The 57,671-nt window shown below is 68.9% G+C and carries 46 protein-coding genes and 2 pseudogenes (1 of these 48 running past the window's edge); 23 read left to right on the top strand and 25 right to left on the bottom strand.

Features of this window, described 5'->3' with window-relative positions:
- Both ACWCQ6_RS20855 and ACWCQ6_RS20850 read right to left on the bottom strand, forming a co-directional pair.
- Positions 1–742 carry the 5' portion of a purine-nucleoside phosphorylase gene (locus ACWCQ6_RS20855; RefSeq protein ID WP_451091234.1) on the bottom strand. Its footprint begins 83 nt before the window's first position, so 742 of the gene's 825 nt are visible here — the first part of the coding sequence; its start codon is at positions 740–742; its stop codon lies beyond the left edge, outside the window.
- A gap of 101 nt (positions 743–843) precedes the next feature.
- Positions 844–1,281 (bottom strand): gamma-glutamylcyclotransferase, encoded by a 438-nt coding sequence (locus tag ACWCQ6_RS20850; protein WP_376233340.1) that lies wholly within the window; start codon positions 1,279–1,281, stop codon positions 844–846.
- 249 nt (positions 1,282–1,530) lie between these two features.
- On the opposite strand from ACWCQ6_RS20850, the gene ACWCQ6_RS20845 reads away from it, so the two are divergent.
- A complete protein-coding gene (locus ACWCQ6_RS20845; RefSeq protein ID WP_451091232.1) occupies positions 1,531–2,970 on the top strand; it encodes an NAD(P)H-quinone dehydrogenase in 1,440 nt (479 codons plus the stop codon).
- Positions 2,971–3,166: 196 nt separating this feature from the next.
- Entirely contained in the window at positions 3,167–4,141 is a 975-nt protein-coding gene (locus tag ACWCQ6_RS20840) for a DeoR/GlpR family DNA-binding transcription regulator (RefSeq protein ID WP_451091230.1), read from the top strand.
- Between the two features lie 260 nt (positions 4,142–4,401).
- On the opposite strand, the gene ACWCQ6_RS20835 is transcribed toward ACWCQ6_RS20840, so the two are convergent.
- On the bottom strand, positions 4,402–4,965 hold the full coding sequence (locus ACWCQ6_RS20835) for a TetR/AcrR family transcriptional regulator (RefSeq protein ID WP_451091228.1): 564 nt from the start codon (positions 4,963–4,965) through the stop codon (positions 4,402–4,404).
- A 186-nt stretch (positions 4,966–5,151) separates the two neighbouring features.
- Positions 5,152–6,906, bottom strand: a complete 1,755-nt coding sequence (locus ACWCQ6_RS20830; RefSeq protein WP_451091226.1) for an acetyl/propionyl/methylcrotonyl-CoA carboxylase subunit alpha — start codon at positions 6,904–6,906, stop codon at positions 5,152–5,154.
- A 410-nt stretch (positions 6,907–7,316) separates the two neighbouring features.
- Between ACWCQ6_RS20830 and ACWCQ6_RS20825 the strand changes: the two genes are divergently transcribed.
- Positions 7,317–7,778, top strand: a complete 462-nt coding sequence (locus ACWCQ6_RS20825) for a hypothetical protein (RefSeq protein WP_451091224.1) — start codon at positions 7,317–7,319, stop codon at positions 7,776–7,778.
- Between the two features lie 39 nt (positions 7,779–7,817).
- Here ACWCQ6_RS20825 and ACWCQ6_RS20820 read toward each other — a convergent pair whose 3' ends face one another.
- From ACWCQ6_RS20820 to ACWCQ6_RS20805, 4 genes are all read right to left on the bottom strand, one after another.
- Entirely contained in the window at positions 7,818–8,429 is a 612-nt protein-coding gene (locus ACWCQ6_RS20820) for a nucleoside triphosphate pyrophosphatase (RefSeq protein ID WP_451091222.1), read from the bottom strand.
- A 37-nt stretch (positions 8,430–8,466) separates the two neighbouring features.
- Positions 8,467–8,595: a morphogenic membrane protein MmpB gene (gene mmpB, locus ACWCQ6_RS20815; protein ID WP_451091220.1), complete on the bottom strand. Its 129-nt coding sequence runs from the start codon at positions 8,593–8,595 to the stop codon at positions 8,467–8,469.
- A gap of 183 nt (positions 8,596–8,778) precedes the next feature.
- Complete coding sequence (locus ACWCQ6_RS20810) at positions 8,779–9,000, bottom strand: acyl-CoA carboxylase epsilon subunit (RefSeq protein ID WP_451091218.1); 222 nt, start codon at positions 8,998–9,000, stop codon at positions 8,779–8,781.
- Between the two features lie 14 nt (positions 9,001–9,014).
- Positions 9,015–10,598, bottom strand: a complete 1,584-nt coding sequence (locus ACWCQ6_RS20805) for an acyl-CoA carboxylase subunit beta (RefSeq protein WP_451091216.1) — start codon at positions 10,596–10,598, stop codon at positions 9,015–9,017.
- Positions 10,599–10,731: 133 nt separating this feature from the next.
- Between ACWCQ6_RS20805 and ACWCQ6_RS20800 the strand changes: the two genes are divergently transcribed.
- The 5 genes from ACWCQ6_RS20800 (at position 10,732) to hutH (ending at position 16,923) form a co-directional block, all read left to right on the top strand.
- Positions 10,732–11,598, top strand: a complete 867-nt coding sequence (locus ACWCQ6_RS20800) for a biotin--[acetyl-CoA-carboxylase] ligase (RefSeq protein ID WP_451091214.1) — start codon at positions 10,732–10,734, stop codon at positions 11,596–11,598.
- Between the two features lie 329 nt (positions 11,599–11,927).
- Positions 11,928–13,100: an adenylate/guanylate cyclase domain-containing protein gene (locus ACWCQ6_RS20795; RefSeq protein ID WP_451091212.1), complete on the top strand. Its 1,173-nt coding sequence runs from the start codon at positions 11,928–11,930 to the stop codon at positions 13,098–13,100.
- An 87-nt stretch (positions 13,101–13,187) separates the two neighbouring features.
- Positions 13,188–14,000 (top strand): enoyl-CoA hydratase/isomerase family protein, encoded by an 813-nt coding sequence (locus ACWCQ6_RS20790; protein WP_451091210.1) that lies wholly within the window; start codon positions 13,188–13,190, stop codon positions 13,998–14,000.
- Between the two features lie 90 nt (positions 14,001–14,090).
- The gene (locus tag ACWCQ6_RS20785) at positions 14,091–15,260 is read left to right on the top strand and encodes a diguanylate cyclase domain-containing protein (protein ID WP_451091208.1); all 1,170 of its coding nucleotides are present in this window, start codon (positions 14,091–14,093) and stop codon (positions 15,258–15,260) included.
- A gap of 112 nt (positions 15,261–15,372) precedes the next feature.
- Positions 15,373–16,923, top strand: a complete 1,551-nt coding sequence (gene hutH, locus ACWCQ6_RS20780; RefSeq protein ID WP_451091206.1) for a histidine ammonia-lyase — start codon at positions 15,373–15,375, stop codon at positions 16,921–16,923.
- Between the two features lie 118 nt (positions 16,924–17,041).
- Here hutH and ACWCQ6_RS20775 read toward each other — a convergent pair whose 3' ends face one another.
- Entirely contained in the window at positions 17,042–17,341 is a 300-nt protein-coding gene (locus ACWCQ6_RS20775) for a hypothetical protein (RefSeq protein WP_451091204.1), read from the bottom strand.
- Positions 17,342–17,449: 108 nt separating this feature from the next.
- Between ACWCQ6_RS20775 and ACWCQ6_RS20770 the strand changes: the two genes are divergently transcribed.
- The 4 genes from ACWCQ6_RS20770 (at position 17,450) to gdhA (ending at position 21,435) form a co-directional block, all read left to right on the top strand.
- Entirely contained in the window at positions 17,450–17,833 is a 384-nt protein-coding gene (locus ACWCQ6_RS20770) for a hypothetical protein (RefSeq protein ID WP_451091202.1), read from the top strand.
- Positions 17,834–18,107: 274 nt separating this feature from the next.
- Positions 18,108–19,364, top strand: coding sequence for a L,D-transpeptidase (locus ACWCQ6_RS20765; RefSeq protein ID WP_451091200.1), 1,257 nt, complete (start codon positions 18,108–18,110; stop codon positions 19,362–19,364).
- Positions 19,365–19,673: 309 nt separating this feature from the next.
- On the top strand, positions 19,674–19,844 hold the full coding sequence (locus tag ACWCQ6_RS20760; protein WP_451091198.1) for a hypothetical protein: 171 nt from the start codon (positions 19,674–19,676) through the stop codon (positions 19,842–19,844).
- A gap of 211 nt (positions 19,845–20,055) precedes the next feature.
- Complete coding sequence (gene gdhA / locus ACWCQ6_RS20755; RefSeq protein WP_451091196.1) at positions 20,056–21,435, top strand: NADP-specific glutamate dehydrogenase; 1,380 nt, start codon at positions 20,056–20,058, stop codon at positions 21,433–21,435.
- 59 nt (positions 21,436–21,494) lie between these two features.
- Here the strand turns inward: gdhA and ACWCQ6_RS20750 are convergent, their stop codons facing one another.
- Positions 21,495–21,890, bottom strand: coding sequence for a YrdB family protein (locus tag ACWCQ6_RS20750; protein ID WP_451091194.1), 396 nt, complete (start codon positions 21,888–21,890; stop codon positions 21,495–21,497).
- A 142-nt stretch (positions 21,891–22,032) separates the two neighbouring features.
- On the opposite strand from ACWCQ6_RS20750, the gene ACWCQ6_RS20745 reads away from it, so the two are divergent.
- Complete coding sequence (locus ACWCQ6_RS20745; RefSeq protein WP_451091192.1) at positions 22,033–23,112, top strand: hypothetical protein; 1,080 nt, start codon at positions 22,033–22,035, stop codon at positions 23,110–23,112.
- 128 nt (positions 23,113–23,240) lie between these two features.
- Here the strand turns inward: ACWCQ6_RS20745 and ACWCQ6_RS20740 are convergent, their stop codons facing one another.
- On the bottom strand, positions 23,241–24,335 hold the full coding sequence (locus ACWCQ6_RS20740) for a hypothetical protein (RefSeq protein ID WP_451091190.1): 1,095 nt from the start codon (positions 24,333–24,335) through the stop codon (positions 23,241–23,243).
- Between the two features lie 454 nt (positions 24,336–24,789).
- On the opposite strand from ACWCQ6_RS20740, the gene ACWCQ6_RS20735 reads away from it, so the two are divergent.
- Both ACWCQ6_RS20735 and ACWCQ6_RS20730 read left to right on the top strand, forming a co-directional pair.
- The gene (locus ACWCQ6_RS20735; RefSeq protein ID WP_451091188.1) at positions 24,790–27,447 is read left to right on the top strand and encodes an ATP/GTP-binding protein; all 2,658 of its coding nucleotides are present in this window, start codon (positions 24,790–24,792) and stop codon (positions 27,445–27,447) included.
- Positions 27,448–27,451: 4 nt separating this feature from the next.
- The gene (locus tag ACWCQ6_RS20730; RefSeq protein ID WP_451091186.1) at positions 27,452–28,387 is read left to right on the top strand and encodes a phosphotransferase; all 936 of its coding nucleotides are present in this window, start codon (positions 27,452–27,454) and stop codon (positions 28,385–28,387) included.
- Between the two features lie 204 nt (positions 28,388–28,591).
- On the opposite strand, the gene ACWCQ6_RS20725 is transcribed toward ACWCQ6_RS20730, so the two are convergent.
- Entirely contained in the window at positions 28,592–28,789 is a 198-nt protein-coding gene (locus ACWCQ6_RS20725; RefSeq protein ID WP_451091184.1) for a DUF397 domain-containing protein, read from the bottom strand.
- The gene (locus ACWCQ6_RS20720; protein WP_451091182.1) at positions 28,786–29,634 is read right to left on the bottom strand and encodes a helix-turn-helix domain-containing protein; all 849 of its coding nucleotides are present in this window, start codon (positions 29,632–29,634) and stop codon (positions 28,786–28,788) included. Before ACWCQ6_RS20720 ends, ACWCQ6_RS20725 begins: the two co-directional genes overlap by 4 nt.
- A 200-nt stretch (positions 29,635–29,834) precedes the next feature.
- Between ACWCQ6_RS20720 and ACWCQ6_RS20715 the strand changes: the two genes are divergently transcribed.
- Positions 29,835–30,491 carry an ATP-binding protein gene (locus tag ACWCQ6_RS20715; protein ID WP_451091180.1) on the top strand — a complete coding sequence of 219 codons (657 nt, stop codon included), beginning with the start codon at positions 29,835–29,837 and terminating at the stop codon, positions 30,489–30,491.
- 8 nt (positions 30,492–30,499) lie between these two features.
- Here ACWCQ6_RS20715 and ACWCQ6_RS20710 read toward each other — a convergent pair whose 3' ends face one another.
- From ACWCQ6_RS20710 to ACWCQ6_RS20690, 5 genes are all read right to left on the bottom strand, one after another.
- Positions 30,500–30,655: a hypothetical protein gene (locus tag ACWCQ6_RS20710; RefSeq protein WP_451091178.1), complete on the bottom strand. Its 156-nt coding sequence runs from the start codon at positions 30,653–30,655 to the stop codon at positions 30,500–30,502.
- Positions 30,656–30,723: 68 nt separating this feature from the next.
- Positions 30,724–31,803, bottom strand: coding sequence for a hypothetical protein (locus tag ACWCQ6_RS20705; protein ID WP_451091176.1), 1,080 nt, complete (start codon positions 31,801–31,803; stop codon positions 30,724–30,726).
- Between the two features lie 20 nt (positions 31,804–31,823).
- Positions 31,824–33,710, bottom strand: a complete 1,887-nt coding sequence (drmB, locus tag ACWCQ6_RS20700; RefSeq protein ID WP_451091174.1) for a DrmB family protein — start codon at positions 33,708–33,710, stop codon at positions 31,824–31,826.
- Between the two features lie 4 nt (positions 33,711–33,714).
- Entirely contained in the window at positions 33,715–36,876 is a 3,162-nt protein-coding gene (locus tag ACWCQ6_RS20695; RefSeq protein WP_451091172.1) for a helicase-related protein, read from the bottom strand.
- Complete coding sequence (locus ACWCQ6_RS20690) at positions 36,873–38,498, bottom strand: NERD domain-containing protein (protein WP_451091170.1); 1,626 nt, start codon at positions 38,496–38,498, stop codon at positions 36,873–36,875. Before ACWCQ6_RS20690 ends, ACWCQ6_RS20695 begins: the two co-directional genes overlap by 4 nt.
- Positions 38,499–38,583: 85 nt before the next feature.
- On the opposite strand from ACWCQ6_RS20690, the pseudogene ACWCQ6_RS20685 reads away from it, so the two are divergent.
- The 4 genes and pseudogenes from ACWCQ6_RS20685 to ACWCQ6_RS20670 form a co-directional block, all read left to right on the top strand.
- Positions 38,584–39,765, top strand: a pseudogene (locus tag ACWCQ6_RS20685) (sigma-70 family RNA polymerase sigma factor); the annotation flags it as partial.
- Between the two features lie 249 nt (positions 39,766–40,014).
- Entirely contained in the window at positions 40,015–42,099 is a 2,085-nt protein-coding gene (locus tag ACWCQ6_RS20680) for a transcriptional regulator (protein ID WP_451091246.1), read from the top strand.
- Positions 42,096–43,088 (top strand): hypothetical protein, encoded by a 993-nt coding sequence (locus ACWCQ6_RS20675; protein ID WP_451091168.1) that lies wholly within the window; start codon positions 42,096–42,098, stop codon positions 43,086–43,088. The genes ACWCQ6_RS20680 and ACWCQ6_RS20675 overlap by 4 nt, the downstream gene beginning before the upstream one ends.
- On the top strand, positions 43,085–43,978 hold the full coding sequence (locus ACWCQ6_RS20670) for a DUF6339 family protein (RefSeq protein ID WP_451091166.1): 894 nt from the start codon (positions 43,085–43,087) through the stop codon (positions 43,976–43,978). The genes ACWCQ6_RS20675 and ACWCQ6_RS20670 overlap by 4 nt, the downstream gene beginning before the upstream one ends.
- Here the strand turns inward: ACWCQ6_RS20670 and ACWCQ6_RS20665 are convergent.
- The 6 genes from ACWCQ6_RS20665 to ACWCQ6_RS20640 form a co-directional block, all read right to left on the bottom strand.
- Complete coding sequence (locus ACWCQ6_RS20665) at positions 43,909–45,123, bottom strand: DNA cytosine methyltransferase (protein WP_451091164.1); 1,215 nt, start codon at positions 45,121–45,123, stop codon at positions 43,909–43,911. The two genes, ACWCQ6_RS20670 and ACWCQ6_RS20665, sit on opposite strands and share 70 nt — an antisense overlap.
- 161 nt (positions 45,124–45,284) lie before the next feature.
- Positions 45,285–45,734 (bottom strand): very short patch repair endonuclease, encoded by a 450-nt coding sequence (locus ACWCQ6_RS20660; protein ID WP_451091162.1) that lies wholly within the window; start codon positions 45,732–45,734, stop codon positions 45,285–45,287.
- A gap of 14 nt (positions 45,735–45,748) precedes the next feature.
- Positions 45,749–48,658, bottom strand: a complete 2,910-nt coding sequence (locus ACWCQ6_RS20655; protein WP_451091160.1) for a Z1 domain-containing protein — start codon at positions 48,656–48,658, stop codon at positions 45,749–45,751.
- Positions 48,659–48,708: 50 nt separating this feature from the next.
- Positions 48,709–50,238 carry an ATP-binding protein gene (locus ACWCQ6_RS20650; RefSeq protein ID WP_451091158.1) on the bottom strand — a complete coding sequence of 510 codons (1,530 nt, stop codon included), beginning with the start codon at positions 50,236–50,238 and terminating at the stop codon, positions 48,709–48,711.
- A gap of 302 nt (positions 50,239–50,540) precedes the next feature.
- Positions 50,541–50,909, bottom strand: coding sequence for a S1 RNA-binding domain-containing protein (locus ACWCQ6_RS20645; protein WP_451091156.1), 369 nt, complete (start codon positions 50,907–50,909; stop codon positions 50,541–50,543).
- 155 nt (positions 50,910–51,064) lie between these two features.
- Positions 51,065–54,499, bottom strand: a complete 3,435-nt coding sequence (locus ACWCQ6_RS20640) for a S8 family serine peptidase (protein WP_451091154.1) — start codon at positions 54,497–54,499, stop codon at positions 51,065–51,067.
- 231 nt (positions 54,500–54,730) lie between these two features.
- Here ACWCQ6_RS20640 and ACWCQ6_RS20635 point away from each other — a divergent pair, with 231 nt between their 5' ends.
- On the top strand, positions 54,731–55,282 hold the full coding sequence (locus ACWCQ6_RS20635; RefSeq protein WP_072489742.1) for a SigE family RNA polymerase sigma factor: 552 nt from the start codon (positions 54,731–54,733) through the stop codon (positions 55,280–55,282).
- Positions 55,279–56,085 (top strand): hypothetical protein, encoded by an 807-nt coding sequence (locus ACWCQ6_RS20630; protein ID WP_451091151.1) that lies wholly within the window; start codon positions 55,279–55,281, stop codon positions 56,083–56,085. Before ACWCQ6_RS20635 ends, ACWCQ6_RS20630 begins: the two co-directional genes overlap by 4 nt.
- Before the next feature lie 190 nt (positions 56,086–56,275).
- Here ACWCQ6_RS20630 and ACWCQ6_RS20625 read toward each other — a convergent pair whose 3' ends face one another.
- The gene (locus ACWCQ6_RS20625) at positions 56,276–56,770 is read right to left on the bottom strand and encodes a GNAT family N-acetyltransferase (protein WP_451091149.1); all 495 of its coding nucleotides are present in this window, start codon (positions 56,768–56,770) and stop codon (positions 56,276–56,278) included.
- A 346-nt stretch (positions 56,771–57,116) separates the two neighbouring features.
- On the opposite strand from ACWCQ6_RS20625, the pseudogene ACWCQ6_RS20620 reads away from it, so the two are divergent.
- Positions 57,117–57,671: pseudogene (locus ACWCQ6_RS20620) on the top strand (hypothetical protein); the annotation flags it as partial.

Raw genomic sequence — 57,671 nt, 5'->3', positions numbered from 1 at the left:
TGAGCGGCTCCCCGCTCAGCCCGGCCGCGAGGTTGGTGACCAGCGAGATGCCCAGCACCTCGGCGCCGGCTTCGCGTGCGGCGATGGCTTCGAGCACGGTGGACATGCCGACCAGGTCGCCGCCCATCACGCGGACCATGCCGATCTCGGCCGGCGTCTCGTAGTGCGGGCCGGTGAACTGCACGTACACGCCCTCTTCGAGCGTCTCGTCGACCTCCTTGCACAGCGCGCGCAGCCGCGGCGAGTACAGGTCGGTCAGGTCGACGAAGTTGGCGCCGACGATCGGGGAGGCCGCCGTCAGGTTGATGTGGTCGCTGATCAGTACCGGCTGACCGGGGCGCATGCCCTCGCGCAGACCGCCGCAGCCGTTCGTCAGGACGACGGTCCCGCACCCGGCCGCGACGGCGGTACGGACCCCGTGTGCGACTGCGGCGACGCCCCGGCCCTCGTAGAAGTGCGTGCGGCCGAGAAAGACCAGGACACGCTTCTCGCCGATCCGGTACGAGCGGATCCTGCCGCCGTGCCCCTGCACGGCGGGCGCCGGGAAACCGGGCAGCTCGGTCACCGGGAAGTCGGCCTCCGGAGTGCCGAGCGCATCGCCCGCGGGCGCCCAGCCGGAACCCATCACGAGCGCGACGTCGTGGGTCTCGGCACCGGTCAGCTCGCGCAGGCGGGCGGCGGCGTCGGCGGCGGCGGCGTACGGGTCGCCCTGGATGTGGTCCGGAATAACTGATGCGTTCACGCGGATGAGGGTAACCGGAGATTCCCTACGCGCGTAGATGCCCTTGCGCAGAGTCTGCGCACAATTGCTCGTACTTTCACACAAAAGCGCTGGTGGGTCGCTCAGCAGGGACGCTTGCGCAGTTCCATCACATAGTCGTGCGGCGCGCCCGCGGACTCCGCCGCGTCGGCGATCTCACCCAGATAGCGGGCGGACGGCAACCCGCCCTCGTAGCCGTTCAGCACGTACATCCAGGCCGGCTCCTCGCCGTCCAGGGTGTGCACCCGCACCCGCATCCGGCGGTAGACGTCGAGGCCGACACCCTCCCACCGGTCCATGGAGTCCTCGTCCATCGGTGCCAGGTCGTACAGCGCCACGAAGACCTGGGAACGGGGGGCCTCCACCACCGTGGCGAGCGCGCCCTCCCAGCCCATCTGCTCCCCGCCGAAGGTCAGCCGCCAGCCGTTGAGCCAGCCGGTGCCGCGCAGCGGGGAATGCGGTGCGCGGCGCGTCATCAGCCGCGCGTCGAGGTTGCCGGCGTACGCGGCGTAGAGCGACATGGGTTCGAGGGTACGGGAGGTGACGGGGGCAACGGGGACTCCGGTACGGAAGACCACTCGCAGGGTTCCGCTTCCCGCCCCGGGGCCCCGGCGCGCACGCCCCGGCGCACGTATGGAGGGCCCCGGGGCGAAGCACCTTGGCGGGTGCGGGACAATGAAGTACGTACTGCATTCCCCCGGGGCGCTCCCCCGGACCCCCGGCCGGGGCAGCAGACGGCCGCGGGATGACATACGCGAGGCGGACTTTTCGTGACCCGGATCGTGATCATCGGCGGCGGACCCGGCGGCTACGAGGCGGCACTGGTGGCCGCCCAGCTCGGCGCGGAGGTGACCGTCGTCGACTGCGACGGTCTCGGCGGCGCGTCCGTGCTCACCGACTGCGTGCCCTCGAAGACGCTGATCGCGACGGCGGAGGTGATGACCACCTTCGACTCCTCGTACGAGGAACTGGGCATCATCGTCGCGGACGACACCCCCCACGTCGAGCAGGCCGCCCGCGTGGTCGGCGTCGACCTGGGCAAGGTCAACCGACGGGTGAAGCGCCTGGCGCTCGCCCAGTCCCACGACATCACCGCCTCCGTCACCCGCGCCGGCGCCCGTGTGACGCGCGGCCGCGGTCGTCTGGAGGGCCTCCAGGCCGCCGACGGCTCCCGCAAGGTCGTCGTGACCGCCGCCGACGGCACGGAGGAGACGCTCACCGCCGACGCCGTGCTGATCGCGACCGGCGGCCACCCCCGCGAGATACCGGACGCGCTCCCCGACGGCGAGCGCATCCTGAACTGGACCCAGGTCTACGACCTCGAAGAGCTGCCCGAGGAGCTCATCGTGGTCGGCTCCGGCGTGACCGGCGCCGAGTTCGCCGGCGCCTACCAGGCGCTCGGCTCGCGCGTCACCCTCGTCTCGTCCCGCGACCGGGTGCTGCCGGGCGAGGACCCGGACGCCGCCGCCGTGCTGGAGGACGTCTTCCGGCGCCGTGGCATGAACGTCATGGCCCGCTCCCGCGCCCAGGCCGCCAAGCGCGTCGGCGACCGGGTCGAGGTGACCCTCGCCGACGGCCGGGTCATCTCCGGTTCGCACTGCCTCATGGCGGTCGGCGCGATCCCGAACAGCGCGGGCATGGGCCTGGAGGAGGCCGGGGTCAGGCTCAAGGAGTCCGGCCACATCTGGACCGACAAGGTCTCCCGTACCAGCGCCCCGGGCGTGTACGCGGCCGGTGACGTCACCGGGATCTTCGCCCTCGCCTCGGTCGCCGCCATGCAGGGCCGGATCGCGATGTACCACTTCCTCGGCGACGCGGTGGCCCCGCTGGACCTGAAGACGGTCTCCTCGAACGTCTTCACCGATCCGGAGATCGCCACCGTCGGCTACACCCAGGCCGACGTCGACGCCGGCAAGATCGACGCCCGGGTGGTCAAGCTGCCGCTGCTGCGCAATCCGCGCGCCAAGATGCAGGGCATACGCGACGGCTTCGTCAAGATCTTCTGCCGCCCCGGCACCGGCATCGTGGTCGGCGGCTGTGTCGTCGCGCCGCGCGCGAGCGAACTCATTCACCCCATTTCGATAGCGGTCGACAACAATTTGACGGTAGAACAGATCGCAAACGCTTTCACCGTGTATCCGTCCCTGTCGGGTTCGATCGCGGAAGTGGCCCGGCAGTTGCACACCCGTAAGCACACGGGCGAGGCGTAAACGCTTTCGGGGCCTGGAAGACCCCGGTAACTCCCGGGAGGTCCGGGCAACTCGGGCGGTCCGATGACCGCCGTCCGGTCAGTACGGAACAACAACGGGACCGCTTATACCACTTGGTGAACCCTTGTATGTGCAACTTCTGTTATTCGGTGCAAAGCGCTGAAAACACTCGGGCGGTCACGTTACTGTCAGTTTTGTGTTCGCTGCAGAACGTCGTCAATTGATCCTCGAAATGGTGCGTGCCAACGGGGCGGTATCGCTCCGTGAGCTCGCCCGCGTCGTCCAGACCTCCGAAGTGACCGTACGGCGGGACGTGCGGGCGCTGGAGGCAGAAGGACTCCTAGACCGCCGGCACGGCGGTGCGGTACTGCCGGGCGGTTTCACGCGGGAGTCCGGCATTCCGCAGAAATCCCATCTCGCCACCGCGGAGAAGACGGCCATCGCCGACCTGGCCGCCGGTCTCGTCGAAGAGGGCGAGGCCATCGTCGTCGGCGCCGGTACGACCACGCAGGAGCTGGCCCGTCGGCTCGCGCGGATCCCCGGCCTGACCGTCGTCACCAACTCACTGCTGGTCGCCCAGGCGTTGGCGCATGCCAACCGGGTGGAGGTGGTGATGACCGGCGGCACGCTGCGCGGTTCCAACTACGCCCTGGTGGGCAGCGGCGCCGAACAGTCCCTCCAGGGCCTGCGGGTCTCGCGCGCGTTCCTCTCCGGGAGCGGGCTCACCGCGGAGCGCGGCCTCTCCACGTCCAACATGCTCTCCGCGAGCGTGGACCGGGCGCTGGTGCAGGCCGCCGCGGAGGTGGTGGTCCTGGCCGACCACACCAAGCTCGGCTCCGACACCATGTTCCAGACGGTGCCGACGGATCTCATCACCCGCCTGGTGACGGACGAGCCCCCCGGCCACGACGACCGCGCCGCCGCCGAACTGCAGGCCCTGGCGGATCAGGGCGTGCAGATCGCGGTGGCCGGCGCGGGCAGCGGCCCCGCAGCGGCCGAGCCGCTCCCGCGCGGCCGCCAGGGCCGCCGGGACATGCCCCTGCCCGGACAACGCCGCACCCCCGGGGGCGGCCCCGGGTCCCCGGGGCCGCAGCAGCTACGGAGCGCCGCATCCCTGACGGAGCAGGGCCAGGGAGACCGGGCAAGGGTCGCGGACCTGCGACGCAGGTAGAGCCCGGGGGCGAAGGCCCGGTTTCGCCGGGCCCGCATGCTCGCGCCGACGGGGCGAAGGCCCGGTTTCGCCGGGCCCGCATGCTTGCACCGACCGGGCGAAAGCCCGGCTTCGCCCCCGCCCCCTTGAATCGCCGGGGGCGACATTCCAGCCCCGTCGGCGTGTGAGGCGCGGGGTCCGGGGCGGAGCCCGGCCGGGGGAAGGGGCGGGCAGGGAGACCCCGCGCAGCGGACCACAACGCACGGCCCCCGCCCCGCCCCTCAACACTTCTCCGCGTTCGGCCCCTTCAGCCCCTGCAAGGTCAGCATCAGCAATCGCCCCGCCAACTCCGGGTCGTCCGGCGACTGTTCGGCCGCCAGCGCGATCGCGTTCGTCAGCTGCAGCAGGTCGTCGATCGACACATCCGACCGCACGGCCCCGCTCGACTGCGCCCGAGCCAGCAACACCGCCCCCGCCTCGCGCAACGGCACATTGCACTGCGCCAAGGCCGAAGTCTCGTCCCGCGACGTCGACATGAGCGCCTGCGCGAGTCCGCGGTATTCACCCGCATGGGTGATGATCGCGCCCAGCCACTCCACCAGGCCCCGGCACGGCCGCTCCGCCCCCGCGAGCTCATGGGAACGGCTGATCAGGGACGTCAGGGCCTCCTGGAAGACCGCGTTCATCAGCGCGTGCCGGTTCGGGAAGTGCCGGTACAGCGTGCCGATCCCCACGCCCGCGCGTCGCGCGATGTCCTCCAGGGAAGCGTCGGTGCCGTGCTCCGCGAAGGCGGTCCGGGCCTCGCTCAGCAGCCGGCCGTAATTCCGGCGCGCGTCGGCACGCATCGGCCGGGCCGGTGTCCGTGCCGCACTGATCGCCATTGCGCAGTCCTCCCTTTTCTTCCGCCCCGGGGTCCAGGATGCCATCGCCCCCCGCAGGAGTGAGGCAGCGCCGAGGGCGTATACGGCAGAGGCCCCTGCCGAGTCGCACGACTCGGCAGGGGCCCCGATGGGACGTCGGGTACCGCCCGATCAGTCCTTGATCTCGCAGATGACGGCGCCGGAGGAGATCGAGCTGCCGACCTCGGCGGCAAGACCCTTGACGGTGCCGGAGCGGTGCGCGTTCAGCGGCTGCTCCATCTTCATGGCCTCCAGGACGACGATCAGGTCGCCCTCCTGGACCTGCTGGCCCTCCTCGACGGCGAGCTTGACGATGGTGCCCTGCATCGGCGACGCCAGGGTGTCGCCGGAGATCGCCGAACCGCTCTTCTTCGCGGCGCGACGCTTGGGCTTGGCGCCCGCGGCGAGTCCGGTACGGGCCAGGCTCATGCCGAGCGACGAGGGCAGGGAGACCTCAAGGCGCTTGCCGCCGACCTCGACGACGACCGTCTCGCGGCCGGTCTCCTCCTCGGCCTCCGCTTCGGCGGTGGCGGTGAAGGGCTTGATGTCGTTGACGAACTCGGTCTCGATCCAGCGGGTGTGGACCTGGAACGGTTCGCTGGTGAACGCCGGGTCGGTGACGACCGCCCGGTGGAACGGGATGGCGGTGGCCATGCCCTCGACGTTGAACTCGGCCAGCGCACGGGCGGCACGCTGGAGCGCCTGCTCGCGGGTCGCGCCCGTCACGATCAGCTTCGCGAGCAGCGAGTCCCAGGCGGGACCGATGACGGAGCCGGACTCCACACCCGCGTCGAGGCGGACGCCGGGGCCGGTCGGCGGGACGAAGGCGGTGACGGTGCCCGGGGCGGGCAGGAAGCCGCGGCCCGGGTCCTCGCCGTTGATCCGGAACTCGAAGGAGTGCCCGCGCACGGCCGGGTCGTCGTAGCCCAGCTCCTCGCCGTCGGCGATGCGGAACATCTCGCGTACCAGGTCGAGGCCGCTGACCTCCTCGGTCACCGGGTGCTCGACCTGGAGGCGGGTGTTGACCTCAAGGAACGAGATGGTGCCGTCCATGCCGACCAGGAACTCCACCGTGCCGGCGCCGACGTAGCCGGCCTCCTTGAGGATGGCCTTGGACGCGGCGTACAGCTCCGCGTTCTGTTCGTCCGACAGGAACGGGGCCGGGGCCTCCTCGACCAGCTTCTGGTGGCGGCGCTGGAGCGAGCAGTCACGGGTGGAGACCACGACCACGTTGCCGTGGGTGTCGGCCAGGCACTGCGTCTCGACGTGACGCGGCCGGTCGAGGTAACGCTCCACGAAGCACTCGCCCCGGCCGAACGCCGCGACGGCCTCACGGACCGCGGAGTCGTACAGCTCCGGGATCTCCTCCAGCGTGCGCGCCACCTTCAGCCCGCGACCGCCGCCGCCGAACGCGGCCTTGATCGCGATCGGCAGCCCGTGCTGCTCGGCGAAGGCCACGACCTCGGCGGAGCCCTCCACCGGGTCGGGCGTGCCGGCCACCAGCGGGGCCCCGGCACGCTGCGCGATGTGCCGCGCCGCGACCTTGTCGCCGAGGTCCCGGATCGCCTGCGGCGGCGGGCCGATCCAGGTCAGGCCCGCGTCGAGCACGGCCTGGGCGAATTCGGCGTTCTCCGACAGGAAGCCGTAGCCCGGGTGGATCGCGTCGGCCCCGGAGTCCTTGGCGGCCTGGAGCACCTTGGCCATGTCCAGGTAGCTGGCGGCCGGGGTGTCACCGCCCAGGGCGAATGCCTCGTCGGCCGCACGCACATGCAGAGCGTCGCGGTCCGGGTCCGCGTAGACGGCCACGCTCCCGATCCCGGCATCCCGGCATGCCCGAGCAACACGGACAGCGATTTCGCCACGGTTGGCGATGAGCACCTTGCGCACGATGGCTCCCTCCTTGAAACAAGCTGAGTTTAGGGACTACCGACACGGCCCTACGACCCGTCCCCATTGGTGAGCTTGCCCACACGGAGTGTGATTCGAGGCTTGCTCAAGTCGCGAAATCCCTTGTGGCACCACGGTACGCCGGGTTTCATGACCGCACAGTAGCCACGAGGTGTGGCCCAGGTCTCTGTTCGGACGAGCTGCGACTTTTCGTGTTTCTTTGTCGAGTCCCCACTAATGGGCGAACGATTCTTTGCCCAACGCACGAGAGCCGCGACAAGCGGGTGCGCGAGGAGTCCGCCCGCGCACGCGTGGCGCGCGAGGCGGACGCGGAGATCGGCCGGGCCCTTGTCCGGAGCATTACCCGTTAGTAGGGTCCGCGCTATCGCACGTACTGCAGGTAACAGGGGGTGAGCACCGTGGTGCGCAGACCGGTGGCGTTCGTGGCCGCGATCGTGCTGTTCGTGGAAGCCGTGGGCATCGTGCTCATCAACGGCATCCTGGCGACGGTGGTCAGGAATCAGGACATGTCGCTGGCCGGGATGGACCCCGCCGTCATGTCCAATGGCACCTGGGCGATGGGCGGTGTCTTCGGCCTGTACCTGCTGCTCTGCGGGCTGCTCCTGCTGCTGGCCGGCATCCGTGACCGGGCTCCCGGCCGCCTCGCCCGGATCGTCCTGATCCTCTGCGCCGTGGTGCACGGGGTGCTGGGCGCGCTGACGGTCGGCCTGGTCGGCTGGGCCGCGTTCGCGTTCCTGATGGTGGTGCTCGGGCTGATCGTGCTGACGCTGGTGGCGTACGGCACCCGGGCGGACGAGTCCGCCGACGAGCCCGTCGGCGGCGCCGGAGCGAGCGCCCCGGCGCCGGTCTGACCCCGGCCGGCCCCGGCTCTTCAGAGGGCGGTTCGCGGGTCAGACCCAGAGCTCGGTGACGGATATCCCCAGCTCGCCCAGCAGCCGGCGCAGCAGCGGCAGCGAGAGCCCGATGACATTGCCGTGGTCGCCCTCGATGGAGTCGACGAACGGTGCCGAACGGCCGTCCAGGGTGAAGGCGCCCGCGACGTGGAGCGGCTCGCCGGTGGCCACGTAGGCGGCGATCTCGGTGTCCGTCGGTTCGCCGAAGCGGACGGTCGTGGAGGCGGTGGCCGAGGCGGTGCGTCCGGTCGCGGTGTCGATCACGCTGTGGCCCGTACGCAGCACCCCGGCCCGGCCGCGCATGGACTTCCAGCGGGCGATGGCCTCCTCGCCGTCGGCCGGCTTGCCGAGCGCATCGCCGTCGAGTTCGAGCACCGAGTCGCAGCCGATGACCAGAGCGCCCGCCGCCTCCGCCCGGCCGGCCACCGCCGCGGCCTTGGCCTCGGCGAGCACGAGCGCCAGCTCGGCCGGTGTCGGGGCGCTCAGCGCGTCCTCGTCCACTCCGCTGACGATCACCTCGGGCGCGAAACCGGCCTGCCGCAGCAGACCGAGACGGGCGGGGGAGGCGGAGGCGAGCACGAGACGGCGCTGATCAGTCATACGCGCCATCGTAGAAGAGGCGGACCCACTCCGGCCCCGGCCCCGTTCAGCGCATTCCGACCGAGAACATCGCGACCACCATCGCGAGAGCGAGCACCAGCCCCGCGCGACGCATCATCTTCTGGGCGTCGCGCAGTTCCTTCGGCGGCTTGTTCTCGGGGTCGGACCACAGCATGGAAACGATCCTGCTGCCGCGGCGGACGGCGCGCCTGAGTACGGGTACTCAACCCCCGTGGTGCGTACGGGCCAGGTCGCGCCCGGACGCACCGGAGGCCCGAACCCCAAGGGGCCCGGACCTCCGGAAACGTGTGCGAAACAGGCCCCGCCGCGACCCCGGCCCTGATCCGCCGGACAGGCCCTACCCGGGCCAGTACGTCCGGGCCCAGGCCCGCGGCCCCGGCAGATGGCGTGTGCGCCGGGCGATGCGTCCCGGGTCGGACCACTGGCCGGGCAGCGCCGACCCGCCGTCCGGCGCACCGGACGGCTCTTCGGACAGCGTCGCCCCGGCGCGCGCCCGCACCACCGCAAGGGCGGCGGCCAGCTCCTCAGGGGTCGGGTTGCCCCGTACGACCTTGATCATGGCCAGGACCCTTTCTAGAGGGGGATGTTGCCGTGCTTCTTCGGGGGCAGCGACTCCCGCTTGGTGCGCAGCTGGCGCAGCCCCTTCACGATGTGGGCGCGGGTGTCGGAGGGCATGATCACCGCGTCGACGTAGCCGCGCTCGGCCGCCACGTACGGGTTGAGCAGCGTGTCCTCGTAGTCGGCGATCAGCTCGGCGCGGGTGGCGTCCTGGTCCTCGGCGGCGGCGATCGTCCGGCGGTGCAGGATGTTCACCGCACCCTGCGCGCCCATCACCGCGATCTGCGCGGTCGGCCAGGCGAGGTTGATGTCGGCGCCCAGGTGCTTGGAGCCCATGACGTCGTACGCGCCGCCGAACGCCTTGCGGGTGATCACGGTGATCAGCGGGACGGTCGCCTCGGCGTAGGCGTAGATCAGCTTGGCGCCGCGGCGGATGATGCCGCCGTACTCCTGGTCGACACCGGGCAGGAAGCCGGGGACGTCCACGAAGGTCAGCACGGGCACGTTGAAGGCGTCGCAGGTGCGGACGAAGCGCGCGGCCTTCTCGCTCGCGTTGATGTCCAGGCAGCCCGCGAACTGCATCGGCTGGTTGGCGACGATGCCGACCGGGTAGCCCTCGACGCGCCCGAAGCCGGTGATGATGTTCGGCGCGAACAGGGTCTGGGTCTCCAGGAACTCGCCGTCGTCCAGCACGTGCTCGATGGCGGTGTGCATGTCGTACGGCTGGTTCGCCGAGTCCGGGATGAGGGTGTCGAGCTCGCGGTCCTCGTCCGTGGTGGTGAGGTCGGCCGCCTCGGGGAAGGCGGGCGCCTCGGACAGGTTGTTCGAAGGGAGGTACGACAGCAGCGACTTGACGTAGTCGATGGCGTCCTTCTCGTCGCCCGCCATGTGGTGCGCCACACCGGAGGTGGTGTTGTGGGTGCGGGCGCCGCCGAGCTCCTCGAAGCCGACGTCCTCACCGGTGACCGTCTTGATGACGTCGGGGCCGGTGATGAACATGTGCGAGGTCTGGTCGACCATGACCGTGAAGTCGGTGATCGCGGGGGAGTAGACCGCACCGCCCGCGCACGGTCCGACGATCAGCGAGATCTGCGGCACGACACCCGAGGCGTGCACATTGCGGCGGAAGATCTCCGCGAACAGTCCGAGCGCGGCCACGCCCTCCTGGATCCGGGCGCCGCCGCCGTCGTTGATGCCGATGATCGGACAGCCGGTCTTCAGCGCGAAGTCCATCACCTTGACGATTTTCTCACCGTAGACCTCGCCGAGCGAGCCGCCGAAGATGGTGAAGTCCTGCGAATAGACGCAGACGGGGCGGCCGTCGACCGTCCCGTAGCCGGTCACGACGCCGTCTCCGTACGGGCGGTTCTTCTCGATGCCGAAGTTGGTGGAGCGGTGTCGGGCGAATTCGTCGAGCTCCACGAAGGAACCCTCGTCGAGCAACAGGTCGACCCGTTCGCGCGCGGTCAACTTGCCCTTGGCGTGCTGCTTCTCGACCGCGCGCGCGGAGCCCGCGTGCGTCGCCTCGTCGATTCGGCGCTGCAGGTCCGCGATCTTGCCCGCGGTGGTGTGGATGTCGGTCTCTTCCGGCTCGGACATCGGGTGGCGGCTCCCTGCCTGGTCACGGGGACGACTGTGCTGCTGATCAGGTACTGAACACCTACTGATCCGTAGGGTATCGGCGCCCATACGGTTCGGCAGTGCGTCGTTTGCCACACCTAGTCTGGCTTGCATGACACCTTCGGATGCGCCTTGGAACCGTTGGTCGGACCTGGGCCGGCCTCCCCTGAACGTTGCCGCGCTGCGCCGCGGACTGCTGCGGCCGGGCGGACTGTGGACCTCGCTCGACGTCGTGGAGACCATCGGGTCCACCAATTCCGAGCTCGCCCGGCGGGCGGCGGCCGGGCTCGACGAGGGCACCGTGCTGGTCGCCGAGGAGCAGACCGCCGGCCGCGGCCGGCTCGACCGCACCTGGACGGCTCCGGCCCGCTCGGGCCTGTTCTGCTCCGTCTACCTGGAGCCGGGCGACGTCCCCGCCGAACGGTGGGGCTGGCTGCCGTTGCTCACCGGCGTCGCCGCGGCGACCGGCCTGGCGAGGGCCGCGGGCGTCGACACGGCTCTGAAGTGGCCCAACGACCTCCTGGTCACGGTGGAGGGCGTGGAGCGCAAGGCGGGCGGCATCCTGGCCGAGCGCGCCGGGGGCGGCGTCGTCATCGGCATGGGCATCAACGTCTCCCTGCGCGCCGATGAGCTGCCCGCCCCCACGGCCGGCTCGCTGGCCCTGGCCGGGGCCGTCTGCACCGACCGCGAGACCCTGCTGCGGGGCGTGCTGCGCTCGCTGGAGCACTGGTACACGCAGTGGCGCGCGGCGGACGGCGACGCGGCGGCGAGCGGCCTCCAGGAGGCGTACGCGGCGGGCTGCGCGACGCTCGGCCGGACGGTACGGGCCCAGCTGCCCGGCGACCGCACGCTCACCGCCGAGGCCGTGGCGATCGACGGCGAAGGCCGCCTGATCCTGTCCACCGACGACGGCCTCCAGGAACCGGTGTCGGCCGGCGACATCGTCCACCTGCGGGGCGCGGGGGGCGGTCTGGTCTGAGGCGGAGGCGCCCGCCCTGCCGTGCTCCCCGGCCCGCTCGAACATGTAACCCGGGGCGTGAAAACCGTGCCCTCCTGGAATCCACCCACCGGCCGAAACGACCCCCGTCCCCCGGCTCGCCCGGGAATCCTTCCGGGCGGCTCCGGGGCTTGAGAACCGTGCCCTCGTGGAAACCGCCGGGCGACCGAAACCACCCGCGTCCCCCGGCTCGCCCGGGAACATTCCCGGACGCCATAGAGGCGTGAGCCACGGCACACCTGCCGTATCGTTGAGGCGATCCACCGACAGATCGGCAGGGCAGTGCGCAGGGAACGGGCAGGAGGCGGCTGGTGACCGTCGACGACACGACCTCCGGTGCGGGCGCGCAGCCCCCGTCGGAACCCTCGGTCCACGCGACACCGCATCACGAAGTCGACCATACGGCGGAACCGACCGACGACCCCCTCGCGATCCGGCTGGAACACCTGATCCTGGGCGCCGACCGTCGCTACACGCCGTTCCAGGCGGCCCGTACCGCCGGTGTCTCGATGGATCTGGCCTCCCGGTTCTGGCGGGCCATGGGCTTCGCCGACATCGGGCAGGCCAAGGCCCTCACCGAGGCCGATGTGCTGGCGCTGCGCCGGCTCGCCGGTCTCGTCGAGGCGGGGCTGCTCAGCGAACCGATGGCGATCCAGGTGGCCCGGTCCACCGGGCAGACCACCGCCCGGCTGGCGGAGTGGCAGATCGACTCCTTCCTGGCAGGGCTGACCGAGCCGCCCGAGCCCGGAATGACCCGTACCGAGGTCACGTACCCGCTGGTCGAGCTGCTGCTCCCGGAGCTCCAGGAGTTCCTGGTCTATGTGTGGCGGCGCCAGCTGGCCGCCGCCACCGGGCGGGTCGTGCAGGCCGCCGACGACGAGGAGATGGTCGACCGCCGCCTGGCCGTCGGCTTCGCCGACCTCGTCGGGTTCACCCGGCTGACCCGGCGGCTGGAGGAGGAGGAGCTCGGCGAGCTGGTCGAGGCGTTCGAGACCACCTCGGCCGACCTGGTGGCCGCCCACGGCGGCCGTCTCATCAAGACCCTCGGCGACGAGGTCCTCTTCGCCGCCGACGACGCGGGCACCGCGGCCGAGATCGCGCTGCGCCTGATCGAGGCGATGACCCAGGACGAGACCATGCCGGCGCTGCGCGTGGGCATCTCGTTCGGCACGGTCACCACCCGGATGGGCGATGTCTTCGGTACGACGGTGAACCTCGCCAGCCGGCTGACCTCGATAGCGCCGAAGGACGCCGTGCTGGTGGACGGGGCCTTCGCCGAGGAGCTGACCCGTACCGGCGACGCCCCGGCCTCCGAGGCGCAGGCGGCGGAGGAGGCCGCGGCGGCCGAGAAGGAGCGCCAGGAGGGCGTGGAACCGACCGCCCTGCCCACGTACCGCTACGGGCTGCAGCCGATGTGGCAGCGCCCGGTGCGCGGTCTCGGCGTGGTGGAGCCCTGGCTGCTGGCCCGCCGCACCACCTCCTGAGTCCCGGGCCCGGAGGCACCCGGGCCGCTGTCCGGGCCGCGCCATAGGATCCCTCCGGTAACGATCGTTAACCGGAGGGGTGAAGTCATGACCGTCACGTCCGAGCAGCGGTTCGGGGAATTCGTCGTCGTGCGGGTCCACGAGGGGCAGGAACACGTCGCCGAGCTGGTGCTGGACCGGCCCAAGGCGATGAACGCCGTGTCCACGGACATGGCCCGTTCGATCGCCGCAGCCTGCGCCGCGCTCGCCGCCGACCCCGGCGTACGGGTCACCGTCCTCACCTCCAGCCATGAGCGGGCCTTCTGTGTGGGCGCGGACCTGAAGGAGCGCAACTCCTTCACCGACGCCGACCTGCTGCGCCAGCGGCCCATCGCCCGGTCCGCGTACACCGGGGTGCTCGAACTGCCGATGCCGACGATCGCCGCCGTGCACGGCTTCGCGTTCGGCGGAGGATTCGAGCTGGCGCTGTCCTGCGACCTGATCGTCGCCGACCGCACGGCCGTGGTCGGCCTGCCCGAGGTGTCGGTCGGTGTCATCCCGGGCGGCGGAGGTACGCAGCTGCTGCCGCGGCGGATCGGTGCGGCGCGCGCCGCCGAGCTGGTCTTCACCGCCCGGCGGGTGGAGGCGGCCGAGGCGCTCGACAGCGGACTGGTCGACGAACTGGTGGAGGCCGGGCAGGACCGCGCGGCCGCGCTGGCGCTCGCCGGCCGGATCGCCGCCAATTCCCCGGTGGGGCTGCGGGCCGCCAAGCGGGCGCTGCGGCTGGGCCACGGCCTCGATCTGCGGGCCGGTCTCGAGGTCGAGGACGCGGCCTGGCGCTCGGTGGCCTTCTCCGGGGACCGGGCCGAAGGCGTGGCCGCGTTCAACGAGAAGAGGAAGCCGAACTGGCCCGGCGAGTGATGTGACCTTTGGTAACCGAATAGACACGAAGAGCACGCGGTGAATGCCTCAAGCTGATCAAATCACCACAAATCTACATAAGCTGTAGTGATGGGTGGTGATGATGCACGGCTGCGGGCCGTGGTTGCGCTTGCGCAGGCGATGGCGGCGGCGCACACCCCGCGGGGGTCGTGGCGAGCGGCTGCGCTGGGGGCGTGCGACGCGCTGGGCGGCAGCTTCGCCGCGCTCTCCGTGTGGGAGCGCGGGCGCGGGGAGCTGCGGGTGCTGGTGAACGCGGGTGAACGGGCCGAGGGGGAGGAGGAGTTCCCCGAGGCGGAGACGTATCAGGTGCACCAGTTCCCGGAGATCACCGAGTTCCTGCACGAACGGTGGGCCGGGGGTGGTGAGCCGGACGCCTGGGTCGAGACCGCCGACGGCTCGGGCGACGCGGCGCCGGGCGGGGACGCGGGGCTGCGGGAGTACGGCAGCGGGTACGGCCGGGAGCGGGTGGCCGCCCTGCGCCGGCGCGGGCGCGGCTGCTGCGTGGTCGCGCCGATCGTGCTGCACGGGCGGGCCTGGGGCGAGCTGTACGTGGCCCGCCCGGTGGGGGCGCCGGTGTTCGGGCGGTCGGACGCGGACTTCGCGACCGTGCTGGCCGCGGTCGTCGCCGCCGGGATCTCCCAGAGCGAACGGCTCGAAGAGGTCCGCAAGCTCGCCTTCACCGATCCGCTCACCGGTCTGGCCAACCGTCGCGCCGTCGATGTACGGCTGGACGAGGCGGTGGAGCGGCACCGGGCGGACGGGGCGGTGGTCAGCCTGGTCGTCTGCGATCTCAACGGCCTGAAGCAGGTCAACGACACCCAGGGCCACGCGATCGGCGACCGACTGCTGGAACGATTCGGCTCGGTGCTGTCCCGCTGTGGCGCCATGCTGCCCGGCGCGCTCGCGGCCCGGCTCGGCGGTGATGAGTTCTGTCTGCTCGCGGTGGGGCCCGAGGTGGACGACGTGGTCCGGGTTGCCACCGAGCTCTGCGAGCGGGCGGTCGAGTTGGAGCAGGGTGACGGGGTGGCGTGCGGGATCGCGTCGACGGGTGATCCGATCGGCCCGGTGGTGTCGGCGCGGCGGCTGTTCCGGCTGGCGGACGCGGCCCAGTACCGGGCGAAGGCGGCCCGCTCGGTCGAGCCGGTGGTGGCGGGCCGCGACGGCGAGGTGCTCCGGCTGGCCGACTCGCCGCCCAAGCCCGCGCACGACCGCCGCCACCTGCGCGGCAGTCGTCCCTGAGGCGCCGCACCGGCCGGTAAGCCGCACCGGTCGATAAGTCGCGCCGGCCGGTAAGGGGTCAACCGCACGACCACTAGTGACATGAAGGGATTCAGTCCGTACGCTTCTGAATATGGATATGCATACAGTCGTGGTGGGGACGTCCGGCACCACCGCTCAGGACGTCATCGCCGTGGCCCGCGGCAACGCCCGCGTCGAGCTCTCCACAGCCGCCGTCGACGCGCTTGCCGCCGCCCGCGAGATCGTGGACGCACTTGCCGCCAAGCCCGAGCCGGTCTACGGCGTCTCCACCGGATTCGGGGCGCTGGCCAGCCGGCACATCAGCCAGGATCTCCGCGCACAGCTCCAGCGCAACATCGTCCGCTCGCACGCCGCCGGCATGGGGCCGCGGGTCGAGCGCGAGGTGGTCCGCGCGCTGATGTTCCTCCGGCTGAAGACGGTCGCCTCCGGGCACACCGGCGTACGCCCCGAGGTCGCGCAGACCATGGCCGATGTCCTCAACGCGGGCATCACGCCCGTCGTCCACGAGTACGGCTCGCTCGGCTGCTCCGGCGACCTGGCCCCGCTCTCCCACTGCGCCCTGGCGCTGATGGGCGAGGGCGACGCGGAGGGCCCCGACGGCACCGTGCGCCCCGCCGGTGAGCTGCTCGCCGCCCATGGCATCACCCCGGTCGAGCTGCGCGAGAAGGAGGGCCTCGCCCTTCTCAACGGCACCGACGGCATGCTCGGCATGCTCGTGATGGCCCTGGCCGACCTGAAGAACCTCTACACCTCCGCCGACATCACCGCCGCCCTCTCCCTGGAGGCGCTGCTCGGCACGGACAAGGTGCTCGCCCCGGAGCTGCACGCCATCCGCCCGCACCCGGGCCAGGGCGTCAGCGCCGACAACATGCTGCGGGTCCTCGCCGGGTCCGGCCTCACCGGTCACCACCAGGACGAGGCGCCCCGCGTGCAGGACGCCTACTCGGTGCGCTGCGCCCCCCAGGTCAACGGCGCGGGCCGCGACACCCTCGACTACGCCGGGACCGTCGCGGACCGCGAGCTGGCCTCCGCCGTCGACAACCCCGTCGTCCTTCCCGATGGCCGGGTCGAGTCCAACGGCAACTTCCACGGCGCCCCCGTCGCCTACGTGCTCGACTTCCTGGCGATCGTCGCGGCGGACCTCGGCTCCATCACCGAGCGCCGCACCGACCGGCTGCTGGACAAGAACCGCTCGCACGGACTGCCGCCGTTCCTCGCGGAGGACGCCGGGGTGGACTCGGGTCTGATGATCGCCCAGTACACCCAGGCCGCCCTGGTCAGCGAGATGAAGCGGCTCGCGGTACCCGCATCGGCCGACTCGATCCCGTCCTCCGCGATGCAGGAGGACCACGTCTCCATGGGCTGGTCGGCGGCGCGCAAGCTCCGTACCGCCGTCGACAACCTCGCCCGGATCGTCGCCGTCGAGCTCTACGCGGCGACCCGCGCCATCGAGCTGCGCGCCGCCGGGGGCCTCACCCCCGCGCCCGCCTCGCAGGCCGCCATCGAGGCGCTGCGCGCGGCGGGGATCCAGGGGCCGGGGCCGGACCGCTTCCTGTCGCCGGACCTGGCCGCGGCCGACGCGTTCGTGCGCGCGGGCAAGCTGGTCGCGGCGGTCGAGCCGGTGACCGGCCCGCTGGCCTGACTTTCTTCCGGGTCAGGCCCGCGAGCCCGGCTTCTGGATCAGGCCCGCGAGCCCGGCTTCTGGATCAGGCCCCGCGAGCCGGGCTTCCGGGTCAGGCCCGCGAGCCCGGCGAAGGACCCTAGGGCGTGCTCCGGACGGACAGGGCGTCGGTGCGGCGGGCCGAGTGGGAGGCCAGCGCCGCGCCGATGCCCAGGAGCGTCACTCCGCCGAACAGATACGGGGTGGTGTCGACCCCGGTCCCGGTGTCGGCCAGCCTCGGACCGGTCGCGGAGTCCCCGGCGGTGGCTGCCGGTGCGCTTCGCGCGACCGGTGCGTCGGCCGGATCGTCCGTCGCGTTGGCGGACGGGACGAACCACAGGGCGGCCAGCAACGTGGCCGCGGCGGTGGCGGTCAGGAGCGGGCGGCGGGCGACAGCCACGGAATCGATCTCCCTTGTCACAGCCGTGAGTTAGGCATATGCATCGATGCTAGTGAAAGCAGCGGGTCGCGGGAAAGCCGGGGGCACGGGGAGCCTACGCTCCGGCACATGAGCACTTCTGAGACATCGCGCTTTGTCCGGCTTCAGGTCGACATGGTGCTGGAGATCACGGACCCCGACGCTCTCAGCGGCACCGCACTGGAGTCGATCGCCGCCGAGTACGGGGAGCCGGGCGGCGAGTCCGCCGAGGAACGCGTGCGCGCCGAGGCCGCCGTACGGGAGGACGGCGCGGAGGCCCTCGCCTCCCTCATCGACCCGTTCGACCTGGTCGGCGAGGTGCCCGGGGTCGAGCTCGTTCAGGCGTCCTGGAGCAGCGAGACCGTCGGCTACGACCCGGATGACCCCGACGCCTGGGACCTCGACGGCGAGGACGGCGAGGAGGACGAGGAGGACGGCGCGGAGGGCGGTGGCGGCGTCCCGCACAATGGGTGAGGACGACGACGGTCACGTCGCCGCGAGCGACGGGACCAGCAGCTGGTGAACACCGGCCCCGGACCGCTTCGCACGCGGGCCGGGGCCGTCTCGTTCGCCGGTCACCCCTACGTGATCGGCATCGGGAACCACCGCAACCGCGGACGCGTCGATAAGTGTTGTTCCCCACATCTTTCTTGGATGGGGAACGGGAGACCCTTTCCATGGGTTCTAGGACCATTGACGGGTTCCGCCGATCGGCGGCTCTGCTCGGGTTTTTGAGGATTCGGCAACGATGGAGAAGCGTGTGATGACGGACAGCAAGCGGCGCAGGGGCCTGATAGCCGCGTCCGCAGTGCTCGGCGGCGTTCTGGTGCTCACCGGCTGCAACGGCACGGGCGAGGGCAGCGCCGAGAGCTCGAAGAAGTCGCAGGCGGCCGAGGTCGACAAGGCAGCAGCCCAGGACGCGTCGGAAGCGCAGATCACGATCTCGCCGAAGAACGGCGCGACCAACGCGAGCATCAACAACGACGCCAAGGTCACCGTCTCCAAGGGCACGCTGTCCGAGGTCACCATGACCACGACGGCCGGAGACACCGTCAAGGGCACGCTCGCCGCCGACGGCAAGAGCTGGAAGCCGGACGTCCAGCTGGAGCGCTCGACCACGTACAAGATCAGCGCCACGGCGAAGGACTCCAAGGGCCGCGAGGCACACGAGAATTCCTCCTTCACCACCGTCTCGCCCGACAACAGCTTCATCGGGAACTTCACCCCCGAGGACGGCTCCACGGTCGGCGTCGGCATGCCCGTCTCGATCAACTTCAACAAGGCGATCACGGACAAGAAGGCCGTCGAGGACGCCATCACCGTGACGTCCAGCAGCGGCCAGGAGGTCGTCGGCCACTGGTTCAACTCGCAGCGTCTCGACCTGCGCCCCGAGAACTACTGGCAGAGCGGCTCCACCGTCACGATGAAGCTGGCGCTGGACGGCGTCGAGGGCGCGGACGGCGTCTACGGTGTGCAGCAGAAGACGGTCACCTTCAAGGTCGGGCGCAACCAGGTCTCGACGGTCGATGCCAACACGAAGATGATGACCGTCACCCGGGACGGCAAGACCATCAAGACCATCCCGATCTCCGCCGGCTCGCCATCCAACCCCACCTACAACGGGCAGATGGTGATCTCCGAGAAGTTCAAGGAGACCCGGATGAACGGTGCGACGGTCGGCTTCACCGACGCCGACGGCAAGGGCGAGTACGACATCAAGGACGTGCCGCACGCCATGCGGCTGTCCACCTCGGGCACCTTCATCCACGGCAACTACTGGGGCGCGCCGTTCGGCAGCGCCAACACCAGCCACGGCTGCGTCGGCCTCGCCGATGTGAAGGGTGCGGGCGACCCGAGCCAGCCCGGCGCCTGGTTCTACAACAACTCCATGATCGGCGACGTGGTCATCGTCAAGAACTCCCCGGACAAGACCATCACCCCCGACAACGGCCTCAACGGCTGGAACATGAGCTGGGCCGAGTGGACGGCGGGCTCCCAGGCCTGACCCCACCCCACGCGTCGTCCCCGGCGCGAGCCGCCGGTGGCCGCCCTCGGCGACCACCGGTCCCCGAACCCCGTACGGAGGCGGCGGCACCCGGATCCCCTCGGATCCGCGGTGCCGCCGCCTCCGGCGTTCGTATGTGTCGCGCGTCCCGGTGCTCTCGGCGATCCCCACCCGGCAGACCCTACGCACCGGATCACCGGATCATGGTGCAGCTGGCTACACCATGGATCCGGGGGACCGGCCCATCGTGGCGGCCTCCTCCCACCAGCAGGATGGAGCCATCACCCGGCCCGTCCACGGAGGAATCCCATGAAAGCGCTGCTCTGGATCGTGCTCTGCGCGGCAACCGCCGCGAACGTCTCGCTCAACTTCCTGATGGAGGACAACGGTCTGCACATCGCGCTGAGCGTGGTCTCCGGAGTGGTCGTCCTCGCGTCCGGAGCGGGGCTGTGGACGCTGCGCCGCGAGGCCCGGCCGTAGCCCCCGGCCGGGCGTGTTGCGGGTCTCGTTGAAGAGGCCCGTGGGCGGCTGGGACAATAGGCAGGCCACAACGGTTCTGTACGTCGCTTCCGTGAGCCGCAGAGCGTGCGATGTCTGGGCGACGCCCTCAATGGGGAGGGGGACCGCTGGCGCCCCCGGGACGGGGGCGTCTTCGCGCGCGCTGCCCCATCGACGGAAGGTCTAGACCCTGATGCAGGCGACCCCTGATTCCGTAACCCCGCACACCACCGAGAGCCGCGTCATCGAGCCGCTGTACGCCGAGATCCTCCGGCGCAACCAGGGCGAGAAGGAATTCCACCAGGCCGTACGGGAGGTCCTGGAGACCCTCGGCCCGGTCCTCGCGAAGCGGCCCGAGTTCGTGGACGCCAAGATCATCGAGCGCGTCTGCGAGCCCGAGCGCCAGCTCATCTTCCGGGTGCCGTGGTCCGACGACTCCGGCGAAATCCATGTGAACCGCGGCTTCCGCGTCGAGTTCAGCAGCTCGCTGGGCCCGTACAAGGGCGGGCTCCGCTTCCACCCCTCGGTCAACCTCGGCATCGTGAAGTTCCTCGGCTTCGAGCAGATCTTCAAGAACGCGCTCACCGGCATGCCCATCGGCGGCGGCAAGGGCGGCGCGGACTTCGACCCCAAGGGCCGTTCGGACGCCGAGATCATGCGGTTCTGCCAGTCGTTCATGACCGAACTCCACCGCCACCTCGGCGAGTACACCGATGTCCCCGCAGGTGACATCGGCGTCGGCGGCCGGGAGATCGGCTACCTGTTCGGCCAGTACAAGCGGATCACCAACCGCTACGAGTCCGGCGTACTCACCGGAAAGGGCCTCGGCTGGGGCGGCGCCCAGGCACGCACCGAGGCGACCGGCTACGGCTGCGTCCTGTTCACCGCCGAGATGCTCCGCAGCCGGGGCGAGTCCCTCGACGGCCAGCGCGTTGTCGTCTCGGGCTCGGGCAATGTCGCGATCTACGCGATCGAGAAGGCCCAGCAGCTCGGCGCGACCGTGGTGACCTGCTCCGACTCCAACGGCTACGTCGTGGACGAGAAGGGCATCGACCTGGCCCTCCTCAAGGAGATCAAGGAGGCCGGCCGCGGCCGTGTCTCCGAGTACGCGGAGCGCCGCGGCGAGCACGTCAAGTACGTCCCCGGCGCCGGCGTCTGGAACGTCCCCTGCGACGTGGCACTGCCCTGCGCCACCCAGAACGAACTCCACGAGGCCGACGCCGTGGCCCTGGTACGCCACGGTGTGAAGGCGGTCGCCGAGGGTGCCAACATGCCCACCACACCGGAGGCCGTACGCGTCCTCCAGGAGGCGGGTGTCGCCTTCGCCCCCGGCAAGGCGGCCAACGCGGGCGGTGTGGCGACCAGCGCCCTGGAGATGCAGCAGAACGCCTCCCGCGACTCCTGGACCTTCGCCCACACGGAGGAGCGCCTCGCGCAGATCATGCGCCACATCCACGACTCCTGCTACACCACCGCGGAGCGCTACGGCAGCCCCGGCAACTACGTGGTCGGCGCCAACATCGCCGGCTTCGAACTCGTCGCGGACGCGATGCTGGCACAGGGCCTGATCTGACCCGGCACCCCTGACGCCACCGTGGCCCGGCCGCCCCGAGCAGCCGGGCCACGGCCATGTCAGCCGGCCGGCGCGGCGCGGCGCCGGAAGGTCTCCGCCAGCCCCGTGTTCACGACCACCACCACCCCGAAGAACACCGCCGCCCCCGAATGCCCGACCGCATGCACCGCGAACACCCCACAACCCAGCACCACCGCCTTGACCAGCAGAACCCCCGTGAGCGGCGGTCGGAAGCGGGCCCGAGGCGCGGCGAACATCCCCCACACCACGGCGGCGACAGCGGGCGCCCCGACCCCCAGCAGCACCCGGGAGGCCACACCGCCCCCGGTGGTGAACCCCCACCAGGCCAGAGCGCCCAGCGCCGCCAACTCGACCACGAACGCCAGCAGTTCATTGGCCATGAACCAGGGCGGACCGGCCGGGGTGGCAGGAGTGCTGCGGCCTTCGCTCGGCATCGGTGGACGCTCCATTTCGCGATGCGGTACGGTGACGAGGTCATTACGCTCCGTGTGCCCATGCGCACATGGAGCGGCCCCCGGCGGTGCGCCAACACCAAGTCCGAGGGCCTACACCACCAGTGGAAATGAGCCACCGGAAATGTTGCGTCATGCTATCGCGCCCTCTGTGCGCTATACGAAGGCACCGAACGATGTCGTCCGCCACCCGCGTCTGAACAGCGACGCGAAGATCCTGCTCCTGTACGTGCAGGGCCTCCCCGACAGCGCCACCTTCAAGCCCTTGGGCGAGCTGGCCCAGAAGCTGGGCATCAAGGGCCGCGCGTACCAGAAGGCGAAGCAGCAGCTGGTCGAGCACGGCTACGTACACGAGTGGCGCAGCCAGGCCGACGGCGGCCGCTGGATCACCGAGCAACTCGTGGCGAACACCGCCCTGTCGAATGAGCAGGCGGCCCACGTAAGAGGAACTCCGCCGGTCCCCTCGCCCGTCGCCGTGTCACCGAGTCGGCACTTACCGACGGTCGGCGTACCGGCTGCCCGGACGGCCGGTGGCTATGAACCGGTAGAAGACCACAGTGATAAAACCACCCCCCACCCACCCTCCGAACGCGGGGAGCACTTCCAAGGCTTGGGGCGGTCAGGGCGTCCCGAGCGCCCTGAGTGCTCCGAGGGCTCCGACGGGCCTGAGGGCTTCGACGGCCCTGACCGCCCCGAGGTCTCCGGGCGCTCCGAACCGGACCGCACGGCCCCAACGGCGGACCCCGCCCTGCTGGCCCGCGCCGAACGCGTCCTGCTCTCCCTGCGCCACTCCCGCCGCGAACTGCACCTGGGTGTACGCGAGGCCGCCAAGCTGGCCGTCGAGGCGGTCAAGTGGCTGGAGCGCGGCCTGAGCGAGTCCGACCTGCGCCAGGCCCTGCTCGCCGAACGCCCCAGAGAGGGCGTGCGCTCGGCCGTCGGCTTCCTCCGCTACCGCCTGGTCCAGAAACTCCCCGAACCCCGGACGACCCCCCAGTCCTACGACCTCACACGCCCCCGCGAACTGATCGAGTGCCAGGGCCCAGGCGATGCCCACACCTTCCGCCCCTTGCTGGACGAGACGGAATGCACCTCGTGCCGCCTGATCGCAGCGAACGCCATGTACGCCGCACCGCCCACCCCGGAGCCCGACCACCTGCCGTGGCGCGAGCGCTTCGCCAGGATCAACACAACGCCGACGGCCTGATCCTGGGTGCGGGCGCCGGGCCGACGGAATCCCGGGCGGGGCATCACACTTCGGCACCGGCGAACTCGGACTCGTCTACGGCGTCACTTGATTGAAGGCCGATATGAGGCAACGGACTGTCCGAAGCTTCAGGGCGCGGGCTGGGCCAGCTTCTGGAAGAGGGCAGCGATCTCCGCCTTGTCGGCGATCAGGGGCAACGTGTCGAAGTAGAGCTCCCACTCCCCCCGGGGGCCGAACCGCTCGACGATTCCGAACGGGACGTCCGCCCCCTTGGCGCTGGTCACCCTGCCATGCCACTCCACGTAGGTCGTGTGTTCCCCGAAGGCGACCTGGCCCGCCTTCAACTGCATATCAGCGTGCTCGAAGAGCCGCTTGAGATAGGCAGTCTTGCCCGCGGCCGTGGTCAGCGGCCGAGAGAGCCCCGGCGCCTGCAGCCGGGCGCTGCCCAACCGGTCGGTCAGTGCGGTGACGTCCCCGGCGTTCCATGCTGCAAGCCGAGCCGTGATCTGGTCGGATCGGAACGGCGCACTTGAACCGCCAGCTGCGCCAGTTGCGGGCCCCGAGTCGGTAACTCCCTCGAAGAGAGGCCGCAGTTCGGGGGCGATCGGCTTCAACAACTCGTAACGGTCGTAGTATCGCCGGGCCTGAATCGTCTTGCCGTCGTCAGAGAGTACGTTTCGGGCGATCTGAGGATAGGCCACCTTATGTCCCTTGAGTGTGACCTCGTTCCACTGGCCGAACATCATCACTGCGCCGTCAGCCACCACGTCGGTGCCCCTGTACCGCAAGTCGGGGAAGAGCCCGAGCGATCCGGTGATCGAGTTACCGATTGCGGTGTGCCCGCGCTGCGGCGGGCCGCCCGCCTCCCAGAGCGTCGCATCCTCGTCAAATATATCCAGATATGCCTGGACCCTCGGGTGAGCGATCTCTCCCGGCTGGGGCGGCGTCCCGGTCGGCGTCTCCCCGAAGGTGATCTGCCGCTTCATGAACGCGCACGCGTTCGGCGTGATCCGGCCCTCCAGTCTCTCGACCTTTGCGCGGACTTCCGGACAATCAATCCCAGACGACACCGCGGTGGCCCTCGCCGAGGCAGCGCTGGCCGACCAGGTCGAGCCGGCGGTCAACGTGCCGAGAGACAGCCCGATCCCGATCGCCATCGCGAGCAGTCCGGTCCGTCCCAGTGCCGGCGCATTCGCATATCGTCCTCGCTGCTTTGACCTCATGCTGACACTCCTCTCCTCATCCCCCTCGCATGGATGCGGGAGGGGCACTGCCCGGCACCTTTGCTGCTCCGTGCCTGGTGTGAGCACTCTGCCCGCAGACGTGCAGAGGGGCGATTACCTCCCAGGTAATGCAGCACCGACGGTCCTTTCGGGGCACGTTCACGCGGGACTGGTGGGAGCGAGGACGGTTGGGAATCAGACGGAGGTGCCGGGGCGTGACGGCACCATCGGTACAACCGACCGGTTCAGTGGTGCACGAGCCCGGATCCACTCCACGCACTCGGTGCCGCTCCCGCCGCTGTTGACCTCACGCGGGTGGCGTGAACACATCGCCCCCGCCCCATCGGCGGCGCGAAGCGAACGTATGACCTCACCCGGAGGTGGCCCGGACTTGACCAGGCATCAAAAAGACTGCTGGTCTTGGTAGGTTGTGTCACCGACCAGGGGGTGCCGCGTGTCTCGGTCCGATCTGCGAGCGCTATTCCGATCCAATGATCGCGAACTGAGAGCGGTCGACTTCTTCGCGGACCGCCGGGACGAGTGGGACACGGTGGCCACCAGCCTCGCCGGGCATGTCCAACGGGTGCAACAGCCCGGGTTCGACGTGGAGGACCTGGAGTCCGCCAGGCGTAACGCCCTCGTCTTCTACGGGGTCGGCGGCATCGGCAAGTCCACCTTCTCGCGCGGTGTCGCGGAGCACCTGGCGGGCAGTTCGACGCGCGGCAGTGACTGGCCACCGCTGGATTCCGGGATCGGCCGGGTCGTGCCCGTACGTGTCGACCTCTCCAATGAATCGGGCGTGGACTTCGAGTCGTTGATGCTGGCGCTGCGGCTGGCGGCCTCGGAACTCGGGGAACCCATGCCGGCCTTCGACATCGCCTTCCAGCGGTACTGGGAGCGCAACCACCCGGGGGAGCCGCTCGACGAATATCTGCGGCGGCGTACCTGGTTCAGTCGGCTCCCCGGCACGCGGTCGCTGTCGGGCCAGATGCAGTCGGCACTGTCCGACATCGCGCAAGCGGTAGCCCTGCCGGGTACCGCGGGCTCAGTCATCGGGCAGAGCGTCGGTGCCGTTGTCCGGGCCCTGCGCGAACATCGGCAGCAGGTGCGCGCGCTTGCGGAATGCCGCCGTCTGGCCGACCTGCTGGAGGCCGACCCTGACCTTGAGGCCCTGAGTTACTACTCACACCTGCTCGCCTGGGACCTCAGCCGGGTACCGGAAAAGCAGCGGGCCACTCTCGTCGTTCTGTTGGATACGTTCGAGGATGTCGGCGACCGCGTGCACCGCGATCTGGAGCGGCTGATCCAGCGCGTGGTGTGGCTCATGCCGAACGTCCTGTTCATCATCACCGGTCGCAACCGACTCCAGTGGGATGACGCCAAGCTCGAAGGCCAGCTCGACTGGGCAGGCCAGGAGCGCTGGCCGCTCCTGGCCGGTGGCGCAACCGAGGAGCCACGTCAGCACACGGTCGGCTACCTCTCGGCGGAGGATTGCGAGATCTACCTGTGCGAGCGGCTGACCATTGCTGGGCGACCGCTCATGGACGACCGCACCCGCCACATGATCACAGCGAACTCCCACGGTCTGCCGCTCTATCTTGACCTCGCGGTGATGCGATTCCTCGACCTCTACCGCCGTAACGACCGTGCTCCGGTGTCGGGTGAGTTCAACCTCGACTTCTCCGCCCTCGTCGCACGTACGTTCCGTGACCTCCCCCCGGATGTACGCCGTGTCCTGCGCGCAGTGAGTCTGCTGGATTCCTTCTCGGTCGAGCTGGCCACCGCCGCGGCCGGCCTCGATCGCGACGCCCCTGCCCTCGACCTCGTCGAGCGTCCGTTCGTCGACATGGACCCCGGTGCGCCGTGGCGGCACCGGCTGCACGATCTCGTACGGGACGCAGTCCGCGAGGCCGACGACACGAGTGAGGACCGGTGGAGCGAGGCGGACTGGAAACGTGCGGCCCGTCGCACGTTCACCGCCCTCGGCCGTGAAGCAGCGAGCGACGACCGGGCTCGCCTCGTGGCCGCCCTGCGCCAGGGGCTGCGTCTGGCCCGCGACTATCAGCTGGAACTGGACTGGTTGGCCGATGCGGCCTTCCGCTACGTGGACGACTTCGTCTGGGAACCCATCGAGCTTCCGGCTCAGGAGGAGAACAGCGGCGACGCGATCAGCACCCCGGCCGAGGCCTTGGCCGTGTCGCTGTCGGCCATCGCCCAACGCCAGCGCGAACACCGAGGCCGTACGGCAGAGCGCCTGCGCTCGGTTCTCGACTCCGGTCAGCTCCCCGACCGTCTGCTGGAGCTGCCGCGATACTTCCTCGCGGAGTGCGACCGTGATCTGGGGAACTTCGACGCCTCGCTGGACGGGATGCGCCAGGTCGCCGACGACGGTGGCCGCCTCGCACCGACGGCCGCACGAGGTCTGGTGCACCTGGCCCGCCGGGTCGGCCGCTTCGAGCGCGTACGTGTCGCAGTCGAGGCCCTGGGGCCGGAAGGCCGAGCCGACCGGGCCCGTGGTGACCTGTGGTGGACGCAGGGCAACATCGGCCCCGCATGCTCCGCCTACGCCGCGGGACGGGACGAAGCACTCCACCTCGACCAGCCGGGCGAAGCGGCCCTCGCCCAGGCGTGCCTGGCCTTCGCCGCGGCTTTCCAGGATCGCCCCCGCGCAGCTGAGCAGATCGCCCGCGCCGAGGACATGCTCGGCGGCGTCTCGATCCGCTGGGCGGAGATCCAGACATCCATCGCCACACTCGTACGGGACGCCGGTGTCGCCGCCGACCTCGCGGAGCGTGCTGAGGACACTGTCGCCCGAGCCCGCGCGGCGGGACTCACTTCTTCGATCGCCTACATCCGCCTCGCGGTCTGCCTCCACTCCCTGGTGCTCGGGCGGCTCGACCTGCTGGCTGAGGCGAGGGAGCGGTTGCGAGAGTGCGTGCAGGGTGAGGAGTTCGCCTATCTCGCGGAACTCTCCTACCTGATGGCCGACGAGGCGCCGCCGACCGGTCTACCTCGCGCGCAGTGGCTGGACGGGCAGGCTGCCGTGCAGGCACGCTGGGTGGCGATCGTCGAAGACCGGCGCCGGGAGGCTGCCGCGATCAGAGGAGAATGAGCAGGTGGCGAAGTACACCACGCTGGAACAGATCGACCTGCCGGCCGTGGCCGACAGCTACGGGCTGGAGGAGCCGCGGCTCGTCCCGCTGGCGGGCGGTGCGGCCAACTCCAGCTTTCACCTCTCCAGCGCCAGTGGTGAGTTCGTCCTCACCATCCTCGACAACCACGACACGGCGAGCGCCGAGCGTCTGGCGGCTCACACCCAGGCCCTGTTCCTCCTGGGTGTCCCGACCAGCGCGGTCGTACCGGCCACCGACGGCTCGCTGATCACACACTTCGACAACCGCCCAGTGATTCTCAAGGCGTGGGCCGACGGAAGGGTGGAGCAGCCTTTGCCGGTGCCCCTTCTGCCCGAAGCGGGACGCATCCTTGCCCAACTGCACGCGCTCCCGGCCCAGTCAGCGTGCCTCACCGATATCCCGGTAGGCACTCGCCGCCTCTCGGCCGCCCACGAGGCCCTCATCCCGGACCTCCCCGACAGGAAATTCGCCGCCTGGCTCACCGATCAGCTCAGCCGCATCCACCAGGCCGAAGCAGTGAGCAGCCGCCCGCGCACGGTCACGCACGGGGACCTCTTCGACGACAACATCATCGTGCGGACAGACGGCAGCCTCACCGTCCTCGACTGGGAGACCATCTCCCTCGATGACCCGCTGCTCGACCTCGGCATGGCGGCGGTGGGCCTGGCCCAGGAAGACGGCGCGCTGTCACCGGAGCGCGTGAAGGCCCTGGTCTCCGGGTACGAGCAGATCGCCCCCCTGTCGGAGGAGGACGCGGCCGCGCTCTCCGGGGAGATCATCCACGCAGCGCTCATCATCGCCTTCCACCGCTACTACCGGCACCATGTGCGCTTCCCGGATCCGAGCAAGGCCACGTATCACCTGGAGATGATTCGGTTCGTGGAGTCGGTGGAGGGCGCTGCTCGGGCGCTTGGCTGACGGGAGCAGAGCAGCGTGGGCGGGCCCGGAAACGGCTCCGTAGACAGGCAACGAGCATGCGCCGACTGGTGATCGTGATCTCCGGTGAGCTCGCACCCGAAGCTGCGAGCACCGTGGACGTGCCCCCGCTGCAACACCGGCACAGCTCGATCTGGATGGCCTGACCCGTCGCGGTGGCGGCGGCCTTCGCTCTCACCGATCGGATCAGAGCCGTCGCAGACGAACCGACGCGATGAACCCGGCCCATGCGTCACGTCGAACGGCGATATGACGACCGTTCGGCCGCTTCGAGTCGCGTATGCCTACGGTGGCGTGCAGGTCGGCGATCTCGATGCATTCGCCGCCGGCGCCATTGCTGTAGCTGCTCTTCCGCCACTGCACGGCGGTGGGGGGCAGGTTCATCGTGAGTGCTCCTCCATGGCGGAACGGATCAGCGCAGCTGATCTCTGTGGGCTCAGAGCGAGGGCCCTGAGGTGGTCGAAAGCTCGGGTGTAGACACTGACATCTGCCTGGAGTTCCAGGTAGATCGAGTCGGTGAGGCCCTCCCTGTACACCACGTCGGGGTCCTCCTGCTCAGGGAAGCCGAGCACGGTGAAGGGCCCGGTGGTGGGATACGCCCCGGCGTCGTACGGCAATACCTGCACCGTGACGTTCCTCAATTTCGACATGTCCAGCATACGTTCGAGTTGGGCCGCCATGACCTCTCGGCTGCCCATCACATGCAAGAGGGCGCTCTGGTGGATCACGCACCAGAAGTCGGGTCCTTCCATGGCCGTCAACAGCTCTTGACGGCGCATGCGTACATCGACGAGGCGCGGAATCTCGTCGTGGGGGAGGTCGGGCGTGACGCGGCTCATCTCGGTTGCATACTCCGGCGTCTGCAGAAGACCGGGGACGAACTCTCCCTGGTAGGTGCGCATGCTGCAGGCGGCTTGTTCCAGGCCCACGTATACGGAGAACCATGAAGGAATGGCATTCCCGTGGGCGTGCCACCACCCCTTGGTCTTCGACTCCTTCGCGAGCGACTTCAGCAGGTCGCGCAACTCGTCGGACGTTCCGTAGAAGCGGCACAGCGCGTCCACGTCCGAGGGCTGCACCCGGCCCTGACCCGTCTCCAGACGATTGACCTTGGAGCCGCTCCAGTCGAGTTCCTTGCCAACCTGGTTGCAGGTCAGACCGCTCTCGTCGCGAAGCTTCTTGAGCTCGATCGCCAGTCGGCGACGACGTGCTGTGGGTGAACCGGCCACTTCAACTCCCCTTTGCATAGCGAAGGTTCTATCCCATCGGAATGGGTGCCCCTGGCCAATCACCCGAAGGAGCGAATCTCACCGTGCACATTGCATGAAGGGATTGGAGCTTGGCATTCTCTGTTGCGTAACGACGGTGAGTCACCACGCTTCACGAAGGGTGAGGTGCAGGTTCTCGCTCCGGTGAAAGGCGTGCGCTCGTGGTGAACGGGATCGACGGCTGCATGACGCGAAAGCCCTGGGAGCTGCCCTTCCTGGCAGAGCCCGAAGAGGTCGCCGGACTGAGACGAGTCGTGCGCCTGCAGCTGCGCTTGTGGGGGCTGTCGGACGTGACCGATGCCGCCGAGATCTGCGTGAGTGAGCTGGCGGCGAATGTGATCCGGCATGTCGGTGAGGGAACGCCGTGCACGCTCACGGCTGAGATGCGGGACACGCATCTGCGGATCGGCCTCCGGGACCCGGACACCCGCGCTCTGCCGACGCTGATCTCGGCCGGCCCGGACGCCGAGGCGGGGCGCGGGCTGGCGTTGGTGGATGCCGTGTCGGAGCGCTGGGGCGTGATTCTCGGCGCGGACTCCAAGCTTGTCTGGTGCGACCTTGTCACCCGACTCCGCTCGCCCGCCGGGCATATCGATGACCCGAGAGTCGCGAAGAGCGAGGCGTGTCTGATCCTCTACACGGGAGGTAAGGCGCACGGCTCCGAGAGGGGGCGCATTCGTGCTGCGATTCAGCAGGAGGCGGCGATCGATCTGATCGCCGACCTCCTCCACTGGCTACTCGCCCACGGCTACGACCCGGACGAAGCGCTGGACCGGGCGCAGACGCACTTCGAGGTGAAGCTGAGCCAGGTCGGATGACTCCACGGTCACAGCAGCAGTGCGTCGCTGAAGAACCCGATCGTCGGACCTTCCAGGGTTCCGATCGGCAGGAAACGGTCGAGGAGACCGATGTTGTGTTCGCAACCGGTCTTCGGCGGCAGGCCGCAGACATGGCATGCGGCAAGGCCGATGCCCCGCTGCACAGCTTGGTCACGGACCCCGCGCGAGGGGTGGCAGAGGCCAGCGGGGCGAGCGTACAACGGGTGATGGCTCAGATGGTTCGCCTGCCGAGCAGGGTTGTCGGTATGTCTGCGACGATTTCGGGTTCTCGATTGCCGTGGTAGACGAAATGCAGCTCCTGTCGTGCTCGCATGCACAAGGTGTGGAACCGTTCACGGGCCATCGCGCCGGTGGGATCTTCGGCGTAGCTGTCCAGGTCCGGCACGAAGACGATGTCGAATTCGAGTCCCTTCATGCTGGTGATGTTCACAATCTGGGTCCTGTGCGTGGAGAAGTCGACAGTCCGCCGGTTCATGTCATGGGATATGTAGGACTGAACCGAGGAGTGGAGACCCAGCCCGGACAGTTGGCGGTGGATCTCTCGCTGGAGTTCGGTGGTCCTGCAGATGATGCCAATGGTGCAGTCGGGGCGACTGGAAATGTATTGGGCGAGCTGCGTGATAAATGGGCGTTCCGAGGAACAGTGCATGAGGTGGGGGGCCTCGCCGCTACGGTCTGGGAGTTCACCGTTCTCGAATTGTGGTTCCACTCGGAAAAAATCGGCGAGAAGAGCGATCTCGCGCGATGTGCGGTGATTCGTGCGCAACAGAAGAATTTCCTCGTCGACATCGAGTTCCTTTTCGATTTCGACGATAGTCGTCTGTCTCTCGTCGACACCGCGGCTCCCGTCAGCGAACACGGTGACGTGATTCTCGAGGATTCCGCACAGCTCGTAGAACTGGTGTGGAAGATTCTGCCCCTCGTCGATGACCAGGCATTCCCGCAGTTCCGGTCGGCGCCGCAGGCACGCGATCTGTATCCGGGGCCAATCGAAACTCCACTCGTCCGTCCCGTCATTCGGCGGCTCTTCCTGGAAGTTCTTGTTCCAGAAGTCGCTCAGCCACCGATGGAAAGTGGTCACGCGAAAGCTTTCGGACAGGCGGCCCGAGAACTGTGCGGTGTACTGACTGAGGAGATTCGAACGAGTGATGAGAGAGGTGTCGCGGCCTGCGGTGGCCTGCATCCATGCCCTGTAGACGGCCATGACGGTCTTGCCGGATCCCTGGGGACCGGTGATCAAGTGGTTGCCGTCGAAGGGGAGCTCGACAACGCCATACTGATTTGGCGTCAATTCAAGAAGACTCGGAAAGTTCATGGCGCATCGACGGCTGCTGCGGATTCCTCGAACGCGGCCTGAATCACCGGGTGGAAGAAGCCTTCGACTTGGCCGTCACCTTGGCCGTCACCGATCAGAAGAGTGCGATCGAGCAGCGTGTTCCCGATCTCGCAGCAGGTTTCCGGGAGTAGTGAGCAAGCGTGGCAGGCAGCTCTGTTGAGGTTCGCCAAAGAACGACCTGTGGGGTCGGCACACAGCGGGTCCTGCGAACACCACTGTGCCGACTCGAGAAGGCGCACCATCGTGTCCATCAGGTGCGGGGGCAGCCCTTGGCGGACCAGACCGCCCAGGGTCCCCTCCGAATCCCCGGCCGCAGTGTAGATGAATATGCCGGCCTGCTGAGGGTTCTGGCTCCCCACCGGGTGGCTCCTGGCGTAGACGCGCTCACGGAGAGACGCCGCGTTGTACCCACTGTCGTACGAGAGCTGGCGGATGAACTGATGCGCCAGTGTATGCAGCATGACGAATCTGGGCAGCAGCCGCGGCCCTGTCTTCTCTCGCAGGCGTTCAATCTGGAAAGAGGCCTCGAGGTTCCCCTCGATCCCTTCGACCCAGTTCAGCAGGGCCGATGACGATTCCCATGTCTCGAGCGCATCCTGATTGAACGAGATGAAGATTCCTTCGCCGTACGACTCCACGGCGGGTAGCCACTGTGCCCGGGCGACGGGGTTCACCGAAACCAGACGTTCGCGGCCCTCCGACTCGTAGCGGGAAAAGCCCTCGAGTGCCCTGACTTCACGGATGCGGTCGGCCACCACGACTCGGTCGATGCGGTGGTGGAGCAGCTCGAGAGAGGTGGGGTCGTCCGCGTGTGCTCCCAGGCCCACCTGTCTGACGCTGAAGTCGGCCGTGCAGTCCTTTTTCGAGTCCGAGGAGGTGAATGCCGCCCATTCGGCGACGCTTAGGTCCTCGACTGCGGCATCGACCACTGGCCCCGCCGATGCATCGGTTGCGTGGGCCCGGCGCAAGTCGTCGACGAATTCCGTGGAGACGCCGCACTTCTTCGCGATGTGCTTGACGATCACATCTGTGACAGGTGTGTCGCCGGTTTCGATGAGTTCTTCCCACATCGCATGAGTCGTGACTCTTTGGGCTGCTTCGTCATCAGTGTCGAGGTTCGACGGAGAAGGAATCTCAATAGCGGAATGGACCAGCGGGAAATAGACGTTGGAGGCGCCGCGCTGGACTGCACGCGGCATCTCTGCGCACTCGTCGCGCTCGTCGTCGGAGGTCTGCCAGGGCTGGCTCCCCGAGCAGCGTGCGCCGATCTGCTTCAGAATGTACTTCTGACTGATTCCTTCGAGTGTCCGATAGGCGTTGCAGGTGATACACGCCACCTTGAGCGCGTCGAGGCCGGAGGAATCCGGAGTGGCGACGAACTTGAGGCTCCTCACACCGCACTGACGTTGATCGTGCCCCTCGGCGCGCGAGTGCGCCCATCGCCGCCAGTCGACATCGGCCATGTGCCCTTCTCTGCAGACCTGAATGAAACGCATGGGGGCCAGCTGGGGTGCGTTCGAGCATCGGCCGCATTTTGGAGCCTTGTCCCTCTGCTCCGCCTCGGGGCGCCAATGGGTCATGACCCTGCACTTCGGGCAGAACAACCAACGAGGGAAACGCACATACCCGGGGCCGCGGCGAGACACGTACTGGGCCTTGCCCGATGGGATCACCGCTGCGGCGCGGAAGCCCCGCACCCCCAGCTTCCTGGCCAGCCGGGGGGAGTCCACCGGATCGCCCTGGTTACCCCAGCTCCGGATGTCGGCGGCGACGAACGACTCGCCCTGCAAGTCGATGATGCCGCCGACACCGAACGGAGAGATGGTCTGTGTCCGGCGAACCTTCCGCCTGATGTCCTTCATTCGGTCATGCCCCCCTGACCGCGACCAGGCATTCCCGATCGACATTTCTCATGGACTGGGCGGTCTCCCACAGTCCTTGTCGCTTTCCGAAGTCCGTCAGCAGAGAGGCATGCCCGAGTCCCTGCGGTCGGTAGTAGAGGCGGCTTCCCTCCCCCCGGGCGATGGCAGCTTCCTGCATCCACGCCTCGATCAGCTCGTCCAGCTGCTGCCGAGCCGACTCGCTCTCGTCGGGATCAGAACTCTGCACATGCGCCACGATGCGATCCCGCACGTGTCGGACCTCCTCCTTGTGATCGAGCACGTCCCCGGCACCGTCCTCGGAGTTCAGCCCCATGCCATGACGTACGAGGATGGTGAGTGCCGCGTGCAGAGCCCGATCTCGGGACGGCGGCGACCATGGTGTGACACTGGTGGGCTCCACGTGTCGATAGAGAGAGGAGTGATAGACCCCGAAGGACTCGTAGTGGGAACGGTCGCGGGGTTTGCTCGATCGGAAGAGAGTGACGATCAATCCGGGAACGGTACGGCGACCGACTCGGCTGGTCGCTTGAATGTACTCGGAGGTCGTCTTGGGCTGCCCGTTCATGAGCATGAGGCCCAGGCGCGACACGTCGACGCCGACGGACAGCATGTTGGTCGTCGCGAGAAAGGAGACGCTCTCTCTGTCCGTGAACGACCGGCCGAGACGGTCGAGCAGCCTGGGCTGGGAGGCTCGGGGGATGTTGCTCGTCAGCTCGACGACGGCATGGTCGGGGAGATCACGGCGCGTCGATTCGTCATGCGTGAGATGTTCGAGTCTGGCCGGGATGTCGTCCCGGGCGATCGTGACGGTGCGTCCGAGTTCGCGAAGGCTGTTGTGATAGGCGACCACGGTCCAGTAGGCGTCGCGCAAATCGTCCCTGTCACAGACATCGTTGGTGGCTTGGAGGGCCGCCGCCCCCACGTGGACGGTCCCGGTGGAGGATGTGTGCCCCTGCGCCATGACGCCGACGTAGAGCCGTCCCGGGCGGTCGTGATCGGGGGAGGCGAAGTAGGAGTAGCGGGCATCGGTTCCCGCCGGAGGGAAGAGCTGCGTCCGGCGACCATAGAGGCTCTTGATCTGTTCCTGCGACCGGCGGATCGTCGCCGTCGAAGCGATCACCTTCGGCTTGATGCCGTCCCATGCGCAGAGTTCCAGAACTGCTGCCTCGTAGAGGCCGACCGTCGTGCCCAGTGGACCGGCCAGCAGATGCAGTTCGTCCTGAATCACCAGTGAGGGCCTGCGCCTGCCCTTGCCGCCGAAGATTCGACCGGCGTCCCGCTCCCAGGCCAGTCGCGCGAACTTGTCCACGGTGCCGAGCAGGAATGTGGGCGGTTCTTCGTAGATGTGCTGGTCGACCACGGAGACCGGTAGCCGGTCGTGGAAGACGCAGGTATCCCGAGGGCAGAAGAACGAGAAGCTGACGGAGTCCGCCGCGATCCCGAAGTCACTGTCGCGGGTGTGGTGCTGCGGGACGATCTCGGTCCCGCACCAGGGGCAACGCTCCAGGAGAAACCGGTCGTCGGGATCGTTCATCTGCTTGAGCTCGCCGAGGGCGGTCTCAGCCTCGGCGTACGAGTTCGGTGTGGTGTCCCTGCCCACCCAGAGGCCCACAGTGATCGGTTCGTCCCCCAGATCTCGCGCTTCGGGTCCGTCATGCCCGAGCCGCATGTACTCGAGAGCGCAGATGGCCGTAGCCGTCCGCTGGAACTGTTGGGTGGTGAGGAGGCTGAGCGTGTACCGACTGATGACAGCCGTGCCACCGCCTGCGGTTTCGTAGTGAAGCCGGCGCCAGGCGATCTCGAAGCACGCGGTGAGCAGGTACGCCTCCGTCTTGCCGCCGCCCGTGGGGAACCAGATGAGGTCGACCGTGTCGCGGTCTTCGTGACCGGGGTCGATGAGCCCCTCGACGACCAGCAGGAAGAAGGCGAGCTGGAACGGGTGCCATGCTGCGTTCGCGTCCGGCTCGGAGACCTCGACGATACTTTCGTTCCTGCGGCGTCGGGTGCCGGCCAGTTCGCTCCGACTGTGCAGCATCTGCAGGGCCATGGCTCGGTTGGCCAGCCGGAACGCCTCTCGTGCGTGGTTGCCGGCGGTCCCTTCCGCGGTGAGGATCTCGATGCCGGACTCCATGCGCCGGACAGCGGTTTCGACGCGTTCGAGGATGCGTGAAGCCGGTGCTTGGGCCCATTGCGGGAGATTCGTGGACGCCTCCTTCACGCTCGCTTCGTACCAGGTGCGATAGCCCGCGACGAACGCATCGAGTTCCGTGCGCAACGTTTCGACGGGAAGGTCCCGCCGGTACAGGCGTGCGAGATTGAGCACCGGCAGGTCCGTGGGGCCGTCCGGACGGATGTGGTCGACCTTCTGTTGCGGCATGACCTCTGAGCGCAGGGTGGTGACCTGCCCCTCCGAATCCGTCCACTCGACCGCACAGCCGTGTCCGATGGCTCGCGTCGATATGTGTCGGTACTGAACCCGGAGCTCCTCCTCCTCGGGGTCCCGGCTGTTGAGGCGCGTGCTCGGGTACTCGAGCACCCTGCCGCCCAGTGTTGTGGCTTCGAGGCCGGCCTGAAAGAGCATTAGATTCCACGAGTTCCGTTGATTCTCATCCTCGTGGTGAGCGTTCGCCAGCACACAGGTGACGAGATGGCCCGCGCCATGCCTGCGCCACCGGACATAGAGACGCGCATGCCCGTCCAAGACGAGTTCGCTCTTCGTCGGCCCCCGGGCGATCCGGACCGTCTGGGAACGGCTTGGGCGCCTGGTCCAGATCCTTCGTCCGGCCTCACGCACCGTCTCGTAGCGCGCGGCGGAACAAGTCACCTCGAGAGCTGGCGCGTTGGTGAAGAACGAGAACCCGAGTGATGACGGCATCCACGCGTTCGCCTCGGCCACGGGGTCGTCGGCAAACCCGTCCTCCTCGCCGACGCCGGCGGCGTCCGAGGACAGCTCCTGTTCACCAGCGGCCGACGTACGGTCGTGGAAGTCCGTGCCGCGCGGGTAGAGAGTGCCCATGAGATAACGCCGATCGGGAGGGTCGACGAGCGTCTCCTCCGCCTCGGGATGCGGTCCGACGAGCTGCCTGCGCAGATACTCGACGAATTCCCCGCGATATGCGGTGAGTTCCTGCTCGGAAGCAGTCATCCCTCCTCACCTTCCTTCTCCAGTGCTGCAGCGCCCATGTCTCTCAGTGCACGGTTGACGTCGGGCAGCGTAGCGATCCACAAGTGTGCGCGGGCGCGGGTCCATGCGACATAGACCGCGTCGAGTCGACCTTTGAGTGCTTCGACATCGAGGTCGATGAGGCACACCACCTGGTTCTCCAGGCCCTTGAAGTCCACCACCGAGGACCAGGTGATGCGATTCCTCGACCGACCGGTGCCGATGGTCTCCGCGTATCGCTCGATCTTGGAGAAGCGGCGTGAAAGCCGGGCGGAGGTGTTCTTCCAATCGCCTGAGGATGAGACCAGTGTGATGTCCCGAGGGGCCACGCCGTCATCCAGGAGGCGGTCCAGATGCGCGTCCAGCGCGTCGGCTTCGTCCTCTCTCGAAGTGACCTTGGCGAAGGTCACCCGCTCTCCCTCTCCCGCCATCGCGACTCCCAGGTCGGCGCCCGTGTAGCGCTGGACCTGCTTCACGATCTGCTTGGTGTTACGGCAATTGCGTCTCAGGGAGGCTGTCATCGCGCCCAGTTCGCGAAGGTACTTCCACGCATCCGGGTCGTAGCCATCAGGAGAGAGAACCTGATTGTTCCGGTCGAGCATGAAGATCCACCGGCCGCCGTCCAATCCGCCTTCGACGAGCTCCTCGAGCTCTCCCAGATGCTCGAAACTCATCAAGTCCTGCGCCTCGTCCACGATCAGGTGGTCGAAGGAGCGCCCCCGTATCTCGTCGAGCCGATCGAAGGGGAGTACGACGATCGAGTCCTCGGACAGGATGCTCGAGACGTGCGCTGCCAGCGTCCGACTCGCGCAGGTGAAGAGGACCGTGCCATGGGCCGACTTGCGCCGGGCGGCCTCGGCCGCCAGGAACGTCTTGCCTGTTCCTGCCCCTCCGGTCCAGATGAGGCGGGGGTTCTCCTCCAACTCGTCGATGCGCTCGAGCTGTTCGGTGGTCAGTCGCTCGAACGTGGCCTCGAGATCGGTGATGCGGGACTGGAGGTTGGGCACGAGGTCGAATTCGGGACGTACGGCCTTCAGGATGTCCCCGCGCAGCTGCGCGGAGATGGGGGAGATGGCCGACCTGTTCCTGCCCTTGCTCGGCCAGTAGCGTTCGGCCCGTCGAATCGCCGCCTCGAGCCCCTTCCCACCGGCGTACCCCGTCTGACCGAGATACTGTGCTGCTTCGTAGGTCGTCATGGGTGGGAGGTCGACATTCGGGGTGATGACCAGGTATCCACCCACCGCGCCGCGACCGCGAAGACCGTCGACCGATGCCTGGAACTCTCGTTCCAGTTCGTGCATGCCGCTGCTGGCTTGCTCGAAGGGACCCTCTGCCCGTGTGTCCACGCACCCGTCGCCCCGGCTGTAATGCCACTTGCCGTCGCGGAAGGCGACTCCTCCTCCCTTCACCTCGATGAACAGGATCAGCCGAGGCGTGACCACGACGAAGTCGATCTCGCCTACGCGCTTGTAGTGGTGTGCCGGGAGATGGACGGAGTGCAACGCGACGCTCTCCTTGTCCGGGATGGCCTTGAGGGCGGCGAAGACGCTTCGCTCGGCAACGCTCCTGGTCCTGTTCGAGATTTCGCTCGGAACGATCCTCATCAACTCTCCCCGCATTCACGTCAACAGGGTCAAGATAGCCATGTGACCTGGGAACAGTCACGGAGCAAGTGCGCAGGGTGGAGCTATGAGCGCGGAACATCGACTAACAGCCAGTCAACGTACATATCCGGCCGATTCGGCCCGGGTCGAGGCGCTGTTGCGTCGATTCCGGGCTGAAGGGATCGATCGCGACTTCGCGGTCTCACAGGTGGCCGCCGCCGCACTCCTCGACTCCGACTCCCGTCGTGCGCTGACTTCCCTGATGGAGGCCGAAGGATGGACAGTTGATCCGGCGGACATCGGCGCACCAGCCAGAAGTTCCCAGTCCGGGATCGCCGTCGCGAGGCAGGATCTCGATGAGCTCCCGCTCGAACCTCTGGGAGGTTCCGGCCTCGCGGGGGATGAACGATCGGCAGGAGCCGTCACGGCGGCGAGACGGGTCCTGGAGAATGACAGATGGGACAACCGACCGGAGAAGCGGATCCTGAGCGCCGAGGAGGAGGTGGGCCTCTTCCGGCTTCTGAGATCCGACCTTCCATTGACCGGAGACCTTCCCGAGGGATACCTGCGTGGTTTGCCGAGCGGGAGCGAAGCGCATCGCGCGTACGTGGCTCTGGTGAGGCACAATCAAGGGCTCGTTTACGCGACGGTGAAGGACAAGGTTCCTGACGGAGAGGGATTGGACCGCGAGGAAGTCGTCCAGTTCGGAGAATTCGGCCTGATACGCGCCCTGGAGAAGTTCGATATTACGAGAGGGCTGAAATTCTCCACGTACGCCACGTGGTGGATCAGGCAATCGGCCGACCGCGGTGTGGCGGACTTCGGGTCTGTGATTCGCTATCCGGTCCATGTGCGGGAGGCGATCAGGAAGGTCCGGAAGGCCCAGCGAAAGTTCCAGGGTCTGGGGCGGGAGCCGGACGAGGTGGACCTTGCGGCCGAGTGCGACATGGACCACAAAAAGGTCGTCGAGTGCCTGAAGCTGATGCGTGGGGTCCTATCGCTCGACGGGCTCGTCGAGAGTTTCGTGCCCGAGGAACGGTTTCGGGGGACAAGTCGGGGTGTGCCGGAACCTCACGAGGCGTTGAGGGCGCACTTCGCTCTGGAGGAGCTCAGGCCTCTACTGGGCATCCTGCCGGAGCGCACTTTGCTCGTGATCCTGCACCGCTACGGCGTCGTGGATGGCGAGCGCTGGACACTGGAGGCGCTGGGGGACCGGTTCGGAGTGACGCGTGAGCGGGTTCGACAGCTCGAACTCCGAGGTATGCAGGACCTCCGCATGGCTCTTGGTCTCGAGTCGGACCCCGCGGTCGCGACCGAGCGAAGACTGCAGGACGTGAAGGAGAGGCTGAGGCGGAGCCGCGAGAAGCTGAGAAGGCTTCGCCGAGCGGCCGTCGCGGTAGGTGGGCCGGCACCCACGCCGGGAGGAGTCGGCGCAATCTTGGGTGGTTGCCCGGACAAGGAAGAGGGAGCGGTGGTTTCGATCGAGGGGTCGTTCAGTCGTTGGCTGGCTGATCGAATGCAGGAAAGCGGAATGAGGGATGTCGAACTCGCCGACCATCTGGGGGTGTCGGTCGGACTCGTCCTGGAGTGGACGGACGGGCGATCTTCGCCGGACGAGGCCATGCGGAGGTTGATCCAATCCATTCCGAAGCTCAGTGGTGAGTCCGGACTTCCCGAAGCGAGCGAAGACGACTTGTCCGAGCTCATCGGGAGCCCCGCCTGGTATCACCGCCCTGCTTACACCGATGGCGGGAGGGACTTCGGCAATGCGGCTGCCTTCGCTTTCGAGGCGGACGTCGAGGTACTGGCCCGTGAGGCCACTCAGAACAGTCTCGATGAGTGTCTCGACCGTACCCGGCCGGTCCGCGTCCGGTACACACTGCACGAGCTGACGGGGGAGGCCCTGGCCCGTTTCCGTGAAGCGATCCATTGGGACGAGCTCTCACCACACTTTGACGTGGCCGCGGCCCAGGACCAGAAGGTCGGTCGCGTCATCGACGCGGGGCTGCGGGAGATGCGCGAGCGTGACCGGCTCGTTCTGCTGCGCGTCGACGACTACAACGCCTCGGGCCTCACCGGCGACGACTACGAGACCGGCCGGTTTGCCGCCGTGGTCCGACGTCAGCTGGACAGCCACAAGTCCGTCAATGGCGCCGGTGGTTCGTACGGCCTCGGCAAGGCGACTCTCTGGGCGACCAGCCGCCTCGGTCTGGTGCTCATGAACTCCACGCTGTCCGAGCCGCACGAGGGTCGTACCGAGAGGCGGCTCATCGGTCGCCTCGATCTGCCGTGGCGCGAGGTCGACGGAACGCCCTGGGCCGGCCCCGCTTGGTTCGGCCGGCCGGATTCCCATGCAGACAGGGCCGATGTCGCCCGTTCGTGGTGGGCCGATGAGGAGAGCGTCGAGCGACTGCATCTGACACGGGAAGACAGCGAACCCGGAACCTCATTCCTCATTGTCGGCGCGCACGACGTGGCGAGCCTCGTCGACGCCACGTCGGCCGAAGGGGACGGTGGCGAGGACGAGGAGAGTGTGCATCGCATGCACAAGCGTCTTCTCGAGGCGCTCGGACGGAACTTCTGGGCCGCCATGACCGCAGGCGATGACGGGCAGCCGTTGCTGGAGGCGTCTGTCCGCACGCTGCGCAACGGAGTCGAGATCATCGAGGAGGAGCGGGTCGATCCCCGTGTCACCCAGCCCTCGCGCACCCGCGCGCTCCAGGCATTTCTGAACGGTTCGACCGTGGAGCGACTGACCGAATCCGGTCAGGTGGCCATGACGACCGTACCGCTGAACGTGCCTGGTCTCGGAGGGCAGAAGAATTGCGGCGAGCACCGGGCGGTTCTCCTGGTGACCGAAGCCGCCGACGACGACGGGCGGCCGAACACCGTGGTGGCGATGCGAGGCAACCGCATGACGGTCAGGACGAGCCGCGTACCCGACCTGGCCCTGGGCACCAACCCGTTCCAGGCGGTGCTGCTCGTCGGGCATGCAGCCGGCGACGAAGCTCCCTTCGCCGACGAGGCCGAGGCTTTTCTTCGTACCTCGGAGCCGCCCGAACACAATAAATGGGGGCAGACCGAGGAACTGCGCATGCGGTACTCGCCCTCCGCCTATCGGAGGATCGCCACGCTCACCCGTGACACGAACAGGGCGGTGCGCGAACTCGTCACGCTGCCCAAGGCGAAGCGCCGCGGCGCGACCGATCGGCTACGCAAGCGGCTCGCCGTATCGGGTAAGGCCGTGCCCAGGACGGCGGGCAAGGTCGGGTTGCCGATCCTCGACGAGCTCGATGCCAGGATTGACGCCGATGGTTCATGGTGCGTCACCGCAGAGGTGAAGGTCCCCGTCGGAGGCGACGCCGTGCACCTGACACCGGTGGCCAAGCTGGATGTGCGATCCGGCCCCCGGCCGACGGTGGCCTGGGCCGAACTGGTCGCCGTGCGTAACTGTGAATTGGTGGAAGGTGCACTGCGGTTCGAGCCCGGCGCGCGGAACGCGACCTTCCGCGGGGTCACCGACGTGTCCACGCACCCGGTACGTACCGCGCTGACCGGCCTGGTCGTCGAACTCCGCACGGGACAGGGAGAGAAGCCGTGAGGGCCTATCCGTACAAGCGACTGCCCGGCGTCATCTCACTGCGCGTGACTGCGGTGGTACTGAAAGGCCCGGGGGACGGTCGCGAACCGCTCGATACCAAGGCGTACTCGGTTGTTGAGCAGGTGGTGGCCCTGGGGCGGGCAGAGCGCGATGACTGGGAGAGCGCTCGAATCAAGCTGTCGGCCACTGTTCCGGCCAAGGCGACCGAGCCCAACGGATATTGGTCCGATGTGGTGGTGGTCGCGGTGCTGACCGAGAAGACGACCAACACACGGATCACCGTCCACCTGGAGCCCGAGACCGAGGGCGGTCGGGACTGGACCGGCACCCTCGAACTCTGGCGTGCCGATCACCTCGACCGCGCCGCTCTGTCCGTCCACGTCGTGGCGACCGTCGACGGGGTGCCGGGTCGAGTGATCGCCACGTCGGAGAAGGAGTGGGTCGTCGATCTGACGGCCGATGCCCCACTGCGTCAGCGTGAACTCGATGTCCTCGAGGTCGGCTTCCGCGAGGGACCGGAATGGTTGCGCCCCTTCCGGGATGTGCCCTGGATCGTCGACACCTCCGGTGAACTGCCCGCCGTGCACGTGAACACCGACTTCGAGGGCATCACCGATCTCGTCGGTGGTGACAGTTCCGCAGCCGAGAGCCTGGTCCGAGACCTGCTGATCGCCCAGATGTGCACGGATGTGTGGACCGCCGTGTTCCACACCGCCATCGGAGACCTGGAGGTCGAGGAAGACGGTACGCCGCTCTTCCCGCACGACTGGCGGGGAGAGGTGCTCCGCGAGATGCTTCCGGACATCGTGCCCGGCCGCCCCGTCGAGGAGGCTCTGCGTGAGATCCACCGGCGACGCACCGGAACCTTCGGGTGGATCGACCTCCAGCCCCGTATCCATTTTGCCGCCACCCGCAGGGCCGAGGTGCCCAGGGCTCTGGCCACGGCTATCCGCGGCCTGGACCGACTTCACCAGGGGACCGACGCATGACCGACAAGCCCGTTCACCTGCCCGAGCGGCTGGCCCTGCTCTCCGACCTCAACGCCGCCGCCCATCTCACCGAGGGGTTGCTCGCGGGCAAGGAGAACGTACCGGCCATAGCGCTGGGCAAGATCACCGAGCCGCTCCCCGGCGACCAGGCGCGCGCGGCCCTCGGACCGGTACGCGACCTCGTCGACGAGGTGATGTACCGCTGCCGCGACGACAAGCCGACCAAGGCCGATGCATGGCTCGCTCCTCGGCTCCACGCCACCCTGCGGCTCGATCGCCGCGAGGCCGCCGACCGCAGGAGATGGAATCACCTAGCCCTGGGCGTCGCCCCCGACTACGTCACCTGGCGCCACATGCCCGAACCCAAACAGGACGGGAAAGCGCCGATGGTCACGGCCAACCGATTCCGTGGCGCGCACCACACCCAGGCCTTCGCCCGGTTGTGGTGGGCGGCAGAACTCTTTCGGAACGGCCCCGACTACGGGCCGGTGGTCACGGCCTGCACCCATCAGGACATGCTCAACACCGTGCTGCGTCTCGACGCCATCGACCATCGACCGACGGCTCAGGCGATGGTGCGCCTCATCGAGCGCGGGACGGTCAGGACCGGCCGTGAGATCAACGCCCTCGCCAGTGTGGTCAACACATCCGCCGCGACCCTGATGTACGACGTCATCGCCCCGGACACGGAGCGGGACGGCGAGCCGCTGCGCCAGTGGCTCGAGGCCTCGGAGTGGGCCGGTCCTGTGACACGCGACATTCTTCCAGAGGGCCCGGACGATGCTCCGGCGCCGGAGGAATCCGTGGACCGTCTCGTCGACTACTTCTCGGAACTCTTCGAGGACGCAAGGGTCCGGGGGCGTGTGGAAAGGGTGTCGGAGAACGACTGAGGCTCTTCGCACCGCGCTCTTTTCGGCGGCTGCCACTGTTCGAGACGCCTGATTGCCTCATCAGAGGGCCTGCCCAGCCCCAGAGCGGCACTCAGGATGTGCAGACCGAGCCGTGGCGGCACGGCGTTGCCGATCTGTTGAGGTACGTCCTTCCCGGACCAGGGGTACTTCTCCGGGAAGGACTGGAGCATGCCTGCTTCCCGGAAGCTGAAGCGCGGAAGGTCGAAGCCGTTCTCGCCGGCGACAATTCTGTTCCGGGACACCTTGCCCGTGACCGTCGCGGAGGGGACGCGAGAACTCCGGCGACCACGTGCCTTGGGGTCACCTCCCGTACCGTAGTTGGAGATGACGGTGAACGGCCCGCTGCGGTAGTCCGCCAGGGCCTCGCCCATCGATATCCAAGGAAGCGGTGTGTCGTCCTTGTCGCAGTTCTCCGTCCACAGGCCGGGTTCGGCCGGGGCGGGTGTGGGCGTCGGCTGCACGCCCTTGCGGTAGGGCTGATGAGTCGGACTCGGTAGTACGACCTTGCTGTCTTTGCCGTATCGGGCAATCAGGACAGCCCGACGCCGAGTCTGAGGAACGCCGAACTCTTCGGTTCGGAGGATGCCGCACTCGGCCGAGTAGCCGCTGTCACGGAGTACGTCGCGGAACGCCGTCCACACAGGAAGGACCGCAGGAACCTGCTCCAGAACAATGGCTTGGTACGGGCTGCCGTTCTGGAGCGCGTCCAGGGCCCAGTGGAGCGGTTGGAGGACGAGCCCGGTGCGCTCGTCCTCCAATACGGCAAGATCCGCCTCGATACATGGCCAGGATTCGCCATTCGCCAGTCGCCTCACGAAAGCCAGTACCTCGTCCAGGGCTCGCCGACCGGCGCCCTTCCCGGCGACCGTGTATGTCTGACACGGCGGGCCACCGGCCAGGACGTTGGCCTGCGGGAACTTCGCCGAGTCAAACGCGCGGACATCTCCCTGCTCGGTCGGCAGGCCGGCTGCTCGCCGGGTCTGGCACGCGTTCGCGTCCCACTCGATCCCGAGGGACGAGGCCCCCAATGCGTGGGCCGCCACATCCAGCCCGCCCGGCCCGGCGAAGAGATCGATGATATGCACATCCGCAGGGCGGAGCGGCTTCTGGGATGTGTCGGTCATGGGGCTGAAGTGTAGCCGGCGAGGGAGGCTCCACAGATCAGCGAGCCATCGGAACCGAGGGGCTTTGGCGAGCGCTCGGCTCGGCCCCCGTCCCGCTGATGCCGGTGATCATTCGGAGGATCCGGCGGTGCCGGCATCGTTGTCCCACCGTGCGTTATTGCTTACCGATCCTGTCCGGGGAATGCCCTCAGCCCGAGCCTTGCCCGGTCGACCGCCGCTGCCACTTGTTCGGCGACTTCGGCCGGTGGCTCGTGCTCCCAGAACCGCAGCACCGTCCACCCCGCATCGATCAGATGCTCGGTCGTCTCCAGATCCCGGGCCATGTTGCGGTCGAGCTTCTGGCGCCACCACTCCGCGTTCGCCTTCGGCTGCGTGGCGTGAAAGGGGCAGCCGTGCCAGAAACACCCGTCGATCAGCACTGCCACCTTCGCGCGCGTGAAAGCGATGTCGATGGTCCGTCGGGACATTCCCGGCACCCGCTCATGGAGCCGGTAGCGATAGCCGGAGGCGTGCAGCAACTTCCGTACCGCCACCTCGGGCGCGGTGTCGCGGCTTGGCTGGAGGCTCATCCGGGCGGAGACGTCGGGGGAGGAAGGCTTCGCGGTGCTCATCACTACCAAGTCTCCTACGCCTCGCCGGTCTCGCGATCGATGATCGCGAAATCACTTCTGCCCGAGTCGATGGTCCGGAAGCGCACCAGACTCGTCTCGAGGCCCGTTGACGACTTGGGCGCGACCAGGGAGAAGGCCATCACCAGATGTCGGGGGTCGATCGCGCCGTCGGCGGAGAGCCGGGGCTCGGCCTCGACCACGGGATACAGGACCAGAACGCCGCGCCGATCACGCACGAGGGACTCGACGAGCGGGTCTCCCGAATCCTTCAGCGCGCCTGCCACCCGCAGGGCGACCCCGCGGTGCTTCGGCTCGCTGATCGCGCCGAAGAGATCGCCGCGGCGACGGACACGGTGCGCCAGGGAGAGGGGGCGGGAACCGAGGATCGTCGCCTCCGTGCGGCGGGCCGAGGTCTGCTGCGGGGCGATTACCAACCAGTCGTCGATGCCCGAGCCCGACTCCCCGGCCGTGATCAGGGATTCCAGATGGGGCGAGAACTGCGAGGGAGCGGACCAACGAAGATCGCACAGGACCTTCAGCAGAGCGTCGTGACCGACAGTGCCGAGCAGGGCCTCGTAGCTGTCATTGCGACCGTGCTCGACGGACGAGCACGTCAGCGTGACGGGGGCGGATCCCAGCAATTCCAGGACCGGGCGCCACACCTCCGCGTTGTGCCGAAGGTCCGCCCCGTCCGTCGGGTACGCGGTCGGCTCGACCCACTGGCCCGGAGACCGGATCTCGACCAGTTCCGCGTTGAACATCTTGTTGCGGCCGCTCGGTTTGATCCACGGCAGGTGCTGGGAGACCAGGGGCGGGACCTGGGCGGGGGTCACCTGTGGTTTGCCGTCGACCAGTGCGGCGTAGCGCGAGAGCTGGGAGCGGAAGGTCTCCTCGTCGCGGCAGATCGCCTCGAAGGCCTCGTACAGGTCGACCGTCTGCGTCTTGGTCAGGGGTTCCTCGCGGCCGATGTAGAGGCGGACCAGGTCGCGGTAGCCGGGGCGGAAGCCGAACCAGCGGCCCATCTGCATCAGGGTGTCGGCCTGGCGGGTGGTGCGGCGGTAGTAGGTGACGGTGAGGCCCTCGACCGTGAAGCCGCGCGAGAGCTTCGTGCCGCCGACCAGGATCTTCCAGACGTTCGGGGTCCGGTCGAAGTCCAGATCGATCTGGGAGAAGTAGCGGTCCGTGTCGCCGTTGACGACCACGACCGGGTTGCCGCCCGCGTTGATGAGCTGACGGGCGCGGGAGACGTACGGGCGCAGGTCCGCGTAGGCGGGCGGGGTCGGGAGGCCGGCGTCCGCATGGTGGGCGAAGTCGTCGGCGAGCAGCTTCTCCAGGCGGGCGTGGCCCTCGTGGGAGGTGTAACCCGCCTGGTACCACTGGGTGTTGATGCGCAGCGCCAGGTCCGCGTGGTCGTCCATCTTCACCGACTCGTGCACCAGCATCGTGTGGTGGCGGAACGGGCCCTCGGGCACTCCGCGGTCGGCTCGGTACAGCTTGAGCGCGCCGGTGAGGACGAACGCGTCCATGGCCTCCTGGAGGCGGTCGCCCGTGTGGTCGTGGATGCCGCGTACGTGGGTCTTCTCGGCCGTTCCTTCGCCGTCCAGGTCGTGGAAGTCCTGCACGCCCATGTAGCCGACGGGGCGCGGCAGGGAGATGAGGAAGTCGCGCGGGAAGATGTCCTCGCCGTCGCTCGGGTCGATGAAGACGTTCGCGAACGGGGTGGCGGTGTAGCCGACGTACTGTGCACGCGGGAGCAGGCCCAGGAGCTGGGAGATCAGACCGTTGATCGCGGTGCGCCGGGTCTGGCCCGACTCCCACTTCTTCGGGTCCGATGTGTTCACGGACGCCTGGTCGGACTCGTCGTCGATGATCAGGGTCGGGATCTCGCGGAGGATCGGGCCGATCTTCTTGAGGTCCTTCACCAGGTTCGTCAGGACGGACTTGTTCTTCTTGACGACCATGACGCGAGCGGCCGCGCGGTGCAGGTTGTCGGGGACGTACAGCGGCAGGTGTTTCTCGCGCTTCTCGATCTCCAGGGCCCCGATGCCTTGCCGGAGGCTGCGGTAGTCGTCGTCCCGGGTGGTGAGGCGCTCGATGTTGAACGCGCGCTGGCCGTGGCTGACGAACTTCGCCGGCCAGTCCTCGTCGTCCTGGTAATCGATGCCGACCAGGGCATCCGGGTCCGACGGGTCGGCGCCGCGCAGGATGTTCTCCTGGCCGATCAGCTCCATGTCCAGACGGCGCTGGGTCTGGTCCCGGAGGAGGTTCAGGGTGCCGCCGAGGACGATGACCAGGCGGTAGCCCGCGTCGATGGCCTTCGCCGCGACCCCGGTGAAGTTGGCGGTCTTGCCGGACTGGACGTAGCCCACGACCAGACCCCGGGCACCGTACGCCTCGGTGCGGGTGGGGTCGGAGAGGCGTTCCACCACGGCGTGGCTGGCCTCGTCGAGGCTGGAGACCGCGGCGTCCGACCAGCCCTTGCGGCGCAGGAGCTGCTCGTAGGAGTTCCAGTAGAAGGAGCGGGCGGCTGCGGAGTCACGGGAGTACCAGGAGGTGAATTCCTTGCTGATGACGGTGGGGCCCGGCTCCTTGAAGACCGGTACCGCCCGGTCGAGCGCCTTGCGCAGATCGGAGCCGAAGCCGAGGCGGTTGTACGTGTCCGTGCGGCGGTCGTCCGTGCGGGGCGGGGCGGTGGACCAGTCGGCCTGCTCCGCCAGGTCCCAGGCGGTGAGGGTGCGGTGCCAAAGCGCGGTGAGTTCGTCGCCCGGACCGGCGGCGACTATCCGGTTCCGGAAGTGGCTCAGCTCCGTGTCGGCGGGTTCGTCGGCCTCGGAGAGGACGAAGGCCAGCTTGGTGAAGTGTTTGGGACCGCGCCGCATCGCGGCCAGGACATCGCCGTGCAGATTGAACAGGTGGTCGGTCATGGCGGGAACAGCTTCCTCGGGAGGGCGGGCGCAGGACGGCGGATCGGTGGTCAGCGCGCGAGTTCGCAGCGCGCCGCCGTCACCAGGACGCTGTTCCACAGTGCGACGTTGTCGGTGTGGACGGCCCGGACCCGCTCCTTCTGGAAGATCTCGTTGACCATGAGGTAGAGCATGCTCTTCACCACCGGCGCGTCGTTCAGGCCGCCGCGGCGGCCACCGTTGAAGACCTGCCGGTACTCCTTGTTGAGCCTCACCTCCCGCTCCTCCCGGTCGAGTTCGAAGAACACGTCCGACGGAAGCGTCTCCCAGCGGAAGGCGATCGGGTCTTCGCCGTCGAGCTCAGGCAGCTCGTCGCGCAGTGTGCGCCTGAGCTTCGGATCGATGCCCTTGCCGGCCGGGAGGACGGCCTTGCGCTGTGGCTCGGTGGCGCGCCGGGCGGCTTCCCGGTACGTGGTCTCCGCGTCCTGGAGGTACGCGGCGAAGGTGTGTCCGGCGCCGTCCGTGGCCTGTTCCAGGCCTCGTGCGAACGCGGGGGTGACGGTCACGCCGTCCTTCTTCACCGTGAGGCTGAAGACATCATTCGGTTCGTTCGGCAGGTCGACGGCGATCCGGGCGAGGGCGAGGTGGCCCTCCGCGCTGCGGGTGCTGTTCCAGCCGCCCGCCTGGACGAGGCGGTCGTTGCGGTAGATGTAGAAACCCTGGCGCTCCGCGAGCGGACCGATGCCGCGGAAGCTGACCAGAGGCGACTTCGGCGGCCAGATGTGGGCCGTCAGCGCCACGTCACCGACGCCCTCGACCGGTGCGGTGTACGTACGGGGGTAGCCGGTCCGGCCGGGCACGCGGTAACCGAAGGGGTCTATGGGCTCGACACCACGGTGGTCCAGCTCCTCCTTGGTCCGTACGTCCTCGACGACGATGTCGATGTTGAAGTCCTCGCGGGCGAGGAAACGGTGCAGATGGAGCCCGAGGTGGGTCTCCAGCTTCTCGATCGCGTCGTTGAGGAAGCGGTCGGCCTGGCCGGTGGTGACGGTGTCGAAGGCGCGGACCCGGTCCCAGCGGACGATCGTTCCGTGCCACTCGATCAGTCCGTCGTAGCGGTCGACGAGATCCTGGCAGTAGCCCGGGTCGACGATGTCGCACGTGAAGTCGGCCTGGGCACGCGCGGTCAGCCAGCGACGGCCGGTCGACGGGCTTCGCTTGGTCCGGCTGATGACGGTGAGGGAGTCGGCGTGGGAGAGCGAAGCGGCCTTGAGGCCCGCACCGAAGTGGCCGAGCGCCGTCTCGGAGTATCCTTCACGGCCGCCGACCGTCATGGCCGTGTCCAGGGAATCGTCGTTCATGCCGCACCCGTCGTCGATGACGAGGAGGCTGACGAGGCGGTCCTCGTCCCGGAGGAAACTCACCACGACGTTGCGGGCGCCCGCGTCGATCGAGTTGTCGACGAGGTCCGCTATGGCCGCCTCGAAGCCGTAGCCCTGGTGCGTAAGCGATTCGACATAGCGGGCAGCGGGCGGGAGCCGCTTGCTGCCGGAGGTCGGGATCTCGAACTGCCAGTCGGCCGAGGGCTGGTACGGCGGCATGAACACTTCCTCACGCACACAGAGCTGAGACCTGCGTGGGGAGGTGTGGCCCTGAGATGGGTAGTTGGAATGTGATGATATTGCAAAGATGGGACAGGAGGAATCCTGTTGACAAAGCTCCAGCCGTGAAGCGGCTCGGGCCGACGTCTTCCGCTTCGTCGCAGCGCACTGCAACCGCCGATGGCTGCGGGATGCTCTTCGAGATCGACGCGGGCGCGGTCCGTCCGGCCGAGGGGTCCGAAAGCCAGGAGCGTGGGTCGGTAACGGGCAACCGCCATGTCGGGCTTGGGGCTGAGCAGCTCTTACGGAGCTGATGGCTTCGGGCCTTTCAGAGCTTTGCCGATTTCGGATGGCCAAGTGGGCCTGTATCGGGCAACGAAGTCGGCGAAGTCCTCGCACAGGTACTGCGGATCAGACGGCTTCAGCCGTACCTGCTGGTGATCACTGTGCACCCACCAGACCTCGAAGTCGGTCACAGTCCCCTCGACGGGCCAGTCCTCGATTCGCTCACGAGGCAGAAGCACGACGTCGACGAACCCTACGACACCGAGGCCGATGTCCACGAAGACACCGATCGCTCCAGGTTTGGGCACCCGGACGACTGTGCCCGTGAGGACCTGACCGAAGCGCAGCTCACCTTGGACTCGCTCCCACTCCGCCTCCGTCACCATCTACGCATCCTCGTACGAGCACCGGCCTGGGCGGAAGGGCCCGGTGCGAGCTTCGGCTCGCGCCGGGCCCAACATCTGAATTCGCCATCGGCGTCAGTGTCCGCCGGGGCGGCTCAGGGAGTGGACGGTGTGTTGTCCGGGGCGGTTCGCCGCGGTCAGGGGGCCAGGCGGTAGGCGCGCAGGATGGTTTGTTCCACGGTGCCGCCGTCGGTGCTGCGTGCCGTGGCCTTCAGGGAGACGAAGGAGCCGGACCCTGCGGGCGGGGTGATGGTGACGCGGTGGCTCGCGGTGCCGTCCGGGGTGACCGGGGCGTCCTGCCATGTCGCGCCGTCGTCGAAGGAGACCTGCACGGCGAGGTTCTTGGTCCGGGATGCCGCGGCGCCGGCCTGCCGTTCCACCCGTGCGGTCAGTGTGTGCTCGGTCCGGGCGGTCCGGTTGGTGGTGTCCGCGGGGGCGATGAAACGTACGACATCGAGTGGCAACGCATCGGTGCGCACCGCGCTGTCGGGGCCGGGTGCGACCGCCGCGGAGCGGAAGGTCCACGCCGTCTCCACTGTCGTCGACAGCGACGCCCACGGCTCCTCGCGGGTGGTGCGGGCGGTCAGCCGGTAGGTGGCCGCGTCCTCGGGGACGGCGAAGGTGGCCCTGGGGGAGTCGCTGGAGCCGAGCTGCTGCCCGTTCTTCGCCAGGGTGATGTGCACGGTGTCCTGCAGCCAGTCGGGCATCGGGCCGCCGTAGTGCCTGGGGGCCGCGTCGCTGAAAAGCTGCGGTTCCGCGCTGATGGTGCCGTCACTGGCGCGGCCGATCGATGGCGCGTCGTTCCTGACGGGCGCCAGGCCCGGGCCGATGACGGCGGCGTTCCACCGGTCGGCGCAGGTGCTGCCGGCCGTGCACGAGACGATGCCGGTCTGGGTGACGGGCAGCGGTGCGTACTCGCCACCCTCGCCGGTCTGCTGGCTGAAGTACGTCTCGCGCTGCTGCCCGCGCACGGTCATGTACTCGGTGCGTGCCGCGGGCAGCGCGAAGTCCGGTTCGGCGATGCTCATCCCGCCCAGACCGTTCTCGGTGGGCCAGCTGGACGTGCTGCCTGCCGTACCGGGCCCCTGCGCGTAGTAGTCGTTCTTGACGGCGGCCAGGTCCTTGCGGGCCAGGCGGAAGGCCGGGTCGGGGAAGGAACCGGTGGTGAGGAGCAGCAGGTCGTAGTGGTCGGGCAGGCGTCCCTTCGGTGCCTGCGCGCTGTTCTGGATGCTGCGGACGTAGAAGTCGAGCGTGCCGTCGGACACCCGCTTGCCGGGTACGGCGTAGAGCCGTCCGGGCCTGCCGAGCAGGGCGCCCTGGTCCGTGCACGTCTCATCCCCGGCCGGGCGGTAGCAGTAGCCGGCCGACAGCGAGTAGGGCTGCGCCCCGGGGTCCGGGACGGCGACGGTGATCGGCTTGCCCTGCCGGGCGTCCACCGTGCGTCTGCTGTCCTGGCGGATGTCCAGCTCGGGCTGGAGGAACATGGTCGACGTCGGTGCGGCGCCGTCGCTTCCGGGCGTGACCAGGGTGCCGCCGAGGTTGTAGCGGCCCTCCGGCACGCGTGCGGTGGCGGTGCCGTCGTCGAAGGCGAGGCGGAACGTCCGGCCGTCGGTGAGGTTCGTCAACTGTACGGAGGAGAAGCCCTGTTCGCGTGAGCCCGGGCCGAGGGGCGCACCGTTGCGGTCGACGGCCTCGACCGTGACCTGGCGGTGCACGGCCTCCTTGGTGACCGCGAAGACCGGGCCGGTCACCACGGTGCCGTCCTCGGTGGTCGAGCTCAGTCGGCCGCTGAAGGAGGTGCCGGCCGCCGCGGCGCCCGGGTCGATGGTGACCGTGGCCCGGGCCGTGCCCCCGGCGGGGACGGTCAGACCGGTCGGCGACACGGTGAGCAGACCCTTGGGTCCCGGCTCGCCGGCCCGGCCGGTGGTGGTGGCGGCCACGTCGAGGGAGACCTTCGCCGTGCCGGTGTTGTGGTACGTGACAGTGCGGGTGACCGGCTCGGTGGCCTTCGGGTCGGTGAAGTACACGCCGGTGTCCTCGGCGGTGGCGAACACGCTCTGGGCGGTGGCCCGCGCCACGTCCAGGCGTCCGGCGCCCTGCTCGTACGCACTTTGCCCGGCGATCGGCTCTGCCGAGGAGGTCAGTGCGGCCTTGAGCTGCGGCCCCTTCCAGTCCGGGTGGGCCTGGGCGAGCAGCGCGGCGGCGCCGGCGACGTGCGGCGTGGCCATCGAGGTGCCCGACAGGGCGGTGTAGCGGTCGTTGACTGTGTTGTTGCCGCCGGTGCCGGCTGCGCGGGCCGCGACGATGCCGATGCCCGGTGCCGTCAGGTCGGGCTTGACCGCGTGATCGCCCAGGCGCGGCCCCTGGCTCGACAGGCCGGCGAGCGCGTCGTTGCGTTCGACGGCGCCCACGGTCAGTGCGGCATCGGCCGTACCGGGTGTGCTGACCGTACCGGGGCGTCCGAGGTTGCCGGCCGCTGCGACGAACAGCGTGCCGTGGCTCGCGGAGAGGTTGTCGACGGCCTGCGAGAGGGGGTCGGTTCCGTCGGTGACGGCGCCGGACAGGCTGATGTTGACGATGGGCGCCCGCGCCGCGGCCCACTCCATGCCCTGGAGGACCCAGGACTCCTGCCCGCCGCCGCCGTCGTCGAGCACCTTGCCGACCAGCAGTTCGGCGTCGGGGGCCATGCCCCGGTAGCGGCCGTCGGACGCGGTGCCGTCCCCGGCGACGGTGGAGGCCACGTGCGTGCCGTGACCGTCGCCGTCCGGGACGGCGCCGCCGATGGCACCGTTGCCCTGCGTGAAGTCCGCCGACTCGCCGATCGAGCCGGAGAAGTCGGGGTGCGTGGAGTCGATGCCGGTGTCCAGCACCGCGACCTTCACGCCCTTTCCGGTCCAGCCGGACTTCCATGCCTGCGGCGCGCCTACCTGGGCCGTGCTGCGGTCCAGGCTGGCGCCGACCTTGCCGTCGAGCCACACCTTGGCCACGCCCGGGGCGAGGGCGGCCGCCGACTTCCGCTGCGATGCGGCGGGGCCCCACTCCTTCCAGACCTGGGACACCCGCTTCTTGTCGGCCCGCAGCGCGGCGCCGTGCACGCTCGCAAGGGCGCGCACGGCCGGTGCCCCGGCCGGCGGCTGCGGAGCGGCTCTCCCGCCCGCTGCCTTGTCGTAGGTGACGATCAGCGGCAACTGCGGGCTGTGGGTGTCGTCGTACCCCTGGGCCACGAGCCCCGTGATGTCGAACAGTCGCGGGTCCAGGTGCCCGGCGCGCAGCGGCGCCACCGCGTCCTGCGGCACCAGAGACACCGAACCGCCGGAGCTCTGCTGGGTGAACGCGATGTCCTCGCGCCCGGGGCCGGGCCGTACCGTGACCACGGACACCGTGCTGTCGGCGCCGACCCGGGCGGTGACCTTGTCGCCCGTGATGAGCGTCACCTGCACCACCGACCCCGCCCCGGCCGCCGTGGCCGCGCGGGGCGGGGCCGCCCCGGCGGGCGGTGCGGCCGCCGTACCGATCAGCAGTGCGCCCAGCACGACGGCGGTCGGCGGGCCTGCCGTACGTATGCCTCGCATACGTGTCCTCTCAATCGCGTGGCCCCGCGGGAGCGTCCGCCCGTATCGCGGGGGCGGACGCTCCGGACGCGGGCGCCGGTCTTCTCCATGTCTCGACAGGAACGACGGAGCGGGCCGGGCGCGGGGAGGTCACCGGGCGTCAGAAAAATGTTCGGAGAGATCTGGCGGCTCGTGACATCCCCGCACCCGGCCCGCTCCGTCGAAGGGGGCAGAGACGAACGGAGGCACGCATTGCGTACCGGTGACCTGGAGGAATTCCGCGGCTTCGCCCAGGAGCGGCTGGTGCACCTGCGCCGCACCGCCTACCTGATGTGCGGTGACTGGCACCATGCCGAGGACATCACGCAGACGGCACTGGCGAAGCTGTACTCCGTGTGGGGGCGGCGACGCCAGATACGGAACCTGGAGGCGTACGCCCACCGCGTACTGACCCGGGCCTGCGTCGACCACATGCGGCGGCGCTGGCGTCGCGAACAGCCCTCCTGCGTACTGCCCGACCGCGCCGAGCCCTGTGCGGACCCGGCACTGGGGCTCCAGGTACGCGCCGCGTTGGCCGTTCTGCCGCCGCGGCAGCGGGCGGTGGTGGTGCTGCGCTACTGGGCCGATCTGGACATCGCCGCGACCGCCGCGGCCATGGGCTGCTCCACCGGCACGGTGAAGAGCCATACAGCGCGGGCACTGACCCGCCTGCGTTCCCTCCTGGGAGACGACGCGGACTCCGACACGTTCGGGGCGTTCGCCCCTCCAGCCGATTCCACTCGAAGGAAGGTCGTACTGCGATGAACAACCACGATGTCAAGACCCTTCTGGAGGCCGGACTCCGTGACGAGCCGCCTCTGCGGACCAGCGTCGACACGGCGGTCGCGGCCGGACGGCGCACCCTTGTCCGCCGCCGCGGAGCACTTGCCGGAGCGGGCCTGACCGCGGGGGCGGCGGTGGCCGCCCTGGCACTGGTCACGCCCGGCGCCGACCCGGGCACACCCCCGTCGGCCGCGGCCGACCCGCTCGTCGGCCCGCTGGTCCCCGCCGCAGCCGACAGCGCGGCGCCGCAGACCCTGCGGCCCGACTCCTTCGGGCCGGGCACCGAGCACACGACCCGGTGGAGCAGCAAGCAGCTCGCCGGCACCCTGGTCGAGCTGCTCCCGCCGGGTGAGGCGACCGTCCGGGAGGGAGACTTCCCCGGCCGGACCTACCGCGTGCAGTGGGACAGCGGCACCGGCCCGGTGGAGTTCGTCGGCGGAGCGGAGTACACGGCCAAGGCCCCGAAGGTGCCGCTCTGCGCGAGCATCACGATGCCGAAGGTCGCACCCCGGCCGGGCGCACCGGCTCCGCGCGACACCGCCCCGACGAGCGACTGCCAGGTGGTCGAACTCCCCGACGGCGCACGGGCGGAGGCCGTCACGCTGCGGCTCCCCCGGGACGGACAGCCGTCCTCGTACGTCCGGGTCCTGCGCAAGGACGGCCGAACGGTGACCCTTCAGCAGTGGGCCGGCCGGCCGGACGCGAAGGGGGCGCGCAACACACGGTCGCAGCTGGACACCACCGCGATGCTGAAGATCGCGAACGACCCCGCCTGGAAGTTCTGACCTGCGGCATGGCCCCGTCCCGGCCGCTGCCGGTGCGGACCGGGGCGGGACCCGGGGCTACGTCGACAGGAGGCAACGGGGACGGGGGCGCGGTGCGTGCGGGGCGGCGCGGTGGGGACCGGTGCTCCGGGCACCCGAGCCGTCACCCGGAGCACCTCGGCGGACCGCGTTCCTCGGACCTCCGCGCCCCTCAGACCTCGCCCGTCGTACTCCGTACGTAACCGAGCCCCGGGCGGTCGCTCAGCAGGATTTCTTCTCCTGTGGGGACGAAGCCCGTGCGGGTCAGGACCGTGCGGGAGGCCGTGTTGTCGAGGGCGGCTGCTGCGCGGAGTGTGGTCAGGCCGTATTCGGTGGCCGCCAGGGTGCAGAGGTGGAGGACGGTGGCCGTGGCCAGGCCTCGGCGGGCGGCCTTCTCGGCCATGCGGAACCCCAGCTCGGCGGAGCCGTCCGCGACGTCCACCAGGTTGAAGCGGCCCAGGATCTCACCGTCGGTGTCGACCAGGACGTGGAAGTGGCAGAGCCCGGCGGCCTGTTCGGCGAGCCGGGCGGCGTGGAGGGCGTCGAAGCCGGTGAAGTAGGCGTTGCCCCGGTCCGGTACGGATGCGGCGAAGAACGCGCGGTTCTCCTGCTCGAACGCGAACAGGGCGGGCGCGTGGTCGGGGCGTAGGCGCTGGAGTTCGGGCATGGCAGAACCCTACGCATTCCGGTGCGTTCGGTGGATTTGTTTTGTTCGTGCGGCTCCAGGGCCGGTGACCGCGTGGTTTGTGGGAGCCGACCCTCGGCCCGTCATCCGTGCACTGGCTGCTGCCCGATCAGGCAATACGTCGGTGCCGTAGGTGCCGGTGGGTGCTGCCCCCGACCGCGGTGCGCATGCCCTGCGTGCGGCGCCGGTGCTGCGCCCACCCTGGGACGGCGACGGGGTACATGTGCGGCCGGGAGGGCGGATGAAGGCGGTTCCGGAGAAGGACCCCGCCTCCGCGTCCGGCCGCAGGGGGACACCCCATCAGGAGAACGTGACACTCACGCCCGAAGTGTCACGTTCCCAGACACCCCCACCCCACCGCCCACCGGGCGACCGCCCCGGCCTGCAGCGCCTGCAACGCGCGGCGGGCAACAGGGCCGTCTCCCGCCTGGTCGCCCAGCGTTACACGGCCCCGGTAAAGCCGTCCCCCGCCCAGGCCCCCGGCTTCCGCAAGGTCAAGGCGGATGTGGCGGCGAAGAAGGTCCGCCTGGCCCATCACGCCCCTGCCGCCGCCGAGTCGAAGTCGGCGCAGGACGCGGCCGTCGCGCCGCCCGACGACAAGGAGGCGCAGGGCAAGGCGGCGAACGCGGAGAAGATGAACGCCGCGAAGCCCGGCGAGTTCAACAAGCAGGCGTTCATCGACGCCGTGAACAAGGCCATCGACGCCCAGGCTCCGAAGAACCTCGACCAGGCGGACAAGTTCGCGAAGTCCGGCAAGGCCGATCAGATCAAGGACGAGGTGGACGGCAAGGTCAAGGACGGCAAGGACTCATCGGCCAAGGACATCGACACGGCGACCAAGGCCCCACCGGACACGTCGGCGGCCAAGGACAAGCCCGTCACC

The organism is Streptomyces sp. NPDC001880, from assembly GCF_053594575.1.
The sequence above is the reverse complement of the archived record's forward strand: the minus strand, read 5'-3'. Positions and strand labels throughout refer to the sequence as shown.

Coding starts and splice junctions, on each gene's coding strand:
- ACWCQ6_RS20850 (WP_376233340.1), bottom strand. CDS start 1,281: ATGTCGCTCTACGCCGCGTACGCCGGCAACCTCGACGCGCGGCTGATG.
- ACWCQ6_RS20835 (WP_451091228.1), bottom strand. CDS start 4,965: ATGCGTGCCGACGCGCGCCGGAATTACGGCCGGCTGCTGAGCGAGGCC.
- ACWCQ6_RS20820 (WP_451091222.1), bottom strand. CDS start 8,429: ATGGCGCGTATGACTGATCAGCGCCGTCTCGTGCTCGCCTCCGCCTCC.
- mmpB (WP_451091220.1), bottom strand. CDS start 8,595: ATGCTGTGGTCCGACCCCGAGAACAAGCCGCCGAAGGAACTGCGCGAC.
- ACWCQ6_RS20810 (WP_451091218.1), bottom strand. CDS start 9,000: ATGATCAAGGTCGTACGGGGCAACCCGACCCCTGAGGAGCTGGCCGCC.
- ACWCQ6_RS20805 (WP_451091216.1), bottom strand. CDS start 10,598: ATGTCCGAGCCGGAAGAGACCGACATCCACACCACCGCGGGCAAGATC.
- ACWCQ6_RS20800 (WP_451091214.1), top strand. CDS start 10,732: ATGACACCTTCGGATGCGCCTTGGAACCGTTGGTCGGACCTGGGCCGG.
- ACWCQ6_RS20790 (WP_451091210.1), top strand. CDS start 13,188: ATGACCGTCACGTCCGAGCAGCGGTTCGGGGAATTCGTCGTCGTGCGG.
- ACWCQ6_RS20785 (WP_451091208.1), top strand. CDS start 14,091: ATGGGTGGTGATGATGCACGGCTGCGGGCCGTGGTTGCGCTTGCGCAG.
- hutH (WP_451091206.1), top strand. CDS start 15,373: ATGGATATGCATACAGTCGTGGTGGGGACGTCCGGCACCACCGCTCAG.
- ACWCQ6_RS20770 (WP_451091202.1), top strand. CDS start 17,450: ATGAGCACTTCTGAGACATCGCGCTTTGTCCGGCTTCAGGTCGACATG.
- ACWCQ6_RS20765 (WP_451091200.1), top strand. CDS start 18,108: ATGGAGAAGCGTGTGATGACGGACAGCAAGCGGCGCAGGGGCCTGATA.
- ACWCQ6_RS20760 (WP_451091198.1), top strand. CDS start 19,674: ATGAAAGCGCTGCTCTGGATCGTGCTCTGCGCGGCAACCGCCGCGAAC.
- gdhA (WP_451091196.1), top strand. CDS start 20,056: ATGCAGGCGACCCCTGATTCCGTAACCCCGCACACCACCGAGAGCCGC.
- ACWCQ6_RS20750 (WP_451091194.1), bottom strand. CDS start 21,890: ATGCCGAGCGAAGGCCGCAGCACTCCTGCCACCCCGGCCGGTCCGCCC.
- ACWCQ6_RS20745 (WP_451091192.1), top strand. CDS start 22,033: ATGTTGCGTCATGCTATCGCGCCCTCTGTGCGCTATACGAAGGCACCG.
- ACWCQ6_RS20740 (WP_451091190.1), bottom strand. CDS start 24,335: ATGAGGTCAAAGCAGCGAGGACGATATGCGAATGCGCCGGCACTGGGA.
- ACWCQ6_RS20725 (WP_451091184.1), bottom strand. CDS start 28,789: ATGAACCTGCCCCCCACCGCCGTGCAGTGGCGGAAGAGCAGCTACAGC.
- drmB (WP_451091174.1), bottom strand. CDS start 33,710: ATGAAGGACATCAGGCGGAAGGTTCGCCGGACACAGACCATCTCTCCG.
- ACWCQ6_RS20695 (WP_451091172.1), bottom strand. CDS start 36,876: ATGACTGCTTCCGAGCAGGAACTCACCGCATATCGCGGGGAATTCGTC.
- ACWCQ6_RS20690 (WP_451091170.1), bottom strand. CDS start 38,498: ATGAGGATCGTTCCGAGCGAAATCTCGAACAGGACCAGGAGCGTTGCC.
- ACWCQ6_RS20680 (WP_451091246.1), top strand. CDS start 40,015: ATGCAGGAAAGCGGAATGAGGGATGTCGAACTCGCCGACCATCTGGGG.
- ACWCQ6_RS20670 (WP_451091166.1), top strand. CDS start 43,085: ATGACCGACAAGCCCGTTCACCTGCCCGAGCGGCTGGCCCTGCTCTCC.
- ACWCQ6_RS20665 (WP_451091164.1), bottom strand. CDS start 45,123: ATGACCGACACATCCCAGAAGCCGCTCCGCCCTGCGGATGTGCATATC.
- ACWCQ6_RS20660 (WP_451091162.1), bottom strand. CDS start 45,734: ATGAGCACCGCGAAGCCTTCCTCCCCCGACGTCTCCGCCCGGATGAGC.
- ACWCQ6_RS20655 (WP_451091160.1), bottom strand. CDS start 48,658: ATGACCGACCACCTGTTCAATCTGCACGGCGATGTCCTGGCCGCGATG.
- ACWCQ6_RS20650 (WP_451091158.1), bottom strand. CDS start 50,238: ATGCCGCCGTACCAGCCCTCGGCCGACTGGCAGTTCGAGATCCCGACC.
- ACWCQ6_RS20645 (WP_451091156.1), bottom strand. CDS start 50,909: ATGGTGACGGAGGCGGAGTGGGAGCGAGTCCAAGGTGAGCTGCGCTTC.
- ACWCQ6_RS20640 (WP_451091154.1), bottom strand. CDS start 54,499: ATGCGAGGCATACGTACGGCAGGCCCGCCGACCGCCGTCGTGCTGGGC.
- ACWCQ6_RS20630 (WP_451091151.1), top strand. CDS start 55,279: ATGAACAACCACGATGTCAAGACCCTTCTGGAGGCCGGACTCCGTGAC.
- ACWCQ6_RS20625 (WP_451091149.1), bottom strand. CDS start 56,770: ATGCCCGAACTCCAGCGCCTACGCCCCGACCACGCGCCCGCCCTGTTC.